Consider the following 57671-nt stretch of genomic DNA (forward strand, 5'->3'; position numbering starts at 1 on the left):
CCGTTCGGCGCGAATTTCGTCAAGACGATGCTGCGGCTTGCCGAGAGCCGTGACGAACTGCGCGTGGTCGCCGACCAGCGCGGCTGCCCGACGTCGGCGCTCGATATTGCCGAGGCGGTGATTGCGATCGCGACGCGGCTCTCCGCGGATGCTGACCCTGCCCTGCGCGGCACCTTTCACCTGACCGGCAGCGGCGAAGCCACCTGGGCAGAATTCGCGCAGGAGATTTTTGCGCGGTCGAAGGCGCTCGGCGGCAAATCTGCCAATGTCGTGCCGATCACCACGGCGGAATATCCGACACCGGCCAGACGTCCGGCCAATTCGCGTCTGTCGGGCGAGAAGCTTGCAGGCGTCTACGGTATCCGCCTGCCCGATTGGAAAAGCGCGACGCAGATTGCGCTCGAAGCCATTTTGAAGAATGCGATTTAAGGAGACTGGAATGAAGGGGATCATTCTTGCGGGCGGTACCGGCACCAGGCTGCATCCGATCACGCAGGCTGTGTCGAAGCAGCTGATGCCCGTCTACGACAAGCCGATGATCTATTACCCGCTGACGACGCTGATGCTCGCGGGGATCAACGATATCCTGATCATCACCACGCCGCACGACGTCGAGGCCTTCAAGCGCCTGCTCGGCGACGGCTCGCAATGGGGCATTTCGCTGACCTATGCTGTGCAGCCGAGCCCGGATGGTCTGGCACAGGCGTTCATCATCGGTGCCGATTTCATCAACGGCCAGAACTCAGCGCTGGTTCTCGGCGACAACATCTATTTCGGCCACGGCCTGCCCGAGATCATGAAATCGGGGACGGCGCGCACCAAGGGCGCCACTGTCTTCGCCTATCACGTCACCGATCCCGAGCGTTACGGCGTCGTCGAGTTCGACGGCAAGATGAATGCGCAGTCGATCGAGGAAAAGCCGAAGCAGCCGAAGTCGCAATGGGCGGTGACCGGTCTCTATTTCTACGACCAGCAGGTGGTCGATATCGCCGCCAATCTGAAGCCGTCACCGCGCGGTGAATTGGAGATCACCGACGTCAACCGCACCTATCTCGAGCGCGGCGAGCTCTATGTCGAGCTGATGGGCCGCGGTTATGCGTGGCTCGATACGGGAACGCCGGACAGCCTGCTCGACGCGGCGGCCTTTGTCAGCACGCTGGAAAAGCGCCAGGGCTTCAAGATCGCCTGCCCCGAGGAAGTGGCATGGCGCATGGGCTATATCGATCAGGACCAGCTCGCCAAACTCGCCGAGGCGCTCGGCAAGAGCGCCTACGGGCAATATCTGACCAAGCTTTCGGCCGACTGGTAAATCATTTCGCGGGAGCAGCGTCGGAGACACGCAGCTGGATGCGGCGCGAGCCCTGATAATGGTCCGCGCCGATCGAGCCCGCGACATGCAGGTTGGCGCCGCGCGAATTGAGCAGGAGATTGCCGAGTGCGGTGTCCGCAGCCCGGAAGGCGATGCCGTCCAGTCGGGCGCCGTCCATGGCTTCCAGCGTCACCTTCACGTGCTTTTCCCCGACGGTCCTGACATCGCGCAGGCGATGGGCGGGGATTGCGAATATGGGCTGCGAATGGCCGGAGCCGTAGGGTCCTGCCGTCTCCAGCCGGTCGATCAGGTCGAGCGTCGCGCCGCTCGCACCAATCGCGCCGTCGATCTTCAGGGTTTCGTTGGCCACCAGATTGGCGACCGTCTTCTCGGCGCGTTCGGTGAAGAAGCTGCGCAGCGCGCCAAGCTTCTCGCGTTCGACAGTCAGGCCGGCGGCCATCGCGTGTCCGCCGCCCTTGACGAGGAGGCCCTCATCGACAGCTGCGCGGACCATCCGGCCCATATCGAAACCGTTGATCGAGCGGCCGGAGCCGGTACCGCGTCCGGACGGATCGAAGGCGATGGCGAAGGCCGGGCGCTTGAACTTTTCTTTGAGCCGCGCCGCCAGCAAGCCGACGATGCCCGGATGCCATTTGTCGCGCGCCGTGACGATGACCGACGCGCCCTGCCCGTCGCCGTATTCGGCAAAAGCCTCGGCTTCTGCCTCCTGCAGCATGGCCGCTTCCATCGCCTGGCGGTCGCGGTTCAGCTCGTCGAGTTTCTGGGCGATCGTTTCGGCCTCACCGGCGTCGTCCAGCGTCAAGAGGCGGCTGCCGAGTGCCGCATCGCCGATACGGCCGCCGGCATTGATGCGGGGGCCGACGAGAAAGCCGAAATGATAGGGCGTGACCGGGCCGGAGAGACCGGCCTTGCGAAACAGCGCCGCAAGGCCCGCATTCCCCTGATGGCGGGCGGCGACGAGACCCTTCACCAGATAGGCGCGGTTCAGCCCCTTGAGTGGCACGACGTCACAGACGGTCGCGAGCGCGACGATATCCAGCCATTGCAGGAGATCGATCGCCAAGATGCGCTTGTCGCCCGCCTCGCGCAGCAGCCTTAGCGTCGCGACCAGCACGAGGAAGACGACGCCGGCGGCGCAGAGATGACCCTGCCCTGAGAGATCGTCTTCACGGTTCGGATTGACCAGCGCGTGGCAGTGCGGCAGCGCGTGTGTCACCTGGTGGTGATCGATGACGACGACGTCGATATTGCGCGCCTTGGCCGCATCCAGCGCCTCATGGCTGGTCGATCCGCAGTCGACGGTGACGATCAGTTGCGCGCCATTGTCGATCAGCTGGTTGATGGCGCCCGCGTTGGGGCCGTAGCCTTCGAAGATGCGGTCGGGAATATAGATCTCGGCCTTCACGCCGAAATGCGCCAGGAAGCGGTACGTCAGCGCCGAGGACGCCGCGCCGTCGACATCGTAGTCGCCGAAGATCGCGACGTTCTCGCCGCGGCGGATCGCTTCGGCGAGGCGCCTGGCCGCCTTCTCGCAATCGGTCAGCGTGTAGGGATCCGGCATCAGGCTGCGGATCGTCGGATCGAGGAACTCGACGGCTTCATCGACGGCAACGCCGCGCCCAGCGAGCACGCGTGCTATGAGATCCGGCAGGCCGTGGACCTGCGACATGGCGAGCGCGCGGTTCTGCCCGGCCTGATCGAGCCGTGAAATCCAGCGATTGTCGAGGATCGATTTCTCCACCCCGAGGAATGCGCGCTGTATCGGATCGGCGGGGATGTCCACCATTCTGCCTGTGCCCCATCATGTCACCGCCCCGTGACGGGGCGGCAATAATTCTACGAGCACATTTATGCAGGCTGGAAGCGGCTGGCAACGCCCGGGTTGCCGTTACCCTCAGTCTTCCTTGGGGCGCTCGATGCGGATGACCTGCGGTTCGCCGACAAGGTAACCCTCGCCCTTGATGGCGGCGACGGCCTTGCGGACAGAATCCTCGGTCGTCGCATGGGTGACGAGGATGATCGTCTGGTGATGCGAGGGCGAAAGATGCTGCTGCGAGCGCTGCACGATCGATTCCAGCGAGATCTGGTTTTCGGCCATGCGGGTGGCGACGCTGGCGAAGACGCCGGTGCGGTCGAGAACCGTCAGGCGGATGAAATAGCCGCCTTCGTGGCTCTGCATCTGCGCCTTGCGGTAAGGCTCGAGCGACTTGGCCGGGTGGCCGAGAACCGGAACGCGCTGGGCGCCCGGCTGGCTCTTGGCGATATCGGCGATGTCACCGAGAACCGACGACGCCGTTGCGTTGCCGCCGGCCCCGGGGCCGACCATCAGCAGTTCGCCGAGAATGTCGGATTCGATCGCCACGGCATTGGTGACGCCGTCGACCTGGGCGATGACGGAATCGACCGGCACCATCGTCGGGTGAACGCGCTGCTCGATGCCGGTATCGGTGCGCTGGGCAACGCCGAGGAGCTTGATGCGGTAGCCGAGATCGGAGGCCGCACGGATATCCTCGATGGAGATGTTGGTGATGCCCTCGAGATAGATGTCGTCGGCCGCGATCTGGTTGCCGAAGGCGAGCGTCGTCAGGATCGACAGCTTGTGTGCGGTGTCATTGCCTTCGATGTCGAAAGCCGGGTCGGCTTCGGCATAGCCGAGGCGCTGGGCTTCAGCCAGGCAATCGGCGAAGGACAGGCCTTCCTTCTCCATCTTGGTGAGGATGTAATTGCAGGTGCCGTTCATGATCCCGTAGATGCGGGAGATCGAATTGCCGGTCAGCGATTCACGCAGCGCCTTGATGACAGGGATACCGCCTGCGACAGCCGCTTCGAAGTTGAGCAGCGAGCCCTTCTCCTCGGCGATCCTGGCAAATTCGACGCCGTGATAGGCAAGCAGCGCCTTGTTGGCAGTCACCACATGGAGACCACGGTCGAGTGCTGCCTTGACCGAAGCCTTGGCCGCCCCCTCGGAGCCGCCGACGAGCTCGACGAAAACGTCGATATCGGCCTTGGCAGCCAGCTCTTCCGGCGTATCGTACCAGGTGATGCCGCCGAGATTGATGCCGCGGTCCTTGTTCTTGTCACGGGCCGTGACTGCCGTAATGTGGATCGGACGCCCGCACGTGGCGGCAAGCTCGTTGCTCTTCTGCTGGATGATACGGACGAGCGAGGCACCAACGGTACCGAGACCCGCAATGCCGATTTTGAGGGCGTCTGCCATGAAGCGATCCTGAATGTTCATGAGTGGCAGCCGCGGACCGCGGCTGCCGATTGGGAGGTTTCTATCAGCGGTGTGCGTTGAGCGAGATGACGTTGTGCATCGTCTCGTCGGCCGTCGACAGGAATTTCTTGATGCTGCGCGCAGCCTGGCGGATGCGGTGTTCGTTCTCGACGAGTGCGAGACGAACGTAATCATCGCCCATTTCGCCGAAGCCGATGCCCGGCGCCACAGCCACATCGGCCTTTTCGACGAGCAGCTTGGAGAATTCGAGCGAGCCGAGATGGCGGAATTTTTCCGGGATCTTCGCCCAGGCGAACATCGTCGCTGCCGGCGGCGGCACTTCGAAGCCGGCCTTGCCGAAGCTTTCGACCATGACGTCGCGGCGGCGCTTGTAGACGTTGCGCACCTCGGCGATGTCGGAGCCGTCGCCGTTCAGCGCGTGGGTCGCCGCCACCTGGATCGGCGTGAAGGCGCCGTAATCGAGGTAGGACTTGACGCGCGTCAACGCGGCGATCAGGCGCTCGTTGCCGACGGCAAAGCCCATGCGCCAGCCGGGCATAGAGAAGGTCTTCGACATCGAGGTGAACTCGACGGTGACGTCGATCGCGCCGGGCACCTCAAGAACGGAGGGTGGCGGCTCGCCGTCGAAATAGATTTCCGAATAGGCAAGATCCGAGAGGACGATGATGTCGTGCTTCTTCGCGAAGGCGATGACGTCCTTGTAGAAATCAAGAGTCGCGACGAAGGCCGTCGGGTTCGACGGGTAGTTCAGGATCAGTGCCAGCGGCTTCGGGATCGAGTGGCGCACAGCGCGCTCGAGCGGCGCGAAGAAGTTCTCGTCCGGCTCGACCGGGATCGAACGGATCACGCCACCTGCCATCAGGAAGCCGAAGGCATGGATCGGATAGGTCGGGTTCGGGCAGAGGATGACATCGCCCGGCGCGGTGATCGCCTGCGCCATGTTGGCGAAGCCTTCCTTGGAGCCGAGGGTCGCGACGACCTGCGTATCCGGGTTGAGCTTCACGCCAAAACGGCGAGCGTAATAGGCGGCCTGCGCGCGGCGAAGGCCGGGAATGCCCTTGGAGGACGAATAGCGATGCGTGCGCGGGTCCTGGACCACTTCGCAGAGCTTGTCGACGATCGCTTTCGGGGTCGGCAGGTCAGGGTTTCCCATGCCGAGATCGATGATATCGGCGCCGCCCGCTCGCGCGCTTGCTTTCAAACGGTTGACCTGTTCGAAAACATAAGGCGGCAAACGCCGGACTTTGTGAAACTCTTCCATTTCATTCCCCATGGAAATGCGGCCGCCGTGGCCGCGCTCGAAGTTCGTCCTGTTCCCGGCTGCTTGCGATACGAACTTCAGAATCGCATGCGCCGTATTCATCAGACTGTCTGCAGGCGGCGATTCTTTGACGGATGCCGCAGCTGCGAAGCATTATCGGGAAAATTCATGTCTCCCGCCAGTGCGGAAGGCTTTGCGTGCAAATTGCCTGAAAGGCAAGGCCTACTTGGTGATTTCCGAGAGTGTGTCGGTGCCATGATCGGCGGCGAGCTTGCGGTATTCCGCAACGCGGCGCTGATACTCGGCCTCGGAAATCGTACCCGCCTTGCGCTGTGCGCCGAGCGCGGTCAGCTTTGCCTGCAGGCTCTTGGCTTCGTCGTCGTTCATCTGAACGTTGGCGGCCGTCAGCGGAGCGCCGAAGGACGGATAGCCGTCCGGCGAATGCGAAAGTCCGCTTTCGACCGGCGCTTCACCCTTGGTGGCGGTCATCACGACCGCCGTGGGGGCCGCTCGCTTGGCGGCGAGTGCTGCCTTCTCTTCCGGCGTCGACGAGCAACCGGCAAGCGTCATCGCCGCGGCCGCGGCAATGAATGCCATGCGGGTTGCGATTGCGATGCCAGAGTTGCCGTTCTTCGTCATGCCAGATCTTCCAAATCCTGAAGCCACTGCGACTGTTAAATTTGTCGCAGCAACAAAGCAATAGCATGAGCGGCGTTGTGTTGAACTTGTTTTCTCGTTCCGGCACGATGTACAAATTGATTTCAGATGATTGCTGCCGCCGGAGGACATGCGTGACCGACAGCAAGAAAGGCGAGACGGACAAGCCGCAAGGCTTCGATGCGACCAACCTCGATCCCTACATGATGAAGGATCCCGAGGCGATGGCGGTGAATTTCGCCCGCGCGCTCGAAAATCTCGGCAAGGCCGCTTCTGCATGGCTGGCACCGCGCGAACGCGGCGATGTCAACGACAAGATCGCCGAGCCGATGACCGACATGGTCAAGACGCTGTCCAAGATCACCGAATACTGGATGTCCGATCCGCGCCGCACTTTCGAGGCGCAGACGCAGCTGATGAGCAGCTATTTCGGCGTCTGGATGCGCTCGATGCAGCGCATGCAGGGCGAGGCCGCCGAGCCGGAGCCCGACCGCAAGGACAAGCGCTTTTCGGATCAGGACTGGGAGAAGAACCCGTTCTTCGACTTCCTGCGGCAGGTTTATTTCATCACCGCCGATTGGGCGGAGAAGATGGTGACGCAGACCGAGGGGCTGGACGAGCACACCAAGCACAAGGCCGGCTTCTATGTGAAGCAGATCACCGCCGCGCTCTCGCCGACCAATTTCGTCGCCACCAACCCGCAGCTCTACCGAGAGACCATCGCCAGCAGTGGGGAGAACCTGGTGCGCGGTATGAAGATGCTGGCCGAGGATATCGTGGCGGGCCATGGCGATCTCAAGCTTCGCCACACCGACATGACGAAATTCGCCGTCGGCCGCGACATGGCGCTGACGCCGGGCAAGGTGATCGCCCAGAACGACATCTGCCAGATCATCCAGTATGAGGCGACGACCGAGACGGTGCTGAAGCGCCCTCTTCTGATCTGCCCGCCGTGGATCAATAAGTTCTATATTCTCGACCTCAATCCGCAGAAATCCTTCATCAAGTGGTGCGTCGATCAGGGCCAGACGGTGTTCGTCATCTCCTGGGTCAATCCCGATTCGCGCCATGCGGAAAAGGACTGGACGGCCTATGCCCGCGAGGGCGTCGATTTCGCGCTGGAGACGATCGAGAAGGCGACCGGCGAAAAGGACGTCAACGCCGTCGGTTACTGCGTCGGCGGCACCCTGCTTGCCGCAACGCTAGCGCTTCATGCCAAAGAGAAGAACAAGCGGATCCGCTCGGCGACGCTGTTTACCACGCAGGTGGACTTCACCCACGCAGGCGATCTCAAGGTATTCGTCGACGAGGAGCAGCTGCAGGCCCTCGAGGCGCATATGCAATCGGTCGGCTATCTCGACGGGTCGAAGATGGCGACGGCCTTCAACATGCTGCGCGCTTCCGAGCTGATTTGGCCCTATTTCGTCAACAACTACCTGAAGGGCGAAATGCCGATGCCCTTCGACCTGTTGTTCTGGAATGCCGATTCGACCCGGATGGCCGCGGCCAACCACGCTTTCTACCTGCGCAACTGCTACCTCAAAAATGCGCTGACCGCCGACCAGATGGTGCTCGACGGCAGAACCGTGTCCCTGAAGGACGTGAAGATCCCGATCTACAATCTGGCGACCCGCGAGGACCATATCGCTCCGGCAAAGTCGGTTTTCCTCGGCAGCCAGTTCTTCGGCGGCAAGGTCGATTTCGTTGTCACCGGCTCGGGACATATCGCCGGCGTCGTCAATCCGCCAGACAAGAAGAAGTACCAGTATTGGACCGGCGGCCCCGCCAAGGGCGATTATGACACATGGCTCGACAAGGCCGAGGAGACAGCGGGCTCATGGTGGCCGCATTGGCATGCCTGGATCGAGGCCAAGGACGGCAAGCGTGTTCCCGCCCGCAAGCCCGGCGGCGCGTCGCTCAATGCCATCGAAGAAGCACCGGGCAGCTACGTGATGGAACGGGCCTAGGCTTTTTTTGAAACGGCGCCGTCCATTTCCTTTGCCGCATAAAGGAATTGGAAACCATAATCGCCCATAGTTACTAACAGCGGATTAGTTGCGCTGTGCCTCATTTAGGCCCTGTTGCTTCATTATCGGCTCCGGCTAAAGCGTCCTGCGTAAGCTGCCGGTATTAGTGACGCGTTGGGAAACCGAGTAATATGGCGTTTGCTGTCGAGGCGCGTGAAAGCGCTAACCCTTTCGGCTGGGCAATTTTCGGCTCTGCCAAGCTTTTCCGGGCTCTTCCGGTCATTGCTGCCATCGGCCTGGGGGCCGCTGTATCGACCTGGACACTGGCATCGGTTGCCACGATGCATTCGTCGGCAATGCCTGCCAACGAAGACAAGAGCCTGTTTGCCGATATCGCCATCGCTCCGAAGGCGCATGCGCATCACAATGCCGGCGCCGCGCAGGCCCTCGTTCACGTCAGCAAGTTTTCCCGGCTTCCCGGCCAAACGACCGTTTCCGACCGCATGACGGCGGATGTTCCCGCAAAATCCTCCAAGGACATGGTAGCGCTGATGCAGCGCCGCGGACTTTCGCTGCTTGCCATGCGCAACAATGGCAGCGAGATCGCTTCGGCGCTGAAGCAGCAGGCAGAGACACTCGCCAGCGCCGCGCCGATCCCGGCCGTGACGACGCCGGCCGCCCTGCCCGCTCCGGTTCAGGTTCAGGTCGCAGCCGTCAAGGCGCCTGAACCCGCAACGACCATGGCCGCCGCCGAAGCAATGCCGCAGCCGCGCCCGACGCCCGCCGCTTCCCCGATCGAGACCGCGCTCGCCGATGGTGTCGCCGCCTCCGACGAACCTTTCGGCCTCGTTCTCTCCGACGGCGGCGAGGTACCGCTGCCGATGGCCCGCCCGAACCGTCCGAAGACGGCGGCCAATGCACCGGAGACGGCGCTTGCCTATGCCAAGGTCGATGACGAAGACATCGAAGACGATATGCCGAAGGTCGGCAAGCCAACGCTGACGCCGATCGCCCGCGCAGGTGTTGCCGTCTACGACATTTCGGCCGGTACCGTTTACATGCCGAACGGCGATCGCCTTGAGGCGCATTCGGGCCTCGGCAACATGCGCGACAACCCGCGCTTCGTCGACCAGAAGATGCGCGGCCCGACGCCGCCGCATACCTATAACCTTCAGATGCGTGAAGCGCTGTTCCACGGTGTCGAGGCGATCCGCCTGCATCCGGTCGGTGGCGCCGGCGCCATCCACAATCGCGTCGGCCTGCTTGCCCACACCTACATGCTCGGCAAGCGCGGCGACTCCAACGGCTGCGTTTCCTTCAAGGATTACAAGCGCTTCCTGGCCGCCTTCAAGCGCGGTGAGATCAAGCAGCTGGTCGTCGTTCCGAAATATAGCGGCACCTCTGCCGGTTCGCCGAAGTCGACGCTGGCGTCGCTCTTCTCGCGCCGCTCCTGATCGCAATTTCGATGCAAGACAGAAGAGGCGGCCGCGCCACCGGCCGCCTCTTCTGCGTTGAGATGACACAAATCGCCGACGCGCCCATTGATCGCGATGGACGAACCCGGCATAGCTGCATTATGTACGACAAGGACAATTTCCGCTAAGGCCCTGCAATGGTGAATTATATCGAAGCCGCCACGGCGCCGCCGAAAAATACCGGCGCAATCAGGCTCTATGGCCCCGACGCTTTCGAAGGCATGCGCAAGGCCTGTCAGCTGACGGCACGCTGCCTCGACGAGCTGGCATCCATCGTCAAGCCCGGCCTGCCGACGGATGCGATCGACCGTTTCGTGTTCGAATACGGCATGGACAACGGCGCCCATCCGGCGACGCTGAATTATCGCGGCTATACGAAATCGACCTGCACCTCGATCAACCATGTCGTCTGTCATGGCATTCCCGATGCCAAGCCGCTGCGTGAGGGCGATATCGTCAATATCGACGTCACCTTCGTCGTCGATGGCTGGCACGGCGATTCAAGTCGCATGTATCCGGTCGGGCAGATCAAGCGCGCCGCCGAGCGCCTCCTCGAAGTGACGCATGAATCGCTGATGCGCGGTATCGCTGCCGTGCGGCCGGGTGCGCGCACCGGCGCGATCGGCGAGGCGATCCAGACCTATGCGGAAGCCGAGCGCTGCTCCGTCGTGCGCGACTTTTGCGGACATGGCGTCGGCCGCCTGTTCCACGATTCGCCGAATATCCTGCATTACGGCCGGGCCAACGAAGGCCCTGAGCTGCGCGAAGGGATGATCTTCACGATCGAGCCGATGATCAATCTCGGACGTCCGCATGTGAAGGTGCTGGCGGACGGCTGGACCGCCGTGACGCGCGACCGCTCGCTCTCGGCGCAGTACGAGCATACGGTCGGAGTAACGGCCACCGGCTGCGAGATCTTCACGCTTTCGCCGGGTGATCTCGACCGCCCCGGTCTGCCGCCGCTCAACGGGTAAAGCAAAGATGGCGAAAGGGCCTGTTCTCAATTCCGATGACGAACTGCCTTTCGACGATCTTCCCGTCGACGAACGCCTGTTCTTTGCAGAACAGCCAACCAAGCCCGCTTCCGTCGCAAAGACCGCGCCGCCATCGATCGGTGGCGAGCAGCATTACCACGGTCATCGCGAGAGATTGCGCAACCGCTTCCGCGAGAATGGCGACGGCGCGCTGGCCGACTATGAAATCCTCGAGCTGCTGCTCTTCCGGCTGATCCCGCGCCGCGACACCAAGCCGATCGCCAAGGCGCTTCTCGACCGCTTCGGAACGCTTGCTGCCGTCTTCGGCGCGCCGGCCGCGCTTTTGCAGGAGGTCAAGGGTGTCGGCGAAGCTGTGGCGCTCGATCTGAAGCTCGTCTCCGCCGTAGCGCAGCGCACGCTAAAGAGCGAGCTGCGCAACAAGCAGGTGCTCGGCTCCTGGTCTTCGGTGATCCAGTATTGCCATGCGGCGATGGCCCATGAAGCACGCGAGCAGTTCCGCATTCTCTTTCTCGACAAGCGCAACGCGCTGATCGCCGACGAGGTGCAGGGGCGCGGCACGGTGGATCACACGCCGGTCTATCCGCGCGAGGTGGTGAAGCGTGCCCTGGAGCTCTCCGCCACTGCGCTGATCCTCGTCCACAATCACCCTTCCGGCGATCCGACGCCCTCGCGTGCCGATATCGACATGACGAAGATGATCATCGATACGGCAAAGCCGCTCGGCATCACCGTTCACGATCACATCATCATCGGCAAGGACGGGCATGCCAGCCTCAAGGGCTTGCGCCTAATCTGATCCCTTTCAGGTGAGTGTCAGTTTCGGCTCGCAGAGAGTGCGTGCTGCATATTCCGCAGCGCGACTCGAGCTAGAGATTTCGATGGCATTGGCATTTCCGCGTCTGACCGTTTCTCCGATTACCAAACGCATCCTCAACGTCTTCGGCCTGCTCGCCGTCCTGATCGGCGGCTACTATCTCTATCTGCTGGCGACCGACAATTTCCATGCCGTCGTTGCCGGTGAGGTCTACCGCTCCTCGCAGCCGTCGGCCTCAGCGATCGCTCGTTTCGAAGGCAAGTACGGGATCAAGACGATCCTCAACCTGCGCGGCGAGAACGAGAAGCACGGCTGGTATGACAGCGAGATCGCCCAGTCGAACGCGCTCGGCATCAAGCATATCGATTTCCGGATGAACTCGTCGACGGAGCTGACGCCCGACCAGGCGATGCAGCTGATCGCCATCATGCGCGATGCGCCGAAGCCGCTGCTGATCCATTGCCAGGCCGGTGCCGACCGGACGGGCCTTGCCTCGGCGCTCTATCTCGCCGCCATTGCCCGCAAGAGCGAGAAGGTTGCGGAGGGTCAGCTGTCGCTGCGCTACGGCCACATCCCCTACTCTTTCTCGCATGCTTTTCCGATGGACATAACATTCGAGAAAATGGAACCCCTGCTTGGCTTCGGTGATTCCTGATACCTGCCCCTTAAAGCATCTGTAACATTGACCAGATACCGGTGAATGCGCGACATTTTGCGGCGCAATATCTGATTCCTCTTCCAAGCCGGGGCTGAGCCATGTTCCAGTACGATCTCGTTGTTGTGGGCAGCGGTCCCGCAGGCCGCCGCGGCGCCATTCAGGCTGCCAAGCTCGGCAAGAAGGTTCTGGTCATCGAACAGGGCAAACGCGTCGGCGGCGTCTCGGTTCACACCGGCACCATCCCCTCGAAGACGCTGCGCGAAACGGCGCTCAATCTCTCCGGCTGGCGCGAACGCGGCTTCTACGGCCGCGCCTACCGCGTCAAGGACGAGATCAGCGCCGAGGACCTGCGCCGCCGCCTGCTGATCACCCTCGACCACGAAGTCGAAGTTCTCGAACACCAGTTCGCCCGCAACCGCGTGCAGCACATGCGCGGCAAGGCGAGCTTCGTTGACGCCTCGACGCTGCAGGTCGTCAAGGACGACGGCGAGACCATTCAGGTGGCAGCCAACAGCGTTCTGCTCGCCGTCGGCACCAAGCCATTCCGCCCTGATTATATGCCCTTTGACGGCAAGACCATCATCGACAGCGACGAGCTGCTCGATATCGAGGAACTGCCGCGCTCGATGGTCGTTATCGGCGCCGGCGTTATCGGCATCGAATATGCGACGATCTTCAGCGCGCTCGACACCGCCGTCACCCTGCTCGATCCGAAGTCCACCATGCTCGATTTCATCGACAAGGAGATCGTCGAGGACTTCACCTACCAGCTGCGCGACCGCAACATGAAGCTGCTGCTCGGCCAGAAGGCCGACAAGGTGGAGAAGCTCGATAACGGTAAGGTGCAGCTGACGCTCGACAACGGCCGCCACCTGACGACCGACATGGTGCTTTTCGCGGCCGGCCGTATGGGCGCCACCGACACGCTGAACCTGCCGGCGATCGGCCTCGAGGCCGACAATCGCGGCCGCCTGAAGGTCAATCCGGAAACCTTCGAGACCTCCGTTCCCGGCATCTATGCGGCCGGTGACGTCGTCGGCTTCCCGAGCCTGGCCTCCACCTCGATGGAACAGGGCCGCATCGCGGCGCGCGTTGCTGTCGGCGCCGTCGCCAAGGAGCCGCCCAAATACTTCCCCTACGGCATCTATGCCGTTCCGGAAATCTCCACCTGCGGCCTGACCGAGGAGGAAATGAAGGAGCGCGGCATTCCCTATGAATGCGGTATTGCCCGTTTCCGCGAGACATCGCGCGGCCACATCATGGGTCTCGATACCGGCCTTCTGAAGCTGATCTTCTCGCTGAAGACCCGCCGCCTGCTCGGCGTTCACATCGTCGGCGAAGGAGCGACCGAACTCGTGCATATCGGCCAGGCCGTCTTGAACCTGAAGGGCACCGTCGAATATTTCGTCGAGAATACCTTCAACTATCCGACGCTCGCCGAAGCCTACAAGATTGCCGGCCTCGACGCCTGGAATCGCATGGGCGACATCAAGTCGGAACTCTGAGCCGGCTCAGTTCGCCAGCATATTGTCGGGTTTCATCCAGTCGAGCTCGCCCAGAGCCGCCAAGAGATGCTGTGCGACGGCCTTGTTGCCCTCACGCACCGCGATGTCATAGGCGGTCAGGCAATATTTCACCAGGGGCCTTGTCAGCATCGGCTCTTCCGACACCGGACAGACGATCCCGGCATAGAGATGCGGAACGCCGCTGCGGTCGCGGAAGCAGCGACCGAACACCATGACATAGGAATAGGTGCCATCGACCTGGCGTGTCCGGTAGCTCTGCTGCTCGGGCTCGCCGGTGGTGATCGTCTGGTGGATCGTCGCGGCGACGCCCGGCCGGTCTTCCGGGTGAATGCGCTCGATATAATTCTCGAGCGGCAGCCCGCGCTCGGCGGTGTGATAGTCGAGCCCGAAGAGATCAGCCACGGCGCCATCCGCATAAAGCAGGTTGGACGCTATATCCCAGGTGAAGAAACCGGATTCCGCAGCCAGACCGTTATCGGCCTCGCCTTCGATGGCGCTGTTCTGGAAGGCCACGATTTTCCCCTCTGCATATCGACGCAATCCTGAAGTGTAGAGGATAGGCCTCACACCGCAAGACACTGATTAGCAAATATGAAACTTCTTCACAGCCTGTAAGTCAGTACGCTTGCCGACAAAGAAAAAGGCCCCGCCGCGAGGCGAGGCCTTTCGAAATCCTGATCGGATCTGCCGATTATTCGGCGTCGCCTTCGGAAGCCTTCTTCTTCGGAGCAGCCTTCTTCTTCGGAGCTGCTTCTTCGCCTTCCGAAGCTTCAGCCTTGGCAGCTGCCTTCTTCTTCGGGGCCTTCTTGGCGTCCTTGTCCGAGCCTTCGCCTTCTTCGTCGGCGAGCAGCTCTTCCTTGGTGACCTTCTTGTCGGTGACGTCGATCTCGGTCAGCAGATGGTCGATGACCTTCTCTTCGAAGATCGGAGCGCGGATCGAAGCGGCGGCACCCGGCTGGCTGCGGAAGAAGTCGAGAATCTGCTTCTCCTGGCCCGGGTACTGGCGCAGCTGCTCATAGATAGCGCGCTGCATTTCGTCTTCGGACACTTCGACACCGGCCTTTTCGCCGATTTCGGAGAGAACGAGGCCGAGGCGGACGCGGCGCTCAGCGAGCGTCTTGTACTCTTCCTGTGCCTTGTCTTCGGTCGTGCCTTCGTCTTCGAAGGTGCGGCCCGACTGGGCGAGATCGTTGTTCACCTGGCTCCAGATGCCGTTGTACTCGGCGTCAACCAGCGACTTCGGGGTCTCGAACTTGTACATCTCGTCGAGCTGGTCGAGGATCTGACGCTTCACCTTCTGGCGGGTCAGCGAGCCGTACTGCGATTCGATCTGGCCGCGGACGATTTCGCGCAGGCGGTCAGCCGATTCCAGGCCGAGCTTCTTTGCGAGTTCGTCGTTGATCTCGGTTTCGCCCGGAGCAGCAACGTCCTTGACGGTGACGTCGAAGGTGGCTTCAGCGCCAGCGAGGTTCTTGGCCGGGTAATCGGCCGGGAACGTCACGGTGATGGTCTTTTCGTCGCCAGCCTTGACGCCGACCAGCTGGTCTTCGAAGCCCGGGATGAAACGGCCGGAGCCGAGAACGAGTTCAGCGCCCTGATCGGTGCCGCCGTCGAAGGCAACGCCGTCAACCTTGCCGACGTAATCCATCGTGACGCGGTCGCCGTCGGCAGCCTTGCCCTTCTTGGTTTCGTAGGAACGGGCGCTTTCAGCGACCTTCAGGACCTGTTCGTTGACTTCGTCGTCGGAGATGTCGACGACTTCGCGGGTGATCTTGATGCCCTTGGTGGACTTCAGTTCGATCGGAGGCAGAACTTCGTAGGACAGCGTGAATTCGAAGTCCTTCTCAGCGGAGAGGATCTGTTCCGCCTCGTCCTTGTCTTCGGTCATGGCGACTTCCGGCTGGGTGGCGGACTTTTCGCCACGGCTGGAGAGGATCTGGGTCGGCTGTTCGCGAACGATCTCGTTGACGAGGTCGGCCATGATGGACTTGCCGTAGACCTTCTTCAGGTGAGCCGGCGGTACCTTGCCCGGACGGAAGCCGTTGATGCGGACCTTGTCCTTAACGTCGGCAAGACGCTCGTTCAGCTTGCTTTCCATGTCCTTGGCCGGGATAACGACCTTGATTTCGCGCTTCAGCCCTTCAGCGAGCGTTTCGATAACCTGCATGTCTTCCTACCTTCATTTCGTTGGCGGCCGTGCCCAGACGCCTTCGTTTCGATGAGCACGACGCCGGACAAACTTGGCCGCGCGTGGCTTGTTGTTCAAATTCCAATGCATCCCGCAGTTAAGGGGGACGGCGCCATCCTGCCGGGTAATCGGGATCTCCCGCCTGCAAGCCAGCTTTGGTGCGGGTAGAGAGACTTGAACTCCCACGCCTTGCGGCACCAGAACCTAAATCTGGCGTGTCTACCAATTTCACCATACCCGCGTTCGCAAAACCGCATGCATATGCCTGCGCATGAGGCCTTCCGGAGCGCGGCGTCTCTATATCACCCGATTTGGTAGAGGCAAAGGAAAAATGAAGACCGGATGACAGGGAGTTTTCACCCGGCGGGCGGCAATCCACAGGGCAATCGGCGCCTCAGTAAACCGGCTCCTCATAGGCGGGCTTTCCATCGACCAGCAGGCTGCGGATCTGTGCCGTTCCATCGGCCGAAACACGCACGGCGATGGAGACGTTTCCATCCTGGCGGGCCTCCTCCAGCGGCTTGCCCTCGCCTTCCGGAACATAATAGCGCTCGATGCCATATTCGACGCGGATCATGTCGCCGCTCGACGCGCCGTAGCTATAGAACGGCTGGCTTTTCACGACGACGCTGCCGGTCTCGGGCATCAGCGCGGTGAAGGACGATTCGGCGATCGCCCAGAAGCCGTCCGGCTGCGACCTGAGCCGCACCCACAGCACCTGCTCGCCCGCATCCTTGGGAAGGCCGCCCTTGACGGTGCTGACCGGCACCGAGGAGATGTCGTAATTCAGGATGACATAGTCGCCGCGCAGGAAATCGCGCGGATCGACCGGCGCGGTCTTCAGCACGACCTCGGAGCCGCTGCGCAGGATCGCAGCGCGGCTCTCTATTATATAACCGAGGATCGCCGTCTGCAGCACGGCTGCGATGATGGCGGCGACGAGATAACGGCGGCCCGAACGCGGGCTCGAGAGAACGGCGCTCATCGGACCACCTCCTGCCGCTTGCCGCCGAAGCGTCTCTCCAGGCGGATCACCAGCCAGGCGACGACAGCGACGAAGAGACCCGACAATAGGAAGAGACCTGAAGTGCCCAAGATCGAACCGACGGTCTCGGACGCCAGATAAAGGATCTCTCCGGCAAACATCAGATAGGCGAGATAGCGCACCGCGCCGTTGTCCCTGCCCTGCAGCGCGATCGCCAGCACGGAGACGCCGAGCGTCGCCAGGCTGAGCAGGACCAGCGCTCCGCCCTGCTCTAATTGTATATTGAGAAGAAGCAGGCCGACGGCGGCGACCAGGAAGGCGTAGAAGGCGGGAGCAGCGCCGGCGGTCAGGATGAACTCTGTGACGCGCAACGGCGGCAGGCTGACGGCAAGGAAGACGGCCATGCCACAGACGACATAGACCATCGCGAGCCACAGATCCTCGTTCAGCGTATAGATCCAGGCAAGCCAGGCGACGGCGAGCAGATAGGCGAGATGACGCACCCTGCCCGCATCGGTGTAGCGCACCAGAGCCACCGTCACCGCGCTCATGACGATCGGCAGCCAGGCGCCGATGCCGATCCAGCGGCCGTCATTATTGTTGAGATAGACTGCAAACGATGCCCAGGAGAGGAAACCGGCAATCGCGACGGCCGGCGCGGAACGAAAGAGCGCGGCGGAAATGACGGCGATTGCAAACCACAGATACATCACCACCTGCTCGTCGCCCGAAAGATGGTACATCTGGCCGATCAGCGAGATGGCGCCGCCGAAGCCGAGCACAGCGATGACCAGCAGCGCGTTGCCGGCCGCCTGCGCCCCGCGGGCGAACAGAGCCGCGGCGCCGAGATAGGCCGCCCAGATTATGATCAGGATGGCGCCGACGCGCACGAGCCTCGGAATGGCCTCCCAGTTGGAGGCGATCAGCAGCAGGACCGCGGCGCCGAGCAGGACGGCGGCGAGCACCATCAGTACCCGGCCAAGACTGAAGCTTGCGGGACGGGCGTCGTATTCGCCGAGCATCTGCTCGGCAGCGACCTCCGTGATCAGCCCCTTGTCGACCCAGATAGAAAGGTCGCGCTCCAGCCTGCCTCGATACATTCCAGCCTCCGCCCCGGTGATGGCATTGCCTAGCGTTATAGGCGGCCAAGCCGTTAGGCAATCCCGGGCTGCAATGCAGGAATCTCACTGTGCGAAGTTGGGGCACTTATTAACCGCCAATTAACGAGGCATTGCTAATATGTGGATATTGCAGCAAGGCATGCATGAGCCGCATAGCCACCATGAAAATATTGCACTGCAAAATAATCAAAAGTCATACTATTTAAATGATCAAGAAGCACGGGTATGGCAGCCCGGCCCGGTTTACCGGACGCCTGCGGACATGATGTTCGTAAAAAGAATTCGGAGCAGCGCACTCCTCCTCCCAGCGCCCTCCGATAGACTGACAACACTCCTCCTCCCAGTTGTCAGTCACCTACATGACGCCCGCCGGATCCTCCCCCGGTGGGCGTTTTGTTTAACGGCAGGTTAAACGATTAAACATCAGCGAATCCGGATAAAGCCGCAAAGCGTCCGCAGGCGCCCGCGCCCATGCAGAATGCATGCCGGAGCGCCAAGTCGAGCGCCGCGAGCAGACGGCCCTACCCTTCACCTGAATCGCGCCTGGAAAGCCTCTCTCCGCCATCCCTCGACTGGCTTTTCACCTTCTGGCCGCAAATGGCGACATCTTGGCGGGCAAAGTGACCAAGAGAAAATCATTCTGCCTATTCGTTGACAACAAAGCGGCGAAAACTTGTAATTCACCGCCCGAGATCTGCATTTCATGCATGGGTGGCTTGAATTCTTGTCTCTGTTAGTTCTTCGCGGCGCAACATATATTCAGCTCATCAAATAGAGGCCAGCGCGGAAAGGCTGCAGCTGGCAGATCGCAAGCCCTAGGAAAGGGGACCAACATGAACTTCAGCCGCTCTTTCAACAACTGGCGCAAGTACCGTCAGACGGTTTCTGAACTTGGCCGCATGACCAACCGCGAATTGCACGACCTCGGCATCGACCGTTCGGACATCCATCGCGTCGCTCGCGAGGCAGCTGCCCGCTAATCCAGGCGATCAGCGTCCTCCCAAGCTGATCTCCTCCCCAAAACGCCCGGTGCTCACGCTACGGGCGTTTTCTTTTGTCTGAAATTTACACTTTCGTAAGAGTTGCAGGCAAAAAGAGCTCACTTTTACCGCTCAAAAATTCACACCTGCGTATTTAGCGGGCAAATCATTGCACAAACGCATAGCAGATGCCTTTTCTTTGCACTGCACAATATGACAGCGATCCACTATATGAATGTGCAAGCGCAGAGACGGCGATGACGCCGGCCGCGAGACACCTTCAAGGATGATAGAAATGAACCCGATCCGCATTGCAAAGAGCTGGATTAGCTACCGCCGCACTCTCAACGAACTCGGCAACCTGTCCAACCAGACCCTCTCCGATATCGGTATCAACCGTTACGAGATCCGCAACATTGCATCCCGTTCGTTCCGCTAATCAACGGCGAATGCGATACACCCAAAACGGCGCCGTTAGGCGCCGTTTTCGTTTTTAGGCATCCGTCAGCGCCGCCAGGGTGCGTGCCATCGATAGCCGGCACGGCATGATGCCAGGCGATGCCCGTGACTGATTTCCGATTGTCCTGAGAGATGTGGCGTTTGACTGCGCTCGCCATGCGCCGTTGGCTTTACGCCAGAAAGGCAGAAGCCGCGCTCCAAGCGCGGCCTGCTGTTTCAGGTGGTCGGGAAACGATCAGTTCCGCCATCTTCCCGAAGAGTTCGCTTCGCTGCTAAAGAAGCGGGATGCGGCCTCGGTGCGATTGCGGACATTCATCTTCTTGTAGATGTTGCGAACGTGAACCTTCACCGTGTTCTCCGAGAGATGGAGCTCATCGGCGATGATCTTGTTCTGCGTGCCCTTGCAGATGAGATCGAGGATCTGGACTTCGCGGGTGGTCAGGGCGGACATGTCCCCCTGGCGCAGACGCAGCGCCCCTGCCCCGGCGGCTGCGACCGAACGTGTCTCGTAGAGCGACCGTTCAGGCTGCACCGCCTGGTTCGTCAGCCGGTTCAGCAATGCGGACGGGAAGTGTTCGCCGCCCTTCATCAAGAGATCGACCGCCGCCATGAACACGTCGAGCCGCAGATTGAGCGGCAGGACGCCGTCGATCACCCGTGCCTCGACCAGACGGTTGACATAGGGTTCCATCATATCGATCGCTTCGACCACGAGCGCAATCGACGTCGCGGGATGGTTTTCCCTGACGGCCGCCAGCGCCTCGCTGAGCTCGGCTCCGGTTATGTGGTAGAAGAGAACGAGCGTGGCATCGTTCGCATCGTTTTCCAGCATGGCCTTGGAGTAGCCCTTGCTGATGACCTCACAGGTAGGAAACTTTTTCGCGAGAGCCTCGACGAGGCATTCGGAGAACAAGTCTGCATTGGCAATTACAAGTATCGTGTCCCCGGCCGGACCGAACTTTCGGCCCTGCTCGGCATCACCAGTCTTCGACGCAGTCATGAACATTTACGCCTCCCCATAGCGTTACACGTTACAAATGCTTTGAGTGATACTTCGGGCCGCCCGGACGGGCGCCCCTGATAATTCCCGTCTTCATTAGTTAGCCATTTCTTAATTATGGTAATACGAAGTTGCATTGAAGGAAATGGCCCAAACGGGTTAGTTTTTGTAAATATACAATGACATTTCCTATTGCAGCGGTTGTATTGCACCCTTCCTAGATAACTTATGGGGTATATTGCCGATTATTTTTTGGGTTCGATGGTATTTTCGCATCAATAATAGACAGGCGGTCTTTTTCACTCTTTCGGCCAGCGCCAATTAACCGGAATGTTACTTGTGCAAGTCTTTTGACGTAGACTTGAGCCAAAGCGAAGCAGCGCGATCGCCCGCAAATGGGGGCGACCTCCGGCGCGTTCCGGTTCAACCTTGGGGATGATCGGATGGCGCGCTTGATCAGTCCGGGCGAAGAGCACAAGGCTCCGAAGCGCTAGCCCGAATTGGTATCTAGGAAGTTCAGTATTTCTCCCCCAAAGTTCTAGGGTCGCTGACTGGCGGCACCCGAAACGCGGAATATCCCCTCACGACTGCGATATCTCTGCTTTTCTATTGGGGCAACTCAAACAACTGAAAGCATGAAGTCTTCAATCACATGATTGCGGAACTAGATCTGTGCGTCCTTGTACTGAGTTACGCGCAATCCAATACGTCAGGTTTGGCCAACAAACCGAGAATTGAACCGCAGATGATCAGGTAATGCATACATCTGCATACCAGTAACAGTATCGGAGTAAGCGCGAGTAAATCCCATTTGAGATGAGAGGGATTTCGCACACTGCTCCGAATTCCTTTGGAGGAAGCGAAATGTCTAACTATCAGCCCGGTGGTGACACCGAAACCAACAACATCGGTGCGCTTGCCGACGGTTTCCTGGGCAATACCGCAATCAATGATCCGGACACCTCGAACGGTTCGACCGCCTATATCGGCGGCCTTGCCAATGGCGACAACCGCGACAACACCACGAATACCGACAACAGTGATAACAGCGACAATAGCAACAACAGCGATAACAGCGACAACAGCTCGGATATCACTGTCGACGCTACGCTCGATCTGCTGAACGGCAACAATCGCGACAACAGCTACGATTGGGACTACGACAGCAAGACGACCAACACCAATATCAATGATGCGGACACCAAAACGACCACCATCACCGATACGGATGTGAAGTCGGACTATGACTGGAGCTACGACAGCAAGTCGTACAGCGACAACGATATCAACACGAAGACCGACACCGACATCAAGACGGTCACCGATACCGACGTCAAGACGACCACGACGAGCGACAGCTTCAATACGGCTGACAGCTTCAACAAGACCGACAACGACACCACGAATACGGCGGACAGCTTCAACAAGTCGGACGACGACTTCGCGACGGTTCATGACGTCAAGGACTTCGACAACCTCGGCATCGCCGGCGGTGACGTGAACTTCAACCTCGGTGACAACTTCTCCTTCACCCTGGATGTCGACAACATCCTGAACGGCAGCCTCGGTGGCGGCAATGCCTTCAATGCCATCCAGGCGAACCATCTTGCGGACCAGGATTCGGTCTGGAGCATGAAGATGGATGCCGCGAATGCGACCAATAACGTCTCCACCGCGGGCAATAGCGCGACCGGTGCGGAAGGTATCGATCTCGGCCACCATGGCGGCTGGACCGGCGGTGCCGGTGACGACGTCAACGGCTCGAGCGTTGCGGATGCGTCCTCGATCCTTGCGAATTCGGGTATCCATATGGAACTCGTGCAAGGCGCGAACATGCTCAGCAATACGTTCGACGCGATCGGCCACGACTCCAATACCGTGGGCCAGGACTCGCACGACGGCGCATAACCTCCAGGACTGTCCAAGACATCCTGCACCGGCGGTCCCGCCGGTGCAGTTTGGCGGCTTGATGCAGCACACGAGAGTATCCGTGACGGGCGGGTATGCTGTTGAGAGGCCGGGCACCGTGGCAAACGGGAGGGGCCACCATGCATACAGAGAAGCTTTCAGAAATCATTGCGCACTTCATCGGCCTATTCGATACGGCGACCGAAGAAGCGAAAATGCGCAATGCCTATGCCGAGGGTTCTCGGCCGACCGAAGACAGCGCGCTGCCGCATGACGAAGAAGCGGCCGCGCAGAAATTTGCCTCGGATCTCGAGCTGAAAGACTACGATCCGAGCGCGCCTTACCGGTCACTCGCCTATGACATCAATTTCGCGCATCCGCGCTTCCTCGGCCATGCCTTCGAGGAAAGTATCGCCAAGCTGAACGAGCTGGCGCATCGCGACCTGACAGGGCTGCATTTCACCCCGCAGATCACCGTTCCGGGCGAAGATCCGCTGCTGCCGATCTATGCCGGTCCGGGCTCGATGATCGCGCATGTCTCGCAGATCAACATCCTCTATGACGACGACTTCCTGAACCTGTCGGATCAGCAGGTCGATCCTCGCGACACCAGTTTCGTGACGATGAAGCTGATCGAGTATGAGGAGAAGGCCGAGGCGCTGTCGCCGTTCCAGGAGATCCACCGGACCGACAATGCCGAGGCGCTGACCAAAATCGCCGACAGCATGCACGACTATATCCGCTCGATGCCGGAGGCGTCCGATGAGACACCTGACGGTCAGCCGCAACCGACCTTCGTGACCGACGGCGATGCCGACAGCCCGACCTATCTCTACAAGAGTGCGGGCGATGATCTCAGCAGTCCGTCCTATATCGTCAACGGCGTTGCCACCACGACGGCACCGGTGCTCGACGACATGATGCCGGACCGCGGCATCGCCAAGCCGCCGGCCGACCTTGAAGACAGCAAGAGCGACACGCCGCAGGAAGAGCATGGCGGCCCGGGCAATACGCTCGAAATCGCAGCCGGCGCCAATGTGCTCGCCAATATCGTGCAGATAACCGATACCTCGGTGATCTCGTCCGTGACCGCCGTGATGGGCAACTACCATCAGATCGACGCGATCACCCAGAGCTATATCTATAGCGACCACGACGATTTCGGCGGCGTCTTCGACAAGTCGCAAAGTGCTGCGACCGTCGCCAACAATATCGCCAGCTTCCAGCGCAGCGTCTATGACGACGGTGGCTCGCAGCATTCTGCCTCCACCGACGACGGACACGATCCGACCTTCCCGACCGCCTGGCGCGTCAGCGTCGTCAATGGCGACGTGTCCTTCGTCAACTGGATCGAGCAGTATCATTTCGTCAACGACAACGACACGATGACGATCACCGCCACCGGCACGGATGCGACCGTGCTGACGGGCGGCAACTCGGCCGTCAATTTCGCGTCGATGTTCGGCATCGGCATGCAATACGATCTGGTGATCGTCGGCGGCAACGTTCTCGACATGAACGTCATCTCGCAGATCTCGGTGCTCTACGACAATGATTGGGCCCGCGGCCAGGACGGTGCCCCCGGCGCCACGATCCAGGGCGGCAACAACCTGATCTGGAACCTTGCCGAGATCCACAATGTCGGCGCCAACGACCGCTTCCAGGCGATGCCCGACTACATGGCCGCCACCCAGAAGGCGATCGAGGAACGCGATCCCTCGATGCCGGAAGGACTTGCCCATGACGCCAACTTCGCCGGCTATGCGGGGCTCAACGTCCTCTACATCACCGGCAACCTCTATGACGTCAACGTCATCAAGCAGGTGAGCATTCTCGGCGATTCCGACGACGTCACCCATGTCATCTCGTCGATCGCCCAGAACAATCAGAACGCCACGATCCATGTCGATACCGGCAGCAATGCCGTCGTCAACATCGCCCAGATCATGGATTACGATACGATTGGCCATACGACCTACCTGAATGGCCAGCTCTATTCCGATGCGATTCTGATCCAGAGTGGCCTTGTCGAACACGACACGACGCAGCCGCAGCAGGCACCGCTTGCCAATGAAGCCATCGCCTTCCTCGGCAACGACAGTGACCAGCACGCCAGCGGCTCCGACGACGTGACGATCAATGGCGGCCACGACTACGCATGGCACCTGACCCACCCGGATGTGATGCAAGGCGTCACCGCATAGTTTTGAGTAGAGGGAAGCGCTCCCATGAATCACATTCCAAAGAACACCTTCACCGGAAGCCGCACTTTGGGACTCGGCCGGCGCGGCAGCGCGTTCGACGAGGATATGACCGATGCCTGCATGTCGGCGATCGACGACGCTGTCGCCAATCTTCGCCTGCTGACCGAGAAGCGCGCCGCAGCGCGCGCCGCCGAAGCTGCTGCCTTCCGGGCCGCTGCCGCCGAGGATCTTGCACGGACGGCTGAGGTGCCGGAAGCCGTCGAGGCTGAGGAAGAGGTTGCTGCGATCGAGATTGCCGCTGTGCCCGAAGCTGCCGCTCCGGCTGAACCGGAGATTCTGGCCGAAGAGCCGGCACCGGTTGAGCATGAAGACACAGAGGCGCGGGCGGAAGTGGAGGTCGCGGCTCCGACAGTGATCGAAGCGACGGCCGAAATCGAAACCGTTCAGCAGGCCGAGGTTCTGCAAGAGCCCAAGGCCGTAGAGGTAGAAACGCCTCCCGCACCGGTCGAAATCGCGACAGCGGTGGTCGAGCCTCCGGCCGTGCAGGCAGAACCCGTGAGCGCTCCGGTAGCGGCCGAAGCCGAAGAGACAGTCGCTCGCCGCACACCGCAGACGCCGGAGATGCCGGAAGCCATTCCGCAGGAGCCTTCGGAGCTGAAGCAGAGCCCGACGATCCCGTTCGGCAAGACGATCGAGGGCAATACCGGCCCGCTGCAGGAAAACGACCGGCGGCTGAAGACCGGCGGGGGCGGCAATGGCAAGGATCCGGATTCCGGTGGTGGCGGAGGCGGTGGCGGCGGCAACGGCGCGAACTTCCACAAGCGCAGCGAGCCGGTGAATTTCGCGGCCAGCCTCGCCAAGGGCATTGCTGCGGTCCGCCGCAACATGGTGATCGTCATGGCCTTCACCATCGCCATCAACATTCTGCTGCTGGCGATCCCGCTCTATCTCTTCCAGATTTCCGACCGCGTGCTGACCAGCCGCTCGATCGATACGCTGGTGATGCTGACGATCGCCGTGCTCGGCGCCGTGCTGATCCAGGCCTTCCTCGATTCGATCCGCCGCTTCATCCTGATGCGCACCGCCGTCGAGCTCGAAGTGCAGCTGGGGGCGCCGATCCTCAGCGCCGCCGCCCGCGCCTCGCTTCATGGCACCGGCAAGGATTACCAGATCCTCCAGGACCTGCAGCAACTGCGCGGCTTCCTGACGTCAGGGACGCTGATCGCCTTCCTCGACGCGCCGCTGATGCCGCTGTTCATCGTCGTGGTCTATCTCGTGCATCCGCATCTCGGCCTGATCATCATGGCCTGCTGCGCGGTGCTGTTCTTCATCGCCTATCTGAACCAGAAGTTCACGGCGCGGCAGTTCGCCGACGCAAACACCTATCTCAGCCGCGCCAACTTCCACCTCGATTCCATGGCGCGCAACTCGCAGATCATCAATGCGCTCGCCATGATCCCGGAAGCGGTGAAGATGTGGGGCCGGGAGACGGCCGGATCGCTGAAGAGCCATGTGGCCGCCCAGGACCGCAACATCATCTTCTCCGGCATCTCCAAGGCCTGCCGCATGATCACGCAGGTCGCACTGCTCGGCTGGGGCGCGCATTTGTCACTCTCCGGTGAATTGACCGGTGGCATGGTGATCGCCGCCTCCATCGTCTCGGGACGCGCGCTGGCGCCGATCGAGGGCGCGATCGAAGGCTGGCATCAGTTCAACCGCTCGGCTGCCGCCTATGGCCGCATCAAGCAGCTGCTGATCAACTCGCCGCTCAACTTCCCGCGGCTGCGCCTGCCCAATCCGGAAGGCCGTCTCGATGTCGAGCGCATCCTGTTCGTGCCGCCGCCGCAGAAGAAGGTCATCCTCAACGGCATTTCCTTCTCGCTGAGGAAGGGCGAATCCCTTGCCGTCATCGGCAATTCGGGTTCCGGCAAGACGACGCTCGGCAAGATGCTGGTCGGTTCGATCCTGCCGACATCGGGCAATGTGCGTCTCGACCTGATGGACCTGCGCAACTGGGATCAGCGGCAGTTCGGCGAAAGCATCGGCTATCTGCCGCAGGACGTGCAGCTCTTCCCCGGGACGATCAAGGCGAATATCTCCCGCATGCGCGACGATATCGACGATCACCAGATCTACGAGGCCGCGGTTCTGGCCGACGTGCACGAGCTGATCGCCAGCTTCCCGCAGGGCTACGAGACGATCGTCGCGGCCGATGGCGCGCCGCTTTCCGGCGGCCAGAAGCAGCGCATCGCGCTTGCCCGCGCCTTCTTCGGCAATCCGAAATTCGTCGTTCTCGACGAACCGAATTCCAACCTCGACACGCAGGGCGAGGCCGCGCTTGCCCGCGCGCTGATCCATGCCAAGAAGCAGGGCATCACCACGGTGACCATCACCCAGCGCCCTGCCCTTTTGCAATGCGTCGACAAGATCCTGCTTCTGAAAGACGGCTCGGTCGGCATGTTCGGCGAGCGCATGGAAGTTCTGCAGGCGCTGCAGGGCAACGGCAACAATCGTCCTCAGCCGCGTATCGAAGGGTAATCGAAATGGCTCATACCAGTCTGCAGACGGTCAACAATCCGGTCGAATGGTATAGCGAGGTTCCACGCTCGATCCGCTATCACACGATGATCGGGCTTGCCGTGCTGATCATATCCTTCGGCAGCTTCGGCTTCTGGGCCGGCACTGCGCCGCTTGCCTCGGCGATCATCGCCCAGGGCAGCTTCGTCGCGACCGGCAACAACAAGATCGTCCAGCATCTCGAAGGCGGGATCATCAAAGACATGCGCGTCAGCGAAGGCGACGTCGTCAAGGAAGGCGACGTGCTGCTGACGCTCGATCCGACTGCAGCGCTCTCCAACGACCGCATGCTGAAACTGCGGCGTCTGCGTCTGGAAGCCGTCGTTGCCCGCCTGCATGCCGAGGCCGCCGGCGACCGGGATTTCAAGATCCCCGACATCGTCATGGCCGAAGCCAGCGACCCCGATATCGGCTCGATCATCCAGAGCCAGAACATCGTCTTTCACAGCAAGCAGGTGAAGCTTGAGGAACAGCTGAACCTGATCGAGAAGAACATCGCTTCGCTCGAATACCGCTACAAGGGCTATAGCGGCCAGAAGGACTCCTTCGACCGGCAGCTGGCGCTTTTGACCGAAGAGCGCGATTCCAAGGCCCGCCTCGTCAAGGTCGGCTATATGCGCAGGACCGACCTCCTGGCGATCGAGCGCGCCATGGCGGATGCGATGGGCGATATCTCGCGCCTGCAGGGCGAGCTCAACGAGAGCGAGGCTGAGATCGCCAAGTTCCGCCAGGAAGCGATCATTGCCGTCAACTCCAACAAGCAGGCGGCGCTCGATGCGCTGGAAACCGCTGAATCGGATCTCGACAGCGTGCGCGAGCAGGTGCGCGAGGCACAGGGCGTGCTTGAGCGCACCGTCATCCGCTCGCCGGTCAACGGCACTGTCGTGCGCGCTTATTACCACACGGCCGGCGGCGTCATCACCACCGGCAAGCCGATCATGGAAATCCTGCCGGCCCATGTGCCGCTGATCATCGAAGCGCAGGTGCTGCGCACCTCTATCGACCAGCTGCATGAAGGTCAGACGGCGGCGATCCGGCTCTCGGCACTGAACCGGCGCACGACGCCGGTACTCAATGGCAAGGTCTTCTATGTCTCGGCGGACTCGATCGAAGAGAATGCCGGGCTGCAGACCAAGGACGTCTATATCGTCCGCGTCGAAATCCCGGATTCGGAGATCGCCAAAGTGCATAATTTCCACCCGGTCCCCGGCATGCCGGCCGACGTGTTGATCCAGACCTCGGAGCGCACCTTCTTCGAATATATCACCAAGCCGATCACCGACAGCATGTCGCGTGCCTTCAAGGAGCGCTGAGATTTATAATACAAAGAGACTAGGAGCTTCCGCCGCCGATCTGCAGTATTCTCGCTCGCAGGATCGGTTGGTGGAGGCTTCTATGGCGGCCATGTCTGACGTGCTCTTGCGGGTTGGGCGGCTGAACTATGTCTGGACCAATACCGAGAGCCTGCTGATCTATGTCATCGCCCATCTTCTCAGGGTGGAGAAGGATGCGGCGATCGTGGTTTTCCTGACGCTGAACACCACACGGGCGCGCATCGACCTTGTCGAGCGTCTCGCCAAGCTGCACTCGACCCCTGCTTCCGATCGCAAGACTATCCTTCACATGATGATGCGGCTGAAGAAGGAATCGAAGATGCGCAACAAATACAATCACTGCATCTATTCCTTCGACGACAAGGGGCAGATCTCCTCCACGCAGCTGATGCGGCTCGTCGAGGACGACAAGGAAATCCGCTACGGCAAGGTGGAGCAGCTCGACCAGCGGGAGCTCGATGCGCTTGAGCGCTCGATCGGCGAGATCGTGGCGATCAGCAATTCGCTCTGGGAGTTCATCCATGCCAGCGAGCATGCCTCGGCGCATATCTAAGCCCTCGGCATCGGCCGCGTGATCCACCAGAAAACCAGCGCCATCACACTGAATGAACAGCCGAGCGCACAGACGCCCGGCCAACCGGCATATGCGTAGATCATCGTCGAGGTGATGGCGCCCAGCGCGCTGCCCGCGGAGTAGAAGACCATGTACCCGCCGACGAGGCGGCTTCGTGCTTCCGGGCGGGCGGCCAAGATCAGCGTCTGGTTGGTGACATGCACGGCCTGAACGGCGAAATCGAGCGCGACGACGCCAAGCAGGAAGACCGGCAGGGAAGCCGGCAGACAGAGAATAGCCGCCCAGGAGATTGCCAGCAGTGCCAGCGAAGCGCCGGTGACCGGTTGCGCTAAGCCTCGATCCGCAAGCCGACCGGCGCCGCTTGCCGCCAGGGCACCGGCAACGCCCGCCAAGCCAAACAGGCCGATAGCCGTATGCGACATGAGATAGGGCGAAGCGCTCAACGGCAGGACCATTGCCGTCCAGAGCGTGCTGAAGCTTGCGAAGATCAGGAACGCCAGCACTGCCCTTGCGCGTAGCAGAGGATAGCGCAGGAAGAGCAGCGGGACGGATCGGAGGATCGCGACATAGCCTTCCTTCGAACCGGATGGCTTTTCACGCGGCAAGGTCTTGGCCAGGAGCATGCTCATGATCAGCATCAGCATTCCCGATGCCAGATAGACGGTCCGCCATCCTCCGAGATCGGCGAGCAGCCCGGCCCAGAGGCGTGCGGCGAGGATGCCGATAACGACACCACTCGTCACCAGCCCCACGGCCCGGCCCCGCTCCTCGGGTCCTGTCAGCGACGCGGTCAGTGCGACCACCACCTGAACGACGACGGACAGCAGCCCGAGAGCAATCATCGCGACTAACAGCATGAATGTTGATGGCGCCAGGCCGACGGCAGCGGCGGCGGCCGAAAGCAGCATCGTCTGTGTAATCACCAGCCGGCGTCGGTTGGCGATATCGGCGAGCGGCACGATCAGCAGCAGACCCGCGGCATAGCCAATCTGCGTCAGCGTCACGACGATGCCGATATCGGCGGTATCGAGGCCGAAATCGGCGGCCATCGAGCCGAGTAGCGGTTGGGCATAGTAGACATTGGCGACGCTTGCGCCGCAGGTCGCAGCGAAGAGAAAAAGCGTCCAGGGACCGAGGTTCGATTTTACCCCGGAAGACGATGGGGTTACCTTGAGGAAGTCCATAAGCGTGATCCCGATTGAATCCAGTTCAATTATGAGACCACTTGAGGTGCATGCATTCCAGTTCTATTTTAGAACCAGAATGGAGGACTGATAATGAAGCGGAAGAGCTTTCGCGAGGCCGAGTGCCCGGTTGCACGTAGCCTCGATGCGATCGGCGACTGGTGGTCGCTGCTGATCATTCGCGACGCTTTCGACGGCATCACCCGCTTCACCGCCTTCCAGCAGAATCTCGGGATTGCCAAGGGCATGCTGGCAACCCGGCTTCGCGACCTGGTGGAAGCCGGTGTTCTCGACCTCGTGCCAGCCTCCGATGGCAGCGCCTATCAGGAATATGTGCTGAGCGCAGCAGGGCGCGACCTCTTCCATGTCATCGTCGCCCTGCGCCAATGGGGCGAGGCGCATCGCTACAGACCGCAGGAGCGCCGCTCGGTTCTCGTCGATACCGAGAGCGGCGCGCCGGTTGCCCGGCTGGAACTCCGCGCCGCCGATGGCCGGCGGATTGCCTGGCCGGATACCCAGGTGATTGCGCCTAGCTGAGCAGCCATTCCCTAACCCGCAAGGCTAGCCCGATTTGATGCCGGTTTTTATCCGAACGGCATATTTGATGCCTGCCGTTTCCCCATAGAATGCAGGTTCCCGAACTGTGTAAGGGGTGTTGGGAGGGGGATGATGCGCATTGACGTGATCGACACGGAGGCCGGTTTCGACGGGCTCCGCGAACAGTGGGAGCGGGTCTATGGCAACGATCCCTACGCCCAGCACTTCCTTTCCTGGATCTGGCTGAAGCCCTATCTCGCGCGGCGAAACCGCTGGTTCGTGCTGGCGCTGCGCGAAAAGCCGGAAGGTTCGCCTTACGTCGCCTTCTTCCCGTTACGGGTGGTCACCCAGCACGACGAGAAGACCGGCCAGTTCATCGACGAGATCATCATGGCCGGCAACTGCTCGGCCGATTATACCGGCTTCCTCGCCGAACCTGCCTATGAGCAGAACGCCATCGAAGGCTTCTCTCAATATCTCAAGCAGCAGAACTGGACGCATCTGAAGGTCGAGTTCTTCTACGGGCCGCAAGAGCGGCGCGACGCCTTTCTGCGGGCATTGGAAGGGCCTGACGTGATGTTTCGCGACAGCTCGCCGAAGAATGCCGAGAATATCGACAATTGCATCTGCCCGGTCGTTCATCTGCCCGACAGTTTCGACTCCTATCTCGACACCAGCATGAGCAGCCAGACGCGGCAGAAGCTGCGCCGCTTCATGCGCAAGGTCGAGGCCGACGAGAACTACCGGATCACCATGGCAACGCCGCAGACGATCGAGCGCGATCTCGACATTCTCTTCAGGTTCTGGCGGATCAAGTGGCTTGCCAAGAAGGGCGAGGAACGGACCGACCGGCTGATCGCCGGGACGCGGACCCTGCTGATGGACAGCTTTGCGACGGGCAATCTCGATGTTCCCGTCCTCTGGTATGGCGACCGGCCGCTCGGCGTGCTGGCCAACATGATCGACCGGCAGAAGAAGTCGGTCCTATTCTATATCACGGGCCGAGACGAGGAGTGGAAGACGCCCTCTCCCGGTCTCATCCTGCATGCCCACTGCATCCGCAAGGCGATCGCCGAGGGTTTCAAGACCTACGACTTCCTGCGCGGCACCGAGCCCTATAAGTACATGTTCGGGCCACAGGAGCGGCAGCTCTCCTGCACCATCTTCCGCAGCCGCACCGGCCGCAATCTCGGCGAGGTCATCAATCGGCGCAGCGTCGATTTCATCTATGAGCGGGCGCTCGACATGTACCGGCGCGGCGACAAGGCCTATGCGGAGGCCGCCTTCAAGCAGCTGCTCGCCACCGTGCCCGGCCATATCGGCGCCGAATTCGGGCTCGCGAGCCTGACCTTCGACCGCGGCATGCTACCGGAGGCCGAAGCCGCTTTCACAGCGCTGATCGGCCGCGTCAAGGATCCCGCCCCCGTCTATCTGAAGCTCGGCGAGACACAGCTGGCGCTCGGCACCTATGACCAGGCGGCCAAGACCTTCGGCAAGATCATCCAGATCGCGCCCTATGATGCACAGGCCTATTACAAGCAGGGCGTGGCGCTGGCCGGCGCCGGGCGGAAGGACGAGGCCACCCGCTCCTTCTCGATGATCGAGCAATTCAACTACGACGACCCAAAGCAGCAGGCCTATGCCGAGAAGGCGCGCGATGCCCTGCGCCGGATCGTCACCGAGCAGGGGCCGGAGCCGAAGGTACGGGCGAAGAAAGCCAAGCAGGCGAAGCGGGTGCTGCCGCTACCGTCACGGCCGAAATTCGAGCGGGAGCCGGCCTTCTCCTGATCGTGGTGCGAAGCCCTGCCTTTTTGAACGCGGGAGTTTCCTGCGCTGACGAGGCGTGATAATCAGCCGCCCATGACCAAGACCTCTTCCCACTCCCCTATCCATGTCATCGGCGGCGGCCTCGCAGGCTCCGAAGCCGCCTGGCAGATCGCCAATGCCGGCGTTCCCGTTGTCCTGCACGAGATGCGCGGCGTTCGCGGCACCGATGCGCACAAGACGGATAGCCTTGCCGAGCTCGTCTGCTCCAACTCCTTCCGCTCCGACGATGCGACCAGCAATGCCGTTGGCGTCATCCATGCGGAAATGCGCATGGCCGGTTCGCTGATCATGGCCTGCGCCGACAAGCATCAGGTTCCCGCAGGAGGCGCGCTTGCCGTCGACCGCGACGGCTTTGCGGAAGCCGTGACCAAGGCGATCGAGGAGCATCCGCTCGTCACCGTTGTTCGCGAGGAAGTCGCCGGGCTGCCGCCGAAGGAATGGGATCAGGCGATCATCGCCACCGGCCCGCTGACGGCGCCGTCACTTGCTGAAGCCATCCAGGCCGAGACCGGCGCCGATGCACTCGCCTTCTTCGATGCCATCGCGCCGATCGTCTATCGCGAGAGCATCGACATGGATATCTGCTGGTATCAGTCGCGCTACGACAAGGTCGGCCCCGGCGGTACCGGCAAGGACTATATCAACTGCCCGATGACCGAAGAGCAGTACAATGCCTTCGTAGACGCGCTGATCGCCGGCGACACCGTCGGCTTCAAGGAATGGGAAGGCACGCCCTATTTCGACGGCTGCCTGCCGATCGAGATCATGGCCGAGCGCGGTCGCGAGACCTTGCGTCATGGGCCGATGAAGCCGATGGGCCTCACCAACGCCCATAACCCGACCGTAAAGGCCTATGCCGTCGTGCAGCTGCGCCAGGACAATGCGCTGGGCACGCTCTACAATATGGTCGGCTTCCAGACGAAGCTGAAATACGGCGCGCAGGCGGATATCTTCCGGATGATCCCCGGCCTGGAGAATGCCGAGTTCGCCCGCCTCGGCGGCCTGCACCGCAACACCTATATCAATTCGCCGACGCTGCTCGACCACTCGCTGACGCTGAAGTCGCGCCCCGGCCTGCGTTTTGCCGGTCAGATCACCGGCTGCGAAGGCTATGTCGAAAGCGCCAGCGTCGGTCTTCTGGCCGGACGCTTCGCGGCTGCTGAGCGCAAGGGCGAAGCGGTATCGCTGCCGCCCGTCACGACGGCGCTCGGATCTCTGCTCGGCCATATCACCGGCGGCCATCTGGTGACTGACGAGGAACCGGGCAAGCGGTCCTTCCAGCCGATGAACATCAATTTCGGACTGTTCCCAGAGCTGCAGCCGGGCTCGATCGTCAAGCCGGAGGGCGTCAAGCGCTTCCGCGGCAAGGACAAGACGATCATGAAGCGTCAGCTGATCGCGAAGCGGGCGCTTGCCGATTGCGCCGCGTGGCTCGGCCAGAACGTACTGCTCGCCGAAAGCGCCTGATCAGAGATCAATGATTGTTGGCTGCCGGCTCTTCGGCCGGCGGCAGCACCAGATCGGCATCGGCAACATAATTGCCGAGCAGCCAGAGCGAGACTTCGGACGCCTCCTTGGCGGAAACGAATTCGAAGGTGCCGTTCTGATGCGGATGGTCGAGGAAATCGATCACCAATCCCTTGCCCGTTTCCGAGCTTGCAACACGGACCCTGCCCGGCTGAAGCACGTGGCAGGAGAAGTGGCGGTGCATGCTGCGCATGAAACCGGCCTTGTTGTCATGCAGGCGCACGAAGACCACCTGGCCGTCGGCCGTTGCCTGCAGCTGGCGGATCGCCTCGTGCGGGAAGGCGCGATTGAACTCGAGGATCGCCAGACCCATGTCGCGCAAACCCTCTTCATCGCGGTTCTGCGATGCCATCCGCGTCGCCACGAAGGCAAGGAGGAACAGGGCTGCGAAAATGACGATCCAGACGATGATGCTCAACGCCGTTCTCCAAAAGGACTTGCGGTTGCCGCCTTATAATGCCTGAGCCTTGCGCGAGTTTGAACTCGGCTCAGATTTTCTTGCGCATCATCGCCATGGTCATGGCGAATTGGCGGCGCCATTGGGCGGATTGCAGCGGCTGGTCGAAGAGCCCTGCCCCTGCCTTCTGCGCCTTCTTCAGCACCGGCTCGGCGATCGTCGCCGGCAGGAAGGCCGGGAAGACGCTTGCCGGAAGCGTTGCCGCCCGTGCCTTAGCCAGATGATCGCGGCCAAGACCGGCGAAGGCCTCGATGGCCGCCGAAATCCTTGCCTTGTCCTCGCCCGCAAGGAAGCTGTCGCGGTCGAGGCCGGTGGCGCTCAGGATTTCAAGCGGGATATAGACCTGCCCGCGGTGGCGGTGCAGCGGCATCAACAGCAGCATGCCGGCGATCGCCTGCGCGACGCCTGCATGGCCTGCCGCATCGGCAGACTTCGCGGCATCCTCGGGCGACAGGACGAGGCTTGCTAGCTGGATCAGCGCCGAGGCGGTTTCGCCTGCATAGCCTTCCAGCGCACTGCGGCTTTCCATCGGATCGTCATAGAGATCGAAGATGCGCGCCTCGATCATGTTGATCAGCGTCTGGCGCGGCAGTCGGTGCGCCTCGATGGCGGTCAGCAGTTCGGCGGCAACCGGATTGGCTTCGGTCGAGCCATGGGCGCTGCCTTCGAGGAGGTCGCGCCAATATTGCATGCGCACTTCGCCTGGCAGCGGCTCATGGACGAGATCGCGCACCTTGGCGAGTTCGGCATTGAAGGCATAGAGGGCAACGAGTGCGGCGCGCTTGTCCTCCGGCGACAGCAGGCTCGCGAGATAGCGGTCGCGATCATTGTCGCGCAGCATCGCCAGGCAGATCTCCTGGTTTCCAGGCTTCGTCTCGGACATGGTCAGACCGCGATCAATGCCGCTGCGACTGCGCGGGATTCGGCAAGCATGATGTTGTAGGTGCGAACCGCAGCGCCGGTGCTCATCGGATCCGACGAGATGCCTCGCGCCTTCAGTGCCTGCTTCAGTTCCGGCGGCAGGCGGCGAAGTTCCGTACCGGTGCCGACCAGCAGCACCTCGATATCGCCGGCTTCATCGAGAACCTTCGTGAAATTCTCGACCGACAGCGGCTTGGTCATATCCATATCCCAGCCGTGGATGCCCGAGGGCAGGCACAGGATGGAGCCGCGATGCGACATGTCGGCGAAGCGGAAGCCGCCATTGCCATAGGTGTCGATGGGCGCGCGGCCCGGGAAATGGGCCTCGCGGATTTCGATGCCTTTTGCCATGATTTTAGACTGTGGCCTTTCCAGGTGTGCCGCCGGCCGTCTCGTTCTCATCCTCGTCGTCGTAGGATTTCGGGCGAAGCCTGAAGAGAATCAGGACCGGCGCAGCAATATAGATGGAGGAGAAGGTGCCGACGGCAACGCCAAAGAGCATCACCAGCGCGAAGGGCCGGATCACCTCGCCGCCGAACAGCGTCAGCGCCAGGAGCGCGAGCAGCGTCGTTGCGGCCGTCAGGATGGTGCGCGACAGCGTCTGGTTGATCGAGGCGTCGATCAGGATCGGCAACGGCATGCGCGTATAGCGTTTCAGGTTTTCGCGCATGCGGTCGTATACGACGACGGTATCATTCAGCGAATAGCCGACAATGACGAGCAGCGCCGCGATGCTGGTCAGATTGAACTCGATGCCGGTCACCACGAAGAAGCCGAGGGTCAGGATGACGTCGTGCAGTGTGGCGATGATCGCGCCGATCGCGAACTGCCACTCGAAGCGGATCCAGATATAGATCAGGATTGCCAGCAGCGACGCGAGAACGCCGAGCGTCGCGGTGCGAGCAAGCTCGCCCGACACGGCCGGGCCGACCACTTCCAAACGGCGGAAATCATACTCGTCCTGCAATTCGCTGCGCACCAGCGAGATCGCCGACTGCTCGGCATTGTCGCCACCGCCCTGCGACTGCAGGCGGATCATGGCACTGGCCGGATCGCGCAGCCGCTTGACCTCGACATCGCCGAGATTGAGCTCGCTGAGACGCGAGCGGATATCGTCAGCATCGGCAGTACCGTCCTTCGAGCGGGCCTCGATCAGCGAGCCGCCGGTGAAGTCGACGCCGAGATGCATGCCTGCGGTCGCGACACCCAGCATGCAGACGAGCGAGAGGGCTGCAAGCGCCGTGAAAGTGTAGCGGCGGATGCCGATGAACCGGACTGCGGTACCGTCGAAGACATCCGTATGGACGCTCTTCGGCAGGTGCCTCAAGCGGCGGCGGCGCACCCATGCCTCGACCAGTGGACGGGTGAAAAGGAATGCGGTGAAAGCCGTGGTGATGATCCCGGCCGCCAGCGTCACGGCAAAGCCGCGGATGGCGTCGCTGCCGAGATAGAAGAGGATGGCGGCGGCCACCAGCATGGTGATGCTGGCATCGACGACGGTCATGAAGGCGCGCGAATAGCCGGCGGAAATGGCCTGATCCAGATGCAGGCCGGCCTTCAGCTCCTCGCGGATACGCTCATAGATCAGCACGCAGGCATCGACGGCGATGCCGATCATCAGGACCATGCCCGCAAGGCCGGGCAGCGTCAGCGGCGCCCCGAAAACGGTGAGCACTGCGACGATCATCAAAAGGTTGACCAGCAGGGCAACGCTGGCGATGACGCCAAGCATGCCGTAGAGACCGATCATCAGCCCGGCCACCAGTACGGCGCCGATAATGCCGGCGATCAGGCCGGCATGGATCGCATCACCGCTGAGGCCCGGATCGATCGTCCGCTCCTCGACGATGGTGAGCGCCGCAGGCAGAGGGCCGGAGCGCAGCATGGCGGCGAGGTCTTCGCTTTCGTCGGGCGAATAGTTCAGCGGAATGCGGCTACTGTCACCGACCGGCAGCTTGCTGAGCTCGGGTGCGGTCAGCACCTGATCGTCAAGCAGGATCGCCAGCGTGCGCCCGGCATTCTTCTCGACCAGATCGGTAAAGCGGCGCGAGCCGTCGAGATTGAAATTGAAGGTCAGGAAGGACGTATCCGGCGTCGGGCCTGGTTCGATGGCGAAATCGCCGAGATCGGACGCATGCAGCACTTCGGCCCGCTCAACGAGATAGGCGATCGGCGGGTCATCCTGCGAATAGACGATCTCGGATCCGGGCGGCACGCTGCCGGCCATCGCATCCTGTGCGCTGACGCTCGAATCGACGAGGCGGAAGGTCAGCTTGCCCGGCTGGCTCAGCAGGTCCTTGAAACGCTGCGGATCGCCGAGGCCCGGGATCTGGACGACCAGCCGGTCGCGGCCCGCCGGCGTGATGATGGGATCGATGCCGCCGGCTTCGATGGCGCGGTGCGCAACGATCGCGACCGAGCGCTCCAGCGCCGAGGCGAGCGTACGATCGATCGCCTTGTCGCTGATCTGCAGGTTGATCTGGCCGTCATTCGCCTTGGCAATTGCGATATCGGGATCGGGAACGCCGCCCGCCGGCACGGCGAGCGGTGCGAGCAGAGACAACGCACGATCGGTCTGGGCGGCGTCGGTAATGCGGACCTGGACCGTCTGAGCGTTTCCGGCAAGTCCGGTATAGCGGATATTGGCATCGCGCAGGCGCGTGCGGACGCTGGCAACGGTGCTCTCAAGCCGGCTCTGGACGATATCGGCGCGGTCGATCTTGACGACGAGATAGGCGCCGCCCCTGAGATCGAGGCCCGGCGTCAGTGCCTTTTGCGGCAGCCATTGCGGCAGGGAAGCAAGTGTATTGGGGGAGAAAAGATTTGGCGCGGCGGCCAGTGCCGCCGCGACGATGGCAAACCAGATCAGAAGAGTTTTCCAAAGGGAAAATTGACGCATTCTGCCTTTCCGATCTGGCTGCCGAAAGCAATGTTATGCAGCGTCGGCCTTGACCGGCTCGCCCTTGACGCGAACATCGGCGATACCGCTGCGGACGACGCGAACGCGTACGCCCTCAGCAATTTCCACTTCAACTTCCTTGTCGTCAACGACCTTCGTGACCTTGCCGACGAGACCACCGGCGGTAACGACCTGGTCGCCGCGGCGGATTGCGGAAAGCGTGTCGGCGCGCTTCTTGGCCTGGGCGCGCTGCGGACGGATCAGCAGGAAATACCAGACGACCATCAGCGGCACGAACAGGATGATCATTTCGAAGCCGGAGCCGAATGGCGACGCGGCAGTATCCGTTGCGGCCTGGGCAAATGCCGGGGTGATGAACATTGATAAACTCCTCAGCTGCGGGCGGCGAAATTCCGCCTCTCTTTTCAGTGGCCGGACTATAGTTGCGGTAAGAACGAATGCAACAAAAACAGCCGTGAGGCGTACCGAATCCGCTGCCTGATAACCTTTCGGCTGTGGAAAGGCCATGCTACCCCGCCACGAAGGACGACAGGCGGTCTCCGGCCGCACGAAATTCAGGAGGACATCGCATGACTGACGAGATCAACAGCGTCATTCTGCAGGAGCTCAAGAAGCTGACGGCGGCGTCGAACGGCTGGCCGGTCCGCCACCGGCGGTCAATGACTGGACGGCGGCAGACTGTTTCGTCTGGTCGCCCGCCCGCCAGCATCTGCAACCCGTCGCGCGGCCGAACCGCGTGGCGCTGAAGCTGATCCGTGGCGTCGATCATGTCCGCGACATCCTGCACGAGAACACCGTGCGCTTCGCCGACGGTTTCCCCGCCAATAACGTGCTTCTCTGGGCGCGCGGGGCATGGGCAAGTCGTCGCTCGTCAAGGCGGTCCATGAAGATGTCCGCCGTGAAAGCGGTGTGTCGCTGAAGCTCGTCGAGGTTCACCGCGAAGATATTGCCAGCCTGCCCGCCCTGCTCGACCTGATGAAGGATGTGCCGCACCGGATCATCGTGTTCTGCGACGACCTCTCCTTCGATCATGACGATACCGCCTACAAGTCGCTGAAGGCAGCGCTCGACGGCGGTGTCGAGGGGCGGCCGGACAATGTGCTGTTCTACGCGACCTCGAACCGCCGCCACCTTCTGCCGCGCCATATGATGGAGAACGAGCAGTCGACGGCGATCAACCCGTCGGAAGCGGTCGAGGAGAAGGTCTCGCTGTCTGATCGCTTCGGCCTATGGCTCGGCTTCCACAAGTGCAGCCAGGAAGATTACCTGACAATGATCGACGGCTATGCCGATCACTTCAAGCTGCCGCTCGAGCGCGAGAAGCTGCATGCCGAGGCGCTGGAATGGGCGACGACCCGCGGCGCCCGCTCCGGCCGTGTTGCCTGGCAATACGTGCAGGACCTCGCCGGGCGCATGCGTATCAACCTCGCCCGCGATTGAGACGAGACAGTCCCCATAACGCAAAAAGCCCGGCTCGAAGCCGGGCTTTCGCATTTCCCCGTACGCGCTAACTATTCGAGGAACGTGATCGGATTGACCGGCGAAGCATCCTTGCGGACTTCGAAGTGGACCTGCGGCTGCTTGACGTTGCCGCTCATGCCGGAGACCGCGACGGTCTGGCCGCGCTGGATCTTCTGGCCGCGGGTAACGCTCAGCGTATCGGCATTGCCGTAGACGGTGACGGTGCCGTCGTCGTGGCGGACGAGAACCGTGTTGCCGAGTTCCTTCAGGCCGTTGCCGGCATAGATGACGACGCCGTTTTCGGCGGCCTTGATCGGCGTGCCCTGCGGAACCGAGATGTCGATACCGTCGTTGCGGCTACCGTTAACGTTGGCGCCGTAGGCGGCAATGACCGCACCGCGAACCGGCCAGCGATACTTGCCGATACCCGTTGCTTCAGGAGCAGCGGAGGCGACATCGGACTTCTTCTCGACTTCGTCGACGGTCTGCGTCGCAGCCGGTGCCTTGTAGGCGGCAGGCTGGTTCGATGCGGTTTCGGTTGCCGCCGGAGCAGCAGCCTTCGGCTCGGCGGCCTTGGCCGGGATCGAAGCCGTCTTCATCTGGTCGGCACCGGCAGAGCCGCCCGGAATGGTCAGCGTCTGACCGATGCGGATCGAGCTTGCCTGCAGGTTGTTTGCGGACTTGATGGCATCGACGCTGGCGCCGGTCGACTTGGCGATCTTGGCAAGCGAGTCACCCTGCTTGACCGTGTAGCTGCCGCTGCCGGCCGGAGCCTTGCCACCAGCTGCCGCAACCTTGCCCATGGCACCGTCGGCAGTGACCTGCGACTTGTCGCGGACCGTGTTGGCGCCCGGCAGAACGGCAACGTTCTGTTCCGGTGCCTTGTAGGGCTCGGGCGCCTTGCCCTGCTTGGAAAGGTCAGCCGTCTGCGCCGCCGACTTCGCAGCATTGCTGCCGCCGTTGAAGGTCGGGATCAGGATCGTCTGGCCGGGCTGGATAGCCGAGGCAGACTTCATGTTGTTGACGCGGAGGATTTCCTTCTCCGGAACGCCGTAGCGGCGGGCGAGAACGGCGAGGCTTTCGCCCGGACGAACCGTGACCGACGGAGCGTTGGAGGAAGACCAGCCGCTTGCCTTCGGCGTGGAGCCGGTCGTCAGATTGTCCGGAGCCGCGAGCTTCGGTGCAGCCTGCATCTTGCGCGGAGCGGAAACCGAGGGCGATGCCGGGAACGGCTGAGCAAGCGCTTCCTGACGTTCGCGGGAAGCGGACGGTGCAGCGCCCGTCGGCGCCGAGAGCTCGGAACGCTGAACGGTGACCGGAGCCGATGCCATGCGGGCATTGGAGCGGATCGCGCCAGTCGAAGCCGGGTAAGGCTGATTGTAGGACTGGTTGTTATAGGCCTGATTGTTGTTGCCGTAGGAAGGCTGCATTGCGCCGCTGCCCTGCATGTCAGCCTGCGGAACCGGATCGCCCTGCAGACCGCTCATGCTGCGGCGCGGGACCGAACCCGTCGTCATCTGATCCTGACCGGAACTGAAAAGACCGCCGCTGAAGCGCGACACATCGGAACTGCAGCCTGTCGCCGCACTCGCCAGCAAGGCGACGGCCAGAAGATTGAAGGCCGACTTTCCGAACTTTGGCGAAACACAAAAACTCATGACACGACCCACTCACAACGCAACCATTTGTGGGAGTATTAAAGCGCGTTAGTATTACCACGCGGTTAAAGCGCTGGAATTGGAGCGTTTTTTTAGAGGAATTGATAACCATAGTTTTGCGGGTGAGAAATCGCAGCCCGCAGGGACCGGCGCGTAGCGCCTGAGATCAGAGCTGCGAAGCGAGCCGCGGAACGATGGGCAGGTAGGGAACGGTGAAGAGCTCTTCGCGCTCGAAGCGGCTGCCGGTCTTCGTCAGACGCACCATCCGGCACTCGTCATCCGAGATCATCAGCGGCGCGATCATGGAGCCGCCGGAGACCAGCTGGTCGGTGTAGAATCGCGGCATGGAGGCGAAAGCGGCGGTGACGAGAATACGGTCGAAGGTGCCCTCGCCCTGCAGGCCGTTGCTGCCATCGGCCTGGCGGACGATAATGTTGCGCAGGCTGAGCTGGTCCATGCGCTTCTGCGCGTTGACGACCAGCGTCTTGTAGCGGTCGATCGTCAGAACGCGCTCGGCCATGCGGCCCATGACGGCGGCCATGAAGCCGCTGCCCGTGCCAACTTCGAGCACGCGCTGGCCCGGCTTGACCTTCAGGTGATGCAGGATGCGGACGGCTGTATCGACACCTTCAACGAACGAACCGCATTCGATCGGGATCGTCCGCGTCGAATAGGCGTCTTCAGTAAATTGCGGCGGTACGAAGAGCGAGCGCGGCGTCTGCTCGACTGCGGTCAGCAGATCGATGTCGGAAATGCCTTCGGCGCGCAGCCGCAATACGAGGGCCGCAAAACCTTCCTTCTCGACCAGCCGTGCTGACAATGCCTGATTACTCCGTACCTGAAAGCGCCCGCTCCACGCGGTCCTTCACGGAATAATCGGTCAAATCCAGTTTCAAAGGTGTTACCGAAATCTTATTATGCTTCAAAGCGTGGATATCGGTGCCTGCGGCAAAGGCGCCGGCGCGCTCGCCGAACTTCAGCCAGTAATAGGGAAAGCCGCGGCCATCCGAGCGCGCATCGACCTGCAGGTTGAAGGCGAGCTTGCCCTGAGCGGTGACCTCGACGCCATCGACGTCATCCGGACGGCAGTTCGGGAAGTTGAGGTTCAGGAACGTGCCTTCGGGCAGATCGACCTTCATCAGCTTTTCGAGAAGTGCCGGCGCATGCGCCTCGCAGACTTCCCAAGGGACGATCCGCGCGCCATCGGCATAGACATAGGCCTGGCTCAACGCGAAGGAGCGCACGCCCTGCATCGTGCCTTCGATGGCGCCGGCGATGGTGCCGGAATAAGTCACATCGTCGGCGACATTCGAGCCGGAATTGACGCCTGACAGGATCAGGTCCGGCTTGATGTCCATGACCTGCTTGACGCCCATGATGACGCAATCGGTCGAGGTGCCGCGCAGGGCGAAATGTTTGTCGGAGACCTTGCGCAGCCTGAGCGGCTCGGAGAGGCTCAGCGAATGCGCCAGGCCGCTCTGGTCCGTTTCGGGTGCAACGATCCAGACGTCGTCGGACAGAGTGCGCGCAATCCGCTCAAGTGCTGCGAGGCCTTCGGCATGAATGCCATCGTCATTGGTGAGCAGAATGCGCATCTCTTCAAGCCGCCCGTTCGATCTTCTTCAAACCGCCCATATAGGGCAGCAGCACGTCCGGAATAGTCACCGAGCCGTCTTCGTTCAGGTAGTTCTCCAGAACGGCGATCAGGCAACGGCCGACGGCGGTGCCAGAGCCGTTCAGCGTGTGAACGAACTTCGTGCCCTTTTCGCCCTTGGCGCGGTAGCGGGCATCCATGCGGCGGCCCTGGAAATCGCCGCAGACCGAGCAGGACGAGATTTCGCGGAAGGTGTTCTGGCCGGGAAGCCAGACTTCCAGATCGTAGGTCTTGCGAGCGCCGAAGCCCATGTCGCCGGTGCAGAGCGTCATGGTGCGGAAATGCAGGCCGAGGCGCTTCAGAACCTCTTCCGCACAGGCCGTCATCCGCTCATGCTCGGCGACCGCGCTTTCGGCGTCGGTGATCGAGACGAGTTCGCACTTCCAGAACTGGTGCTGGCGCAGCATGCCGCGGGTATCGCGACCGGCCGAACCGGCTTCCGAGCGGAAAGACGGGGTCAGCGCGGTGAAGCGCAGCGGCAGCTTTTCCTGCTCGAGGATTTCGGCCGAAACCAGATTGGTCAGCGTCACCTCGGCGGTCGGGATCAGCCAGCGGCCATCCGTCGTCTTGAAGAGGTCGTCGGCGAATTTCGGCAGCTGGCCGGTGCCGAACATCGCCTCATCGCGCACCATCAGCGGCGACGAGACTTCGGTATAGCCGTGCTCGCCGGTGTGCAGGTCGATCATGAACTGGCCGAGCGCCCGCTCGAGACGGGCAAGCGGGCCGGTCAGCACGGTAAAGCGCGAACCCGACAGCTTGGTGGCGCGGTCGAAATCCATGTAGCCGAGGGATTCGCCGATTTCGAAATGCTCTTTCGGCGCATGGTTCCAGCGCGGCTTTTCGCCGATCGTGCGGGTGACGACATTGCCGCTCTCGTCGGCGCCGACAGGAACGTCGTCGAACGGCACGTTCGGGATACGCGACAGCACATCGTTGAGTTCGGCGCTAAGCTGGCGCTCCTCCTCTTCGGCGGCGGGCAACGTCACCTTGATGTCGGCGACTTCGGCCTTCAGCTTTTCGGCGAGCTCGCTGTTCTTCTGCGCCATCGCCGCACCGATCTCCTTGGAGGCGGCGTTCCGGCGCGACAGCAGGTCCTGCGCCTTCTGCACGGCGGAGCGGCGCTTTTCATCGAGGGCGACGAGGGACTGGGCCAAAGCCTCCGCACCACGCTTTGCAAGCGCGGCGTCGAGCGCCTCGGGGTTCTCACGGATCCATTTGATATCAAGCATTGTCGTTCCGGGTCGTTGCAAAACAGGAACCGGCCGAAGCCTGACCTGGCTGCGGCCGGAAGATACGGAAGCGTATGGGAAGAGATTGCGAAGCCGCTCAGACGCTGTCCGTGTTGGCAACGTCCGCGGATCGTTCCGCCTCTTCGACCGCCTGCCGCGCACGCTGGCGCTCGACGAGTCGAGCCGCGTGGATGGCAATCTCGTAGAGAAGGATCGTCGGCAGTGCAAGACCGATCTGGGACATCGGATCGGGCGGCGTCAGCACGGCTGCGACGATGAAGGCCATGACGATGGCGAACTTGCGCTTCTCGGCAAGCCATGCGGACGTCAGCAGGCCGACACGGGCAAGCAGCGTGGTGATGACGGGAAGCTGGAAGACGAGACCGAACGACAGCACCAGCGTCATGATCAGGCTCAGATATTCCGAGACCTTTGGCAGCAGCGAGATGGCGACATCGCCATGACCCGGCGTCTGCTGCATGGCCAGGAAGAACCACATGACCATCGGCGTGAAGAAGAAATAGACGAGAGCCGCGCCGAGCAGGAAGAGGATCGGCGATGCGATCAGGAACGGCAGGAAGGCCGCGCGTTCGTTCTTGTAGAGGCCGGGGGCCACGAACTTGTAAATCTGTGCCGCGATGATCGGGAAAGCGATCACCACGCCGCCGAACATCGCCACCTTCACCTGCGTGAAGAAGAATTCCTGCGGGGCGGTATAGATCAGCTGTGCCTTGTCGACATCCATGCCCGCCCAGGTGACGGCGAGCTTGTAGGGGTAGACGAGGTAGTTGAAGAGATGCTTTGCAAAGAAGAAGCAGACGATGAAGGCGATGAAGAACGCGCCGATCGACCACATCAGCCGCCTGCGCAGCTCCATGAGGTGCTCGATCAACGGCTGCGGCTTGTCTTCAATATCACCGCTCATGCCTCATCCTTTTTCTTTGCTGCTGCCTTCTTCGGGGCAGCTGCGACCTTCTTTGCAGGCGCAGCCGTCTTTGCTGCTGCCGTCTTAGCCGGTGCAGCCTTAGCTGAAGGCACAGCGGCTACGGCCTTTGCTGCGGGCGCGCGCTTTGCCTTGGCCGCGGGAGCGGCAGCCACAGGCTCGGCCTTTGCCTCAGCGGCGGCGCGCGGCTTGCGCACGGCCTTCGGCTTTTCAGCAACGACAGGCGCAGCAACCGGTTCGGCTGCGGGTGCCGGCGCAACGACCGGAGGCGTCTCCGGCAGGCTCATCGAGGGAGCCGGCACGCTGACCGGCACCTCGGTCTTGTTGTCGGCCTTCGTTGCGTTCTGAAGGTCGGCCTTGATGTCGTTGCCCATCTGGCGCAGCGGGTTCATCGCGTCGCGCAGCGTATTGGCGGGGTTGAGACGCTGGGCGTCGGCGAGCGTCTGGCGCACCTCGTCGAGATCGGCCTCACGCAGCGCCTCGTCGAATTGCGCACGGAATTCACCGGCAACCTTCTTGGCGCGCTGCGTCATCTTACCGAACGCACGCAACATCGGCGGCAGATCCTTCGGACCTACCACCACAATCAACACGACCGCGATGACAAGCAGCTCGGTCCAGCCAATATCGAACATTCAAGGCTCCTGGAGGGGAAGCGGGGCAAGCCACCCGTCCCCGGACTGATTACTTCGTTTCGTCGGCCTTGTGATCGACGGTCTTCGACGCCGTTTCCGGCGCGTCTTCGTCGTTCATGCCCTTCTTGAAGCTCTTGATGCCCTTGGCAACGTCGCCCATCAGCTCCGGAATCTTTCCGCGGCCGAACAACAACAGCACGATGACCAGGACGATCAGCCAGTGCCACATGCTAAAAGAACCCATTACGCATACTCCCTGTTGCGATGTCTCTTCGATGTAAGAGTTTCCGACATCGTTTCCAACATCAAAATTCCCCTTATATTGACGCTTAATGTCACGGCTTTGACCTTTGTGACAAGCCACCGCGCCATCGAATTGTGGTGATGAGTATTGTTTTCGCCCTCAGTGGCAAAACAAAGACCAGCCGGTGCTAATCTTCCGATGCGCCACCCGGCGCAAGAAGCCCCAATTCCTCAAGATCCATCTGGGTGATCGGATCTTCGTCCTCGGTCAGCTCGTCGTTCATCGACGGCGACGGGATGTTGAAATTGGCCGGGATGCGGCCGGAGAGCAGCCCTGCCCCCTTGAGCTCTTCAATACCAGGCAGATCGCGCAGTTCCTCAAGGCCGAAATGGTCGAGAAAATCGCGGGTGGTGCCGAGTGTTACGGGGCGGCCGGGCGTGCGGCGGCGGCCGCGGAAACGCACCCAACCGGCCTCCATGAGAACGTCGAGCGTGCCGCGCGAGGTCTGCACGCCTCTGATGTCTTCAATCTCTGCACGCGTCACCGGCTGGTGATAGGCGATGATCGCCAGCACTTCGAGAGCAGCGCGCGAAAGCTTCTTCGTTTCATTCTCATCACGGCGGATCACAAATGAGAGATCGGCGGCCGTGCGGAACGCCCAGGCGTCATCCACCTGCACCAGATTGACGCCGCGCGGCGCATATTGCTCCTTCAAGCGGAGCATGATGGTGTGGACATTGAAATGCTTGGCGATGCGATCGGCAATGAAGGCTTCGGAGACCGGCTGCGCCGAGGCGAAGACCAGTGCCTCGGCGATGCGTTCGGCCTCAAGCTCTGCCTGGAAGTCCTGGCTTTCGGCGCCCTCGCCTTGCTCCGCGCCGATATCGTCGTCAGGATCGATCACAGCGGCGTCTCCTGCTCGATAACCTGCAGCGTGGCATGCTTCGGCCCGCGGCGCATGTAGAGCGGCTCGAAGGCGCCGTCCTGGCGGATTTCGAGCTTGCCCTCGCGCACCAGCTCAAGCGAGGCGGCAAAGGCGCTAGCGATCGCCGTGACGCGCTCTTCCGGCGAAGTCATATAGCGCAGCAGATAGTGCTCCAACGCCGTCCAGTCGGAGACATCGCCGATCATCCGGGTCAGCAGCTCGCGCGCCTCGGTGAGCGACCAGACGGTGCGCCGGGCGATCGTCACCTGGGTCACGGCCTGGCGCTGGCGCAGCGTCGCATAGGCGGTCAGCAGATCGTAGAGGCTGGCTTCATAGGCGGACTGGTGGCGATCGGGGATATGTTCCGGTGCGCCGCGCGCGAAGATATCGCGGCGAGGCGGTTGCGGTTGACGAGGCCGCTCGCGGCTTCGCGCATCGCTTCCAGGCGCTTCAGGCGGAAGGCGAGCGTTGCCGCCATCTCCTCGCCGGAGGGGCCGTCATCCTTGATCTGCTGCGGGATCAGCAGGCGCGATTTCAGGTAGGCAAGCCAGGCCGCCATGACGAGGTAGTCGGCGGCGAGCTCGATGCGGATACGGCGGGCGCTCTCGACGAACTGCAGATATTGCTCGGCAAGCGCCAGGACCGAAATACGCGACAGGTCAACCTTCTGATTGCGGGCGAGATAGAGCAACAGGTCAAGCGGGCCCTCGAAGCCGGCGACATCGATGACCAGCGCCGGTTCATGCGAACCGCGCTCGGTGCCGCTGTCCTGCCAAAGCTTGTCCATCGGCGTTGCCGACTGCGACCGCTCCGGAGTCTTGACTATGTTCAACTCTGCCTCTCTTCCGTTTCTCAGACGGCTGCAAACATGGCGTCGAATTCGCTGCGGATCGCGGCCTCGTCCGACTGATCGGCCTTTGGCATGCCAGCCAGAACCGCGTTGGCGCGCTCGAGGGACGCGCCCGCGAGCGCTGGCACATTGGCGACCACCTGCTGCATCTCGTCCATGTGGCCATTGCAATGCAGCACGATATCGCATCCGCCTGCAATGATATTCGCGGCGCGCTCGCCGATCGTCCCGGCCAGCGCGTTCATCGATGTATCATCCGAAAGCAACAGGCCGTTGAAGCCGATATGCTGGCGGATGACGCCGTCGATCACCTTGCGCGACGTGGTCGCCGGATTGCTGTCGTCGATCGCCGTGAAGACGACATGGCAGGTCATGGCGGCCAGCTCGTCCTTCATGGCGATGAAGGGCGGGAAATCATGCGCTTCGAGCTCGGCGCGCGAAACGGTGACGACGGGCAACTCATGATGGGAATCGGCAAAGCCGCGGCCGTGACCCGGCATGTGCTTCATCACCGGCAAGACGCCACCGGCCTTCAGGCCTTCGCTTGCGGCGCGACCCATTTCGGTCACCGTGCGGGGATCGCCGCCATAGGCGCGATTGCCGATGACATTGCTGCTGCCTTCGACCGGAACATCGAGAACCGGGAGGCAATCGACATTGATGCCGAATTTCAGGAGGTCGAACGCGTGCAGGCGCGACATCAGCCAGGCGGCCCGAAGCCCCTGCTCATGGTCCTGGCGATAGATATCGCCGAGCGCCTGACCGGACGGATAGTGCTGGAGGATCGGCGGACGGATGCGCTGGACGCGTCCGCCTTCCTGATCGATCAGGACGGGCGCATGCCAGCCGACGCTCTCGCGCATTTCGGCGACGAGATCGGCGATCTGCTGCGGCTCGGAAATGTTGCGTCCGAAAAGAATGAACCCCCAGGGGCGTTCCGCCTTGTAGAAGGCCTTTTCTTCCGGGGTCAGGGACAGGCCGCTACAGCCCAGGATCATCGCTTTTGATTCGGTCATACCCGAATCATAGAGGTGTGCGCCCGAATTGCGATAGGCCGGTCAAGCGGCATTCACAGGAAAGGCAGTGTAAAAACGAAAACGGCGGGCCTGAGCCCGCCGTTTCGATGCAGTGTGATGCCGATTACTTCGAGATCAGGCAGCTACCGCCAGCAGCGCGATACTTCTCGCAGATCGCCGCGGCTTCATCCTTCGAGGAAGCCGGGATGCGGACGCGGTAGAAGGTGCCCTTGCCGGCGATGTCGGCCTTGCGGATCTCGTAGCTGCGGCCGGAAAGAACGCTGGCAAACTTCTTGGAGAGGCTTGCGTAGGACTTGTTGGCTTCAGCTTCCGATGGCAGCGATGCGATCTGGACGCCATAGGCACCCGACGGCGCAGCGGCCTGCGGCTGGGTGGCAGCCGGGGCGACGGAGGCGACCTCGGTCGGCTTCGGCTGTTCGGGTGCAGCGGCTGCGGCAGCAGGCTTTGCGGCCGGGCGGGCAGCCGGGACCGGTGCCGTGTCGGCCGGCTTTGCGGCGGCCTGCGGCTGAACCGGCGTCGACTGGACCTGACGGACCGGAGGCTCGACATTGGCCGGGTTGCTTGCGGCAACCTTGGCAAGGACCGATTCCGAAGCGGCAGGCTGAGCCGGCGTATTCTCGACCGGGGTCGAGCGGATATCGGCAGAGGCCACTTCCGTGCTTGCCGGGAAGTTGGCAGCAGAGCCGTTCGGCTTGATGGTCGTGGTCTTGACCTGGTTCACGGCAGGCGCGTCAACGGGTGCCTCGTCTTCACGGGCAACCAGCGTGCCATCAGGCTTGACGATCATCGTGCGGACCTTGCGCGGCGAAACGGCCGGAACGCGGTCTGCATCGTTGTTGGCAGCGGCTTCCTGCTGCTCCTGGCCTGGCAGCAGGCGCGGATCCTCGGTATCGCTGACCGGCGTGCTGACGGCCTGGTCGGTGATGTCGCCGTCGTTATCCTCAGGTGCGACCTCAGGCGTCAGCGTGCGCTGAACGACGTCGACAGGCTGTTCGTCGGACGACACCAGTGCAGTCTGCTTCGGCGTCTCGGTGGCGCCGGCAACACGGTCATAGACGGCCTTGTCCTGGTTCGGAACGGTCTTGCCACCCGGATTATCCGGAACGACCTTCACCGGCTCCTTGTCGGCAGCGATGATGCGCGGCTCGCCGGAACCACCGGCAATGCCGGTATCGGCAACGACGGTGTATAGGCCATAAGCGCCACCCGCGAAGACGACGACCATGGCAGCGGCAGCCAGCATCCGCTTCATCGAGCGGGCGCGATGCATGTCTTCGGCAGCACCGGCAGACTGGATGTGAACCTCGGCAAGCTGCTCGGTCCGCTGGACCGGCTCGCGCATGCTGCGGCGCAGATCTTCTTCCAGAGCGCGCTCGAGATCATCGAGACCGGCAACGGCGGGTGCTGCAGGATTCTGAGCCGCGGGAGCGGAGGCCTGCGATGCCCAGGCGGGCGCAGCAGCCGGAACGGCTTCCTTGGACTTGATCGGATCGAACAGGCTGGCGATCTCGGCATCGACGTCGAAATCGAAATCGTTGACCGGAGCGGCAGGCTTGTGCTGCTCGACCGGCGGCAGCGCCGGAACGTGCATTTCGCCAACTGCTTCCGGATGACCGTCGGCGTCGGTGATCATCGACGGATCGAAGGGAAGTTCTTCGACGGGTTCGACAACAGCTGCACGGACAGGAGCCGCAGGCTGCGGGGCAGGCGTGAAGACGGCTGCCGGCGAATAGGAAACCGGTGCAGGCGTATAGGCCGGCTGAACCGGACGCGGTGCTTCTGCAACGACAGGCGCAGGCGCGATCGGGCGCGGAGCGACAACCGGTGCCGGAGCGGCGGCAACAGGTGCGGGCTGAGCGCGAACAGGAGCCGGAGCCACTGCGACCGGCTCTTCCTTGACGGGCTCAGCGAAATCGAGATCGGCGAGCTCCAGTTCGATGCCTTCGAGATCGAGCTCGAAGTCATGACCTGCGAAGGGATCTTCCTCTTCGGCCGGAGCGGGCTTGGCGGCCACCACGGGTGCTACCGGCTTTACCGGTTCCGGCTGATGGAACTGTACAGGTTCTTCGCGAACCGGCTCCGGAGCGCGCTGCGGCACCGGGTAACGGGAAACGTCAGCCAGAAGGTTGTCGATATCGAAGGCGGTTGCTTCATCCTGGGGCAGCGCCTCGGTCAGCGCTGCGTCGGAAGCAACGATGCCATCCTTGGCGGCAGCGGCGAGATCGAAGGCCTCGTGCGATACCGGCTCGGCATAGACAGCTTCGGCAACGGGCGCCTGCTCGACGACTTCGGGCTCTTCGTGGCGATCGATTTCGGCCGGGAAGCCGGAAGCGACGGGAGTGAACTCCTCGGCAACGTCAAGTGCAGCAAGTTCCTGCAGGGTTTCCGCGGATGCCACTTCAGCAACCGGCTGCGGCGCAGGCGCAACGACAGGCTCGGGCTCGACGACAACCGCAGAAACCGGCTCTTCGCGGCGGGCCGTATGGAAGTTGGCGAGCGGCAGCTTGATGCTGGCGGCAGACCACTGCGGCGCCTTGGCAACCGGAGCAACCGGCTGAACAGCCGATGCGGCACCGATCGACATTTCGAGTTCTTCGATCAGATCGCGGGCGCCGCCGTTGGAGACTGGCTCCGAGGGCTGGACCGCCCATTCGGCGGCAGCAACCTGACCACCGGTCCAGGCCTGCGTTTCCTCGGGCTCATAGGCCGCTGCGACCGGCTCAGCCTCGTAGGCTTCCGGCTCGGCATAGACCGGAGCCTCAACGGGCTCCTGCGGAGCGGCAGCGTGCTCGTGGGCAACGGGCTCGTAGCTTGCGGCTTCTTCAACGGGCTGCTCGGCCGGATGGCCGAGTGCACCCAGCGGGCGCGGCGCGTCGTAGCGCTCGAATTCCCGCAGCAATTCGTCTTCGAGATCGAAGGCCGGCTCCTGCCGGACTGGCTCTGAGACAGTATTGGCCGCTACCCGCGGCTCGAAGCCAACGATGCGCGCGAGTTCCGCGAGCGGATCGTTTTCATCGAACAGCTCCGTCTTCTGTCGCGCGTCATACGCAAGTTGTTTGTCTGCCATACCCATCCCACTCAAAAGCCAACGCGGTCAATGCCAGCGCAATGTGGGGATTTGGTGACGTTTATCGCATTTCATCCGGTGCGGCGGTACCAGTAATGGCAAGACCCGACTTCAAAACCGAAGCGACAGCGTACACCAGCCCTAGTCTGGCAATACTCGATTCTCGGCTCTTATCGTTAACAAATCGTAATTCAGTCTGGTCTTTACCTTTGTTCCAGTGTGCATGGAACGAACTGGCGAGGTCGTAGAGGTAGAAAGCGACCCTGTGAGGCTCCTGCGCCTGGGCAGCGGATTCGACGACGCGCGGGAACTCGGCAGCCTTCGCAATCAGCTGCAATTCCGCGGGATCCGAGATTCCGGACACCGCTTTTGCGAGGTCTTCCGGGCTGACATTGAGGTCCGGAAACGCCTCCTTCGCTTGCCGGAAAACCGACATGCAACGGGCATGCGCATATTGCACGTAAAAGACCGGATTATCTTTCGACTGTTCCGTTACTTTGGCGAAATCGAAGTCCAGCGGCTCGGAGCTTTTCCGGTAAAGCATCATGAAACGCACCGAATCGCGGCCGACTTCCTCGACCACGTCGCGCAGCGTCACGAAGTCGCCGGAGCGCTTCGACATCTTCACCGGCTCGCCGTTGCGGAACAGCTTTACCAGCTGGCAGAGCAGCACCGTCAGCTTCGAGTTGCCCTCGGAAACCGCACGGGCGACCGCTTCCAGGCGCTTGACGTAGCCGCCATGGTCGGCGCCGAGCACGTAGATCATCTCGTTGAAGCCGCGATCGAACTTGTTCTTGAAGTAAGCAACGTCGGCGGCGAAGTAAGTATAGGACCCGTCGGACTTGATCAGCGGGCGATCGACATCGTCGCCGACTTCGGTCGAGCGGAACAGCGTCTGCTCGCGGTCTTCCCAGTCCTCCGGCAGCTGGCCCTTCGGCGGCGGCAGCGCACCCTTGTAGACATAGCCCTTGAAGGTCAGGTCGTTGATGGCGGTGCGGATACCGGCGGCGCCGCCGTCATGCAGCGTGCGCTCGGAGAAGAAGACATCGTGATGGACGTTCAGGACCTCGAGATCTTCGCGGATCATCGCCATCATCGCGGTGATCGCCTTGTCCTTGACGATCGGCATCCACTGCTCTTCCGGCATGTTGTGCAGCCGCACGCCATATTCACTGGCCAGTGACTGACCGACCGGAACGAGGTAATCGCCCGGATAAAGGCCGGCGGGGATCTCGCCAATATTCTCGCCGAGGGCTTCGCGGTAGCGCAGGAAGACCGAGCGCGCCAGCACATCGATCTGCGAGCCGGCATCGTTGATGTAATATTCCTTGGTGACGGCATAGCCGGCAAAGGCCAGGAGGTTCGACAGCGCGTCGCCGACAACGGCGCCGCGGCAATGGCCGACATGCATCGGGCCGGTCGGGTTTGCCGAGACATATTCGACATTGACCTTGCGGCCGCCGCCAAGCGTCGAGCGGCCGTAATCGGTGCCGGCTTCGATCATCGAGCCGAGCAGCCGCTGCCAGTACCCTACCGACAGCTTGATGTTGATGAAGCCTGGACCGGCCACAGAAACCTCGGCGACATCAGGATCTTCGTTCAGCTTGCCGAGGATGATTTCGGCGAAGGCGCGCGGGTTGGTGCCGAGCGGCTTGGCGAGCACCATCGCGGCGTTGGTCGCGACGTCGCCATGCGTCACATCGCGCGGCGGCTCGACGGCGATGCGGCCGAAATCGAGCTCGGATCGCTTTTCCTTGACCAGATCGATCTGTTCAAGGGCGGTTTTAATCCTGGCTTCGAAATCGGTAAAAAGGTTCATCGCACTCTTCCATGCATAGGCTGTGCCACAAGGCATCGACCGGCGCTCTCGCCGGGCGCGTGCTGACTATCGCAAATCGGGAGTGTGGTCAAACAATCGCCTGTGGGCGCTGATGGCATAGGTGTCCGTCATGCCGGCCAGATAGTCGCCGACATGGCGGGCTTTCGGGGCATCGGCAAGGCCGGCGATGTGATCCACCCAGTAGTGGCTCTGCATCTCCTTGGGGTTCGCCATATAGGCCCCGAAGAGATCCGTGACGATCTGTGCCGCACCGGCGCGGATGCGCATGATCTCCGGGTGGCGGTAGATGCGCTTGAAGAGCATCTGCTTGATCAGCCTGTCGGTTTCGGCCATCGCCGGCGAGAAGGTGGCAATGACGCGATCGGCGTGGCGGATATCGTCGGCGCTCTTAGGATTGATCTGGGCGAGACGCTCCTGCGCAACCGAGATCACGTCCTCGACCATGCGGGTGATCTGCCGGCGCATGATCTCATGAGTGAAGCGGCTGGCTTCCAGGTTCGGATAGCGATCGCGAACTTCCGCCATCAGCCCGGCGAGGAACGGAATCTCCTCCAGCATGTCGAAGGTCAGGTAACCGGAGCGCAGGCCATCGTCGATGTCGTGGGTGTTATAGGCGATATCGTCGGCGATCGCCGCCACCTGTGCCTCGAGGCTGGCATAGGTCGCGAGCTGCAGGTCATGAAGCTCGCAATAATCGAGGATCGGCTGGGGAACCGGCCCGCGCGTGCCCTGCCCGTCCGGCGTCAGCAGCGGGCCATTGTGCTTGACGAGGCCTTCAAGGCTCTCCCAGGTCAGGTTGATACCGTCGAACTCTGCATAGCGGCGCTCGAGCTTGGTGACGATGCGCAGCGACTGGGCATTGTGATCGAAGCCGCCATAGGGCAGCAGCACCTCGTGCAGCGCATCCTCGCCGGTGTGCCCGAACGGGGTGTGGCCGAAATCGTGGACCAGCGCCACGCCCTCGGCGAGATCCTCGTCGAGCTTCAGGGCACGCGCCAGAGCGCGGGCGATCTGCGCCACCTCGATCGTATGGGTCAGGCGCGTACGGTAGTGATCGCCGTCTTGCGCGATGAAGACCTGCGTCTTGTGCTTCAGGCGGCGGAAGGCGGTCGTGTGGACGATGCGGTCGCGGTCGCGCTGGAAGTCGGATCGCGTCGGGCTGGAGCTCTCCTGATAGAGCCGCCCGCGGGTCGTCCAGGGATCAGCCGCATAGACTGCCCGTTCGCTGTTGCCGAAACCCAATGCACGCCTGTCAATCGTCATTCTTCACCGTCATTCGAACCGCGCGGCCGGATCGCCCCATTGACGCCGCTTCACGCTCTTCATACCTATAGTCAGTATATCAGGCAAAGCGGCGCTTTCTTAACCGCTTTCCGCAATAATGCGCTCCGTGAGCGCCCGTGATAAATTCTTTTGATATCAGCCGTTTGAACGCTCAGCGGCTTTTATCAATTCTCTCCGGATCTTGACCCCGGCAGGAGGAAGCATGACAGAGACTTCAGTAACCCTCTCCGATGCGGCCGCAAAGCGAATCGCCGCGATCGTCGGTGCCGAGGCAGGAAAGAGCGCGCTGCGCGTTTCCGTCGAAGGCGGTGGCTGTTCGGGTTTTTCCTACAAGTTCGACCTTGCCGACGGCGTTCAGGACGATGACGTGATCGTCGAGAAGAACGACGCCAAGGTGCTGATCGACAGCCTCTCGCTGGTCTATATGGCCGGCTCCGAGATCGACTTCGTCGACAACCTGCTCGGCCAGTCCTTCCAGATCAAGAATCCGAACGCGGTTGCCAGCTGCGGCTGCGGAACGAGCTTTTCGATCTAAGCTTTCCACCGATCTCAGACCCGACCGGCCGAAGAAATCTCTTCCGGCCGGTTTATCGTCTTGTCCGGTTGCTACCCATCACGATACAAGATCGGCACGAAGCAAGAGGTGATGGATGAAGATCGCGACCTGGAACATCAACGGCGTCAAGGCGCGCATCGACAACCTGACGCAGTGGCTCAAGGATTCCAATCCCGACATCGTCTGCCTGCAGGAAATCAAGACCGTCGACGAAGGCTTTCCGCGCCTTGAGATCGAGGCGATGGGCTATCATGTCGAAACGCATGGCCAGAAGGGTTTCAACGGCGTCGCGATCCTCTCCAAGAGCAAGCCGGACGAAGTGAGCCGCGGGCTGCCCGGCGATCCGCTGGACGAGCAGGCGCGCTTCATCGAGGCAGTGTTCTCGCTGCCCGGCAACAAGGCGCTGCGCGTCTGCTGCCTCTATCTGCCGAACGGCAATCCCGTCGAAACCGAGAAATACACCTATAAGCTCGCCTGGATGGAGCGTCTGCAGCAATTTGCGGCGCAGCGGCTGAGCTATGAGGAGCCACTCATTCTGGCTGGCGACTATAACGTCATTCCCGAGCCGCATGATTGCTTCGACCCGAAGGTCTGGGCGAATGACGCGCTCTTCCTGCCGCAGACCCGTGAAGCCTTCCGCAGGCTCGAAAGCCTCGGCTTCACCGATGCGGTGCGCGCCACGACGGATGCGGTTCAGCTCTATTCATTCTGGGATTATCAGGCCGGCGCCTGGCCGAAGAACAACGGTATCCGCATTGACCATCTGATGCTGTCGCCTGAAGCGGCAGACCGGATGACCTCGACGGCCATCGAGAAACACGTCCGCGCCTGGGAAAAACCGTCCGACCACGTTCCCGTCGTCGCCTATTTCGACTTCGCGGCTTAAACGGAGATCAGTCGCCGCTGGTGGCGATATTGTGGGAGAGCGAGACCGCTGCACGGCGGTCTCCTTCGGTCGCGACCGAGAAAGCCTGCTCCTGCAGCGATTCCATCCAGCCACAGTCCTTCGGCTTGCAGCGGTCCAGTGCCGCCGTCATCATCGCCAGACCACGGGCCGACTGGCCTTCCTGGAAGAGGATGTTGCCGAAGACGGACATGGCGCCCGGATGGCCGCTCTTGCGGGCCTGGTTCAGCCACTTCTTCGCCTGCAGCGGATTGGGGCTGCCGCCCTCGCCCGAAAGCATCATCTGCGCCAGCTGGAACTGCGCTTCCGGCACGCCGAAAGTAGACGCCACCTGGAAATAGAGCTGGCGGGCCTGGTTGAGATCGACCTTCACCGGACTACCGGCAATGCCGTGCTTGTAATAGCTCGCGAGCGACAGCAATGCATTGATGAAGAAGCCGGTATCTTCGGAACCCGGCTCGACGCCCTGCTGGGCAATCTCGCTATAGATCTTGAAGGCTTCGAAATCGTCCTGGGTCACGCCGTCGCCGTCGGCATACATGTTGGCCAGCGCCCAGCGCGAGCCGGTATGACCCTTCTCGGCGGCGTATTTGTAGGCTTCGACAGCTTCTTCCTTCTGGCCGCTCTTGTAAGCCTTGAAGCCGAACTTGAAGAGATCGAAGGGACCGGATTCCTTGGTGACGCCGGCATTGATATCAAAAGCGCCGGCTGGGGAGGCAACCGCTGCTGAAAGCGCGATCGACAGCCCCATGAGAGCAAA

Annotated in this window: 48 protein-coding genes, 1 tRNA gene and 2 pseudogenes (2 of these 51 running past the window's edge); 21 read left to right on the forward strand and 30 right to left on the reverse strand. The window is 61.8% G+C overall.

Features of this window, described 5'->3' with window-relative positions; translation table 11 throughout:
- Positions 1-429 carry the 3' portion of a dTDP-4-dehydrorhamnose reductase gene (gene rfbD, locus F2982_RS00625; protein ID WP_203428954.1) on the forward strand. 459 nt of this gene lie to the left of the window's left edge, so only the last 429 of its 888 coding nucleotides appear in the window; its start codon lies off the left edge, out of view; its stop codon occupies positions 427-429.
- A gap of 10 nt (positions 430-439) precedes the next feature.
- Positions 440-1309, forward strand: coding sequence for a glucose-1-phosphate thymidylyltransferase RfbA (gene rfbA, locus F2982_RS00630; RefSeq protein ID WP_203428955.1), 870 nt, complete (start codon positions 440-442; stop codon positions 1307-1309).
- Position 1310: 1 nt separating this feature from the next.
- On the opposite strand, the gene recJ is transcribed toward rfbA, so the two are convergent.
- The 4 genes from recJ to F2982_RS00650 form a co-directional block, all read right to left on the reverse strand.
- A complete protein-coding gene (recJ, locus tag F2982_RS00635; RefSeq protein ID WP_203428956.1) occupies positions 1311-3116 on the reverse strand; it encodes a single-stranded-DNA-specific exonuclease RecJ in 1806 nt (601 codons plus the stop codon).
- A 108-nt stretch (positions 3117-3224) separates the two neighbouring features.
- Positions 3225-4547: a homoserine dehydrogenase gene (locus F2982_RS00640; protein WP_203428957.1), complete on the reverse strand. Its 1323-nt coding sequence runs from the start codon at positions 4545-4547 to the stop codon at positions 3225-3227.
- Positions 4548-4611: 64 nt separating this feature from the next.
- Entirely contained in the window at positions 4612-5829 is a 1218-nt protein-coding gene (locus tag F2982_RS00645; RefSeq protein WP_203429988.1) for an LL-diaminopimelate aminotransferase, read from the reverse strand.
- A gap of 222 nt (positions 5830-6051) precedes the next feature.
- Positions 6052-6468 (reverse strand): hypothetical protein, encoded by a 417-nt coding sequence (locus tag F2982_RS00650; RefSeq protein WP_203428958.1) that lies wholly within the window; start codon positions 6466-6468, stop codon positions 6052-6054.
- A gap of 152 nt (positions 6469-6620) precedes the next feature.
- Between F2982_RS00650 and phaC the strand changes: the two genes are divergently transcribed.
- The 6 genes from phaC (at position 6621) to sthA (ending at position 13900) form a co-directional block, all read left to right on the forward strand.
- The gene (gene phaC, locus F2982_RS00655) at positions 6621-8453 is read left to right on the forward strand and encodes a class I poly(R)-hydroxyalkanoic acid synthase (protein ID WP_203428959.1); all 1833 of its coding nucleotides are present in this window, start codon (positions 6621-6623) and stop codon (positions 8451-8453) included.
- Between the two features lie 191 nt (positions 8454-8644).
- Positions 8645-9907, forward strand: coding sequence for a DUF2778 domain-containing protein (locus F2982_RS00660; protein WP_203428960.1), 1263 nt, complete (start codon positions 8645-8647; stop codon positions 9905-9907).
- A gap of 158 nt (positions 9908-10065) precedes the next feature.
- Positions 10066-10902, forward strand: a complete 837-nt coding sequence (map, locus tag F2982_RS00665; RefSeq protein WP_203428961.1) for a type I methionyl aminopeptidase — start codon at positions 10066-10068, stop codon at positions 10900-10902.
- Between the two features lie 7 nt (positions 10903-10909).
- Positions 10910-11719 carry a DNA repair protein RadC gene (radC, locus tag F2982_RS00670; RefSeq protein ID WP_203428962.1) on the forward strand — a complete coding sequence of 270 codons (810 nt, stop codon included), beginning with the start codon at positions 10910-10912 and terminating at the stop codon, positions 11717-11719.
- An 82-nt stretch (positions 11720-11801) separates the two neighbouring features.
- Complete coding sequence (locus F2982_RS00675; RefSeq protein WP_203428963.1) at positions 11802-12392, forward strand: dual specificity protein phosphatase family protein; 591 nt, start codon at positions 11802-11804, stop codon at positions 12390-12392.
- A 101-nt stretch (positions 12393-12493) separates the two neighbouring features.
- Entirely contained in the window at positions 12494-13900 is a 1407-nt protein-coding gene (gene sthA / locus F2982_RS00680) for a Si-specific NAD(P)(+) transhydrogenase (protein WP_112711603.1), read from the forward strand.
- A 6-nt stretch (positions 13901-13906) separates the two neighbouring features.
- On the opposite strand, the gene F2982_RS00685 is transcribed toward sthA, so the two are convergent.
- From F2982_RS00685 to F2982_RS00705, 5 genes are all read right to left on the reverse strand, one after another.
- Positions 13907-14434, reverse strand: a complete 528-nt coding sequence (locus tag F2982_RS00685) for a PAS domain-containing protein (protein ID WP_246777488.1) — start codon at positions 14432-14434, stop codon at positions 13907-13909.
- 178 nt (positions 14435-14612) lie between these two features.
- A complete protein-coding gene (tig, locus tag F2982_RS00690) occupies positions 14613-16088 on the reverse strand; it encodes a trigger factor (protein WP_112711602.1) in 1476 nt (491 codons plus the stop codon).
- 177 nt (positions 16089-16265) lie between these two features.
- Positions 16266-16350, reverse strand: a tRNA-Leu gene (locus F2982_RS00695).
- A 153-nt stretch (positions 16351-16503) separates the two neighbouring features.
- Positions 16504-17094 (reverse strand): GDYXXLXY domain-containing protein, encoded by a 591-nt coding sequence (locus tag F2982_RS00700; protein WP_203428964.1) that lies wholly within the window; start codon positions 17092-17094, stop codon positions 16504-16506.
- Positions 17091-18194 (reverse strand): DUF2157 domain-containing protein, encoded by a 1104-nt coding sequence (locus tag F2982_RS00705; RefSeq protein WP_203428965.1) that lies wholly within the window; start codon positions 18192-18194, stop codon positions 17091-17093. Before F2982_RS00705 ends, F2982_RS00700 begins: the two co-directional genes overlap by 4 nt.
- An 854-nt stretch (positions 18195-19048) precedes the next feature.
- Between F2982_RS00705 and F2982_RS00710 the strand changes: the two genes are divergently transcribed.
- A complete protein-coding gene (locus tag F2982_RS00710; RefSeq protein ID WP_112711599.1) occupies positions 19049-19195 on the forward strand; it encodes a DUF1127 domain-containing protein in 147 nt (48 codons plus the stop codon).
- Between the two features lie 295 nt (positions 19196-19490).
- Positions 19491-19634: a DUF1127 domain-containing protein gene (locus tag F2982_RS00715; protein ID WP_112711598.1), complete on the forward strand. Its 144-nt coding sequence runs from the start codon at positions 19491-19493 to the stop codon at positions 19632-19634.
- Positions 19635-19889: 255 nt separating this feature from the next.
- Here the strand turns inward: F2982_RS00715 and F2982_RS00720 are convergent, their stop codons facing one another.
- Positions 19890-20660, reverse strand: coding sequence for a response regulator transcription factor (locus F2982_RS00720; protein ID WP_199629369.1), 771 nt, complete (start codon positions 20658-20660; stop codon positions 19890-19892).
- A gap of 858 nt (positions 20661-21518) precedes the next feature.
- Here F2982_RS00720 and F2982_RS00725 point away from each other — a divergent pair.
- The 5 genes from F2982_RS00725 to F2982_RS00745 all read left to right on the forward strand — a co-directional run bounded on the left by F2982_RS00725 (position 21519) and on the right by F2982_RS00745 (position 29230).
- Positions 21519-22562 carry a fibrinogen-binding protein gene (locus F2982_RS00725; protein ID WP_130278428.1) on the forward strand — a complete coding sequence of 348 codons (1044 nt, stop codon included), beginning with the start codon at positions 21519-21521 and terminating at the stop codon, positions 22560-22562.
- A gap of 140 nt (positions 22563-22702) precedes the next feature.
- Entirely contained in the window at positions 22703-24766 is a 2064-nt protein-coding gene (locus F2982_RS00730) for a hypothetical protein (RefSeq protein WP_203428966.1), read from the forward strand.
- Between the two features lie 105 nt (positions 24767-24871).
- Positions 24872-27304, forward strand: a complete 2433-nt coding sequence (locus F2982_RS00735; RefSeq protein ID WP_246777573.1) for a type I secretion system permease/ATPase — start codon at positions 24872-24874, stop codon at positions 27302-27304.
- 5 nt (positions 27305-27309) lie between these two features.
- Positions 27310-28656 carry an HlyD family type I secretion periplasmic adaptor subunit gene (locus tag F2982_RS00740; protein ID WP_112711594.1) on the forward strand — a complete coding sequence of 449 codons (1347 nt, stop codon included), beginning with the start codon at positions 27310-27312 and terminating at the stop codon, positions 28654-28656.
- An 82-nt stretch (positions 28657-28738) separates the two neighbouring features.
- Positions 28739-29230, forward strand: a complete 492-nt coding sequence (locus F2982_RS00745; RefSeq protein WP_112711593.1) for a hypothetical protein — start codon at positions 28739-28741, stop codon at positions 29228-29230.
- On the opposite strand, the gene F2982_RS00750 is transcribed toward F2982_RS00745, so the two are convergent.
- Positions 29227-30435 carry an MFS transporter gene (locus F2982_RS00750; protein WP_203428967.1) on the reverse strand — a complete coding sequence of 403 codons (1209 nt, stop codon included), beginning with the start codon at positions 30433-30435 and terminating at the stop codon, positions 29227-29229. The genes F2982_RS00745 and F2982_RS00750 overlap by 4 nt on opposite strands.
- A gap of 90 nt (positions 30436-30525) precedes the next feature.
- On the opposite strand from F2982_RS00750, the gene F2982_RS00755 reads away from it, so the two are divergent.
- The 3 genes from F2982_RS00755 (at position 30526) to trmFO (ending at position 34266) form a co-directional block, all read left to right on the forward strand.
- Positions 30526-30972, forward strand: a complete 447-nt coding sequence (locus F2982_RS00755) for a helix-turn-helix domain-containing protein (protein WP_203429990.1) — start codon at positions 30526-30528, stop codon at positions 30970-30972.
- Between the two features lie 132 nt (positions 30973-31104).
- Entirely contained in the window at positions 31105-32760 is a 1656-nt protein-coding gene (locus F2982_RS00760) for a GNAT family N-acetyltransferase (protein ID WP_203429991.1), read from the forward strand.
- A 72-nt stretch (positions 32761-32832) separates the two neighbouring features.
- The gene (trmFO, locus tag F2982_RS00765) at positions 32833-34266 is read left to right on the forward strand and encodes a methylenetetrahydrofolate--tRNA-(uracil(54)-C(5))-methyltransferase (FADH(2)-oxidizing) TrmFO (RefSeq protein WP_203428968.1); all 1434 of its coding nucleotides are present in this window, start codon (positions 32833-32835) and stop codon (positions 34264-34266) included.
- Between the two features lie 7 nt (positions 34267-34273).
- Here trmFO and F2982_RS00770 read toward each other — a convergent pair whose 3' ends face one another.
- The 5 genes from F2982_RS00770 to yajC all read right to left on the reverse strand — a co-directional run bounded on the left by F2982_RS00770 (position 34274) and on the right by yajC (position 38984).
- Positions 34274-34744: a hypothetical protein gene (locus F2982_RS00770; RefSeq protein WP_203428969.1), complete on the reverse strand. Its 471-nt coding sequence runs from the start codon at positions 34742-34744 to the stop codon at positions 34274-34276.
- Positions 34745-34814: 70 nt separating this feature from the next.
- Positions 34815-35666, reverse strand: coding sequence for a phytoene/squalene synthase family protein (locus F2982_RS00775; RefSeq protein WP_203428970.1), 852 nt, complete (start codon positions 35664-35666; stop codon positions 34815-34817).
- A gap of 2 nt (positions 35667-35668) precedes the next feature.
- Positions 35669-36055 carry an Mth938-like domain-containing protein gene (locus F2982_RS00780; protein ID WP_112711586.1) on the reverse strand — a complete coding sequence of 129 codons (387 nt, stop codon included), beginning with the start codon at positions 36053-36055 and terminating at the stop codon, positions 35669-35671.
- A 4-nt stretch (positions 36056-36059) separates the two neighbouring features.
- Complete coding sequence (gene secD / locus F2982_RS00785; RefSeq protein WP_203428971.1) at positions 36060-38603, reverse strand: protein translocase subunit SecD; 2544 nt, start codon at positions 38601-38603, stop codon at positions 36060-36062.
- 33 nt (positions 38604-38636) lie between these two features.
- On the reverse strand, positions 38637-38984 hold the full coding sequence (yajC, locus tag F2982_RS00790) for a preprotein translocase subunit YajC (protein WP_130278439.1): 348 nt from the start codon (positions 38982-38984) through the stop codon (positions 38637-38639).
- Between the two features lie 209 nt (positions 38985-39193).
- Here yajC and F2982_RS00795 point away from each other — a divergent pair.
- Positions 39194-40064, forward strand: a pseudogene (locus tag F2982_RS00795) (ATP-binding protein).
- 71 nt (positions 40065-40135) lie between these two features.
- On the opposite strand, the gene F2982_RS00800 reads toward F2982_RS00795, so the two are convergent.
- From F2982_RS00800 to F2982_RS00860, 13 genes and pseudogenes are all read right to left on the reverse strand, one after another.
- Positions 40136-41743: a LysM peptidoglycan-binding domain-containing protein gene (locus tag F2982_RS00800; RefSeq protein ID WP_203428972.1), complete on the reverse strand. Its 1608-nt coding sequence runs from the start codon at positions 41741-41743 to the stop codon at positions 40136-40138.
- Positions 41744-41909: 166 nt separating this feature from the next.
- Positions 41910-42563 carry a protein-L-isoaspartate(D-aspartate) O-methyltransferase gene (locus tag F2982_RS00805; protein ID WP_203428973.1) on the reverse strand — a complete coding sequence of 218 codons (654 nt, stop codon included), beginning with the start codon at positions 42561-42563 and terminating at the stop codon, positions 41910-41912.
- Positions 42564-42570: 7 nt separating this feature from the next.
- Positions 42571-43338 (reverse strand): 5'/3'-nucleotidase SurE, encoded by a 768-nt coding sequence (surE, locus tag F2982_RS00810; RefSeq protein WP_203428974.1) that lies wholly within the window; start codon positions 43336-43338, stop codon positions 42571-42573.
- A gap of 4 nt (positions 43339-43342) precedes the next feature.
- Positions 43343-44626 (reverse strand): serine--tRNA ligase, encoded by a 1284-nt coding sequence (serS, locus tag F2982_RS00815; protein WP_203428975.1) that lies wholly within the window; start codon positions 44624-44626, stop codon positions 43343-43345.
- 97 nt (positions 44627-44723) lie between these two features.
- Positions 44724-45551: a twin-arginine translocase subunit TatC gene (gene tatC, locus F2982_RS00820; RefSeq protein ID WP_112711578.1), complete on the reverse strand. Its 828-nt coding sequence runs from the start codon at positions 45549-45551 to the stop codon at positions 44724-44726.
- Complete coding sequence (gene tatB, locus F2982_RS00825; RefSeq protein ID WP_203428976.1) at positions 45548-46204, reverse strand: Sec-independent protein translocase protein TatB; 657 nt, start codon at positions 46202-46204, stop codon at positions 45548-45550. Before tatB ends, tatC begins: the two co-directional genes overlap by 4 nt.
- A 49-nt stretch (positions 46205-46253) precedes the next feature.
- Positions 46254-46448: a twin-arginine translocase TatA/TatE family subunit gene (locus F2982_RS00830; RefSeq protein ID WP_112711576.1), complete on the reverse strand. Its 195-nt coding sequence runs from the start codon at positions 46446-46448 to the stop codon at positions 46254-46256.
- A 187-nt stretch (positions 46449-46635) separates the two neighbouring features.
- Entirely contained in the window at positions 46636-47352 is a 717-nt protein-coding gene (scpB, locus tag F2982_RS00835) for an SMC-Scp complex subunit ScpB (RefSeq protein WP_203428977.1), read from the reverse strand.
- Positions 47349-48160 (reverse strand): annotated as a pseudogene (locus F2982_RS00840) (ScpA family protein). Before F2982_RS00840 ends, scpB begins: the two are co-directional and overlap by 4 nt.
- A 65-nt stretch (positions 48161-48225) precedes the next feature.
- Positions 48226-49239 (reverse strand): beta-N-acetylhexosaminidase, encoded by a 1014-nt coding sequence (nagZ, locus tag F2982_RS00845; RefSeq protein ID WP_203428978.1) that lies wholly within the window; start codon positions 49237-49239, stop codon positions 48226-48228.
- Between the two features lie 124 nt (positions 49240-49363).
- Positions 49364-52327, reverse strand: a complete 2964-nt coding sequence (locus tag F2982_RS00850) for an SPOR domain-containing protein (protein ID WP_203428979.1) — start codon at positions 52325-52327, stop codon at positions 49364-49366.
- A 61-nt stretch (positions 52328-52388) separates the two neighbouring features.
- Positions 52389-54146, reverse strand: a complete 1758-nt coding sequence (gene argS / locus F2982_RS00855) for an arginine--tRNA ligase (protein ID WP_203428980.1) — start codon at positions 54144-54146, stop codon at positions 52389-52391.
- 66 nt (positions 54147-54212) lie between these two features.
- Complete coding sequence (locus F2982_RS00860; RefSeq protein WP_203428981.1) at positions 54213-55430, reverse strand: deoxyguanosinetriphosphate triphosphohydrolase; 1218 nt, start codon at positions 55428-55430, stop codon at positions 54213-54215.
- Between the two features lie 223 nt (positions 55431-55653).
- Here F2982_RS00860 and erpA point away from each other — a divergent pair, with 223 nt between their 5' ends.
- Complete coding sequence (gene erpA, locus F2982_RS00865) at positions 55654-55986, forward strand: iron-sulfur cluster insertion protein ErpA (RefSeq protein WP_203428982.1); 333 nt, start codon at positions 55654-55656, stop codon at positions 55984-55986.
- Positions 55987-56101: 115 nt separating this feature from the next.
- Complete coding sequence (xth, locus tag F2982_RS00870; protein ID WP_199629390.1) at positions 56102-56893, forward strand: exodeoxyribonuclease III; 792 nt, start codon at positions 56102-56104, stop codon at positions 56891-56893.
- 7 nt (positions 56894-56900) lie between these two features.
- Here the strand turns inward: xth and exoR are convergent, their stop codons facing one another.
- Positions 56901-57671, reverse strand: partial view of an exopolysaccharide production regulator ExoR gene (gene exoR / locus F2982_RS00875; RefSeq protein WP_112711567.1) — the 3' portion only. It continues 30 nt past the right edge of the window; the window shows 771 of its 801 coding nt (coding positions 31-801); its start codon lies beyond the right edge, outside the window; its stop codon occupies positions 56901-56903.

The sequence above is a fragment of the Rhizobium sp. BG4 genome (assembly GCF_016864575.1).
Taxonomy (GTDB): domain Bacteria; phylum Pseudomonadota; class Alphaproteobacteria; order Rhizobiales; family Rhizobiaceae; genus Rhizobium.

Excerpts from the sequence above, each read along its gene's own strand:
- rfbA (WP_203428955.1), top strand. The coding sequence starts at position 440 with ATGAAGGGGATCATTCTTGCGGGCGGTACCGGCACCAGGCTGCATCCG.
- recJ (WP_203428956.1), bottom strand. The coding sequence starts at position 3,116 with ATGGTGGACATCCCCGCCGATCCGATACAGCGCGCATTCCTCGGGGTG.
- F2982_RS00640 (WP_203428957.1), bottom strand. The coding sequence starts at position 4,547 with ATGGCAGACGCCCTCAAAATCGGCATTGCGGGTCTCGGTACCGTTGGT.
- F2982_RS00645 (WP_203429988.1), bottom strand. The coding sequence starts at position 5,829 with ATGGAAGAGTTTCACAAAGTCCGGCGTTTGCCGCCTTATGTTTTCGAA.
- F2982_RS00650 (WP_203428958.1), bottom strand. The coding sequence starts at position 6,468 with ATGACGAAGAACGGCAACTCTGGCATCGCAATCGCAACCCGCATGGCA.
- F2982_RS00660 (WP_203428960.1), top strand. The coding sequence starts at position 8,645 with ATGGCGTTTGCTGTCGAGGCGCGTGAAAGCGCTAACCCTTTCGGCTGG.
- map (WP_203428961.1), top strand. The coding sequence starts at position 10,066 with ATGGTGAATTATATCGAAGCCGCCACGGCGCCGCCGAAAAATACCGGC.
- radC (WP_203428962.1), top strand. The coding sequence starts at position 10,910 with ATGGCGAAAGGGCCTGTTCTCAATTCCGATGACGAACTGCCTTTCGAC.
- F2982_RS00675 (WP_203428963.1), top strand. The coding sequence starts at position 11,802 with ATGGCATTGGCATTTCCGCGTCTGACCGTTTCTCCGATTACCAAACGC.
- sthA (WP_112711603.1), top strand. The coding sequence starts at position 12,494 with ATGTTCCAGTACGATCTCGTTGTTGTGGGCAGCGGTCCCGCAGGCCGC.
- tig (WP_112711602.1), bottom strand. The coding sequence starts at position 16,088 with ATGCAGGTTATCGAAACGCTCGCTGAAGGGCTGAAGCGCGAAATCAAG.
- F2982_RS00700 (WP_203428964.1), bottom strand. The coding sequence starts at position 17,094 with ATGAGCGCCGTTCTCTCGAGCCCGCGTTCGGGCCGCCGTTATCTCGTC.
- F2982_RS00705 (WP_203428965.1), bottom strand. The coding sequence starts at position 18,194 with ATGTATCGAGGCAGGCTGGAGCGCGACCTTTCTATCTGGGTCGACAAG.
- F2982_RS00710 (WP_112711599.1), top strand. The coding sequence starts at position 19,049 with ATGAACTTCAGCCGCTCTTTCAACAACTGGCGCAAGTACCGTCAGACG.
- F2982_RS00715 (WP_112711598.1), top strand. The coding sequence starts at position 19,491 with ATGAACCCGATCCGCATTGCAAAGAGCTGGATTAGCTACCGCCGCACT.
- F2982_RS00720 (WP_199629369.1), bottom strand. The coding sequence starts at position 20,660 with ATGTTCATGACTGCGTCGAAGACTGGTGATGCCGAGCAGGGCCGAAAG.
- F2982_RS00725 (WP_130278428.1), top strand. The coding sequence starts at position 21,519 with ATGTCTAACTATCAGCCCGGTGGTGACACCGAAACCAACAACATCGGT.
- F2982_RS00730 (WP_203428966.1), top strand. The coding sequence starts at position 22,703 with ATGCATACAGAGAAGCTTTCAGAAATCATTGCGCACTTCATCGGCCTA.
- F2982_RS00735 (WP_246777573.1), top strand. The coding sequence starts at position 24,872 with ATGACCGATGCCTGCATGTCGGCGATCGACGACGCTGTCGCCAATCTT.
- F2982_RS00740 (WP_112711594.1), top strand. The coding sequence starts at position 27,310 with ATGGCTCATACCAGTCTGCAGACGGTCAACAATCCGGTCGAATGGTAT.
- F2982_RS00745 (WP_112711593.1), top strand. The coding sequence starts at position 28,739 with ATGGCGGCCATGTCTGACGTGCTCTTGCGGGTTGGGCGGCTGAACTAT.
- F2982_RS00750 (WP_203428967.1), bottom strand. The coding sequence starts at position 30,435 with ATGGACTTCCTCAAGGTAACCCCATCGTCTTCCGGGGTAAAATCGAAC.
- F2982_RS00760 (WP_203429991.1), top strand. The coding sequence starts at position 31,105 with ATGCGCATTGACGTGATCGACACGGAGGCCGGTTTCGACGGGCTCCGC.
- trmFO (WP_203428968.1), top strand. The coding sequence starts at position 32,833 with ATGACCAAGACCTCTTCCCACTCCCCTATCCATGTCATCGGCGGCGGC.
- F2982_RS00775 (WP_203428970.1), bottom strand. The coding sequence starts at position 35,666 with ATGTCCGAGACGAAGCCTGGAAACCAGGAGATCTGCCTGGCGATGCTG.
- F2982_RS00780 (WP_112711586.1), bottom strand. The coding sequence starts at position 36,055 with ATGGCAAAAGGCATCGAAATCCGCGAGGCCCATTTCCCGGGCCGCGCG.
- secD (WP_203428971.1), bottom strand. The coding sequence starts at position 38,603 with ATGCGTCAATTTTCCCTTTGGAAAACTCTTCTGATCTGGTTTGCCATC.
- yajC (WP_130278439.1), bottom strand. The coding sequence starts at position 38,984 with ATGTTCATCACCCCGGCATTTGCCCAGGCCGCAACGGATACTGCCGCG.
- F2982_RS00800 (WP_203428972.1), bottom strand. The coding sequence starts at position 41,743 with ATGAGTTTTTGTGTTTCGCCAAAGTTCGGAAAGTCGGCCTTCAATCTT.
- surE (WP_203428974.1), bottom strand. The coding sequence starts at position 43,338 with ATGCGCATTCTGCTCACCAATGACGATGGCATTCATGCCGAAGGCCTC.
- serS (WP_203428975.1), bottom strand. The coding sequence starts at position 44,626 with ATGCTTGATATCAAATGGATCCGTGAGAACCCCGAGGCGCTCGACGCC.
- tatC (WP_112711578.1), bottom strand. The coding sequence starts at position 45,551 with ATGAGCGGTGATATTGAAGACAAGCCGCAGCCGTTGATCGAGCACCTC.
- tatB (WP_203428976.1), bottom strand. The coding sequence starts at position 46,204 with ATGTTCGATATTGGCTGGACCGAGCTGCTTGTCATCGCGGTCGTGTTG.
- F2982_RS00830 (WP_112711576.1), bottom strand. The coding sequence starts at position 46,448 with ATGGGTTCTTTTAGCATGTGGCACTGGCTGATCGTCCTGGTCATCGTG.
- nagZ (WP_203428978.1), bottom strand. The coding sequence starts at position 49,239 with ATGACCGAATCAAAAGCGATGATCCTGGGCTGTAGCGGCCTGTCCCTG.
- F2982_RS00850 (WP_203428979.1), bottom strand. The coding sequence starts at position 52,327 with ATGGCAGACAAACAACTTGCGTATGACGCGCGACAGAAGACGGAGCTG.
- argS (WP_203428980.1), bottom strand. The coding sequence starts at position 54,146 with ATGAACCTTTTTACCGATTTCGAAGCCAGGATTAAAACCGCCCTTGAA.
- F2982_RS00860 (WP_203428981.1), bottom strand. The coding sequence starts at position 55,430 with ATGACGATTGACAGGCGTGCATTGGGTTTCGGCAACAGCGAACGGGCA.
- erpA (WP_203428982.1), top strand. The coding sequence starts at position 55,654 with ATGACAGAGACTTCAGTAACCCTCTCCGATGCGGCCGCAAAGCGAATC.
- xth (WP_199629390.1), top strand. The coding sequence starts at position 56,102 with ATGAAGATCGCGACCTGGAACATCAACGGCGTCAAGGCGCGCATCGAC.